Annotated in this window: 37 protein-coding genes, 1 pseudogene and 1 riboswitch; of the genes and pseudogenes, 12 read left to right on the top strand and 26 right to left on the bottom strand. The window is 40.1% G+C overall.

Going from position 1 to position 44,867, the window contains the following annotated elements:
* Positions 1 to 195: 195 nt before the first annotated feature.
* The 6 genes and pseudogenes from HMPREF2571_RS08620 (at position 196) to HMPREF2571_RS08595 (ending at position 8,822) form a co-directional block, all read left to right on the top strand.
* The gene (locus tag HMPREF2571_RS08620) at positions 196 to 3,909 is read left to right on the top strand and encodes a pullulanase (RefSeq protein WP_070847826.1); all 3,714 of its coding nucleotides are present in this window, start codon (positions 196 to 198) and stop codon (positions 3,907 to 3,909) included.
* 250 nt (positions 3,910 to 4,159) lie between these two features.
* Positions 4,160 to 5,032 (top strand): annotated as a pseudogene (gene efeO / locus HMPREF2571_RS08615) (iron uptake system protein EfeO).
* A gap of 5 nt (positions 5,033 to 5,037) precedes the next feature.
* Positions 5,038 to 6,243: an iron uptake transporter deferrochelatase/peroxidase subunit gene (gene efeB, locus HMPREF2571_RS08610; RefSeq protein WP_070847823.1), complete on the top strand. Its 1,206-nt coding sequence runs from the start codon at positions 5,038 to 5,040 to the stop codon at positions 6,241 to 6,243.
* Positions 6,221 to 7,906 (top strand): FTR1 family iron permease, encoded by a 1,686-nt coding sequence (locus tag HMPREF2571_RS08605; protein WP_070847821.1) that lies wholly within the window; start codon positions 6,221 to 6,223, stop codon positions 7,904 to 7,906. The genes efeB and HMPREF2571_RS08605 overlap by 23 nt, the downstream gene beginning before the upstream one ends.
* Positions 7,893 to 8,621: a twin-arginine translocase subunit TatC gene (gene tatC, locus HMPREF2571_RS08600; RefSeq protein ID WP_070847819.1), complete on the top strand. Its 729-nt coding sequence runs from the start codon at positions 7,893 to 7,895 to the stop codon at positions 8,619 to 8,621. The genes HMPREF2571_RS08605 and tatC overlap by 14 nt, the downstream gene beginning before the upstream one ends.
* A gap of 12 nt (positions 8,622 to 8,633) precedes the next feature.
* Positions 8,634 to 8,822: a twin-arginine translocase TatA/TatE family subunit gene (locus HMPREF2571_RS08595; RefSeq protein WP_004182540.1), complete on the top strand. Its 189-nt coding sequence runs from the start codon at positions 8,634 to 8,636 to the stop codon at positions 8,820 to 8,822.
* A gap of 146 nt (positions 8,823 to 8,968) precedes the next feature.
* On the opposite strand, the gene HMPREF2571_RS10420 is transcribed toward HMPREF2571_RS08595, so the two are convergent.
* From HMPREF2571_RS10420 to HMPREF2571_RS08575, 5 genes are all read right to left on the bottom strand, one after another.
* The gene (locus tag HMPREF2571_RS10420) at positions 8,969 to 9,061 is read right to left on the bottom strand and encodes a type I toxin-antitoxin system Fst family toxin (protein ID WP_004182539.1); all 93 of its coding nucleotides are present in this window, start codon (positions 9,059 to 9,061) and stop codon (positions 8,969 to 8,971) included.
* Positions 9,062 to 9,221: 160 nt separating this feature from the next.
* Positions 9,222 to 10,358, bottom strand: coding sequence for an ABC transporter ATP-binding protein (locus tag HMPREF2571_RS08590; protein WP_070847817.1), 1,137 nt, complete (start codon positions 10,356 to 10,358; stop codon positions 9,222 to 9,224).
* A 15-nt stretch (positions 10,359 to 10,373) separates the two neighbouring features.
* Positions 10,374 to 11,210: a sugar ABC transporter permease gene (locus HMPREF2571_RS08585; protein ID WP_004182537.1), complete on the bottom strand. Its 837-nt coding sequence runs from the start codon at positions 11,208 to 11,210 to the stop codon at positions 10,374 to 10,376.
* Complete coding sequence (locus HMPREF2571_RS08580; protein ID WP_013990612.1) at positions 11,210 to 12,568, bottom strand: carbohydrate ABC transporter permease; 1,359 nt, start codon at positions 12,566 to 12,568, stop codon at positions 11,210 to 11,212. The genes HMPREF2571_RS08585 and HMPREF2571_RS08580 overlap by 1 nt, the downstream gene beginning before the upstream one ends.
* Before the next feature lie 89 nt (positions 12,569 to 12,657).
* Positions 12,658 to 13,905, bottom strand: a complete 1,248-nt coding sequence (locus tag HMPREF2571_RS08575) for an extracellular solute-binding protein (protein ID WP_070847816.1) — start codon at positions 13,903 to 13,905, stop codon at positions 12,658 to 12,660.
* Positions 13,906 to 14,087: 182 nt separating this feature from the next.
* Between HMPREF2571_RS08575 and HMPREF2571_RS08570 the strand changes: the two genes are divergently transcribed.
* The 3 genes from HMPREF2571_RS08570 (at position 14,088) to glgP (ending at position 19,107) form a co-directional block, all read left to right on the top strand.
* Positions 14,088 to 15,092, top strand: a complete 1,005-nt coding sequence (locus tag HMPREF2571_RS08570) for a LacI family DNA-binding transcriptional regulator (RefSeq protein WP_013990609.1) — start codon at positions 14,088 to 14,090, stop codon at positions 15,090 to 15,092.
* A 252-nt stretch (positions 15,093 to 15,344) separates the two neighbouring features.
* The gene (malQ, locus tag HMPREF2571_RS08565) at positions 15,345 to 16,844 is read left to right on the top strand and encodes a 4-alpha-glucanotransferase (protein WP_013990608.1); all 1,500 of its coding nucleotides are present in this window, start codon (positions 15,345 to 15,347) and stop codon (positions 16,842 to 16,844) included.
* Position 16,845: 1 nt separating this feature from the next.
* The gene (gene glgP / locus HMPREF2571_RS08560) at positions 16,846 to 19,107 is read left to right on the top strand and encodes a glycogen/starch/alpha-glucan family phosphorylase (protein WP_013990607.1); all 2,262 of its coding nucleotides are present in this window, start codon (positions 16,846 to 16,848) and stop codon (positions 19,105 to 19,107) included.
* 109 nt (positions 19,108 to 19,216) lie between these two features.
* Here glgP and HMPREF2571_RS10415 read toward each other — a convergent pair whose 3' ends face one another.
* Positions 19,217 to 20,344 carry a hypothetical protein gene (locus tag HMPREF2571_RS10415; RefSeq protein ID WP_013990606.1) on the bottom strand — a complete coding sequence of 376 codons (1,128 nt, stop codon included), beginning with the start codon at positions 20,342 to 20,344 and terminating at the stop codon, positions 19,217 to 19,219.
* 123 nt (positions 20,345 to 20,467) lie between these two features.
* Between HMPREF2571_RS10415 and HMPREF2571_RS08545 the strand changes: the two genes are divergently transcribed.
* Positions 20,468 to 21,457 (top strand): lipoate--protein ligase, encoded by a 990-nt coding sequence (locus HMPREF2571_RS08545; RefSeq protein WP_002885026.1) that lies wholly within the window; start codon positions 20,468 to 20,470, stop codon positions 21,455 to 21,457.
* A 255-nt stretch (positions 21,458 to 21,712) separates the two neighbouring features.
* Positions 21,713 to 22,783, top strand: a complete 1,071-nt coding sequence (gene xerS, locus HMPREF2571_RS08540) for a tyrosine recombinase XerS (RefSeq protein ID WP_070847814.1) — start codon at positions 21,713 to 21,715, stop codon at positions 22,781 to 22,783.
* Between the two features lie 164 nt (positions 22,784 to 22,947).
* Here xerS and HMPREF2571_RS08535 read toward each other — a convergent pair whose 3' ends face one another.
* The 20 genes from HMPREF2571_RS08535 to pcrA form a co-directional block, all read right to left on the bottom strand.
* On the bottom strand, positions 22,948 to 25,488 hold the full coding sequence (locus HMPREF2571_RS08535; protein WP_070847811.1) for a M1 family metallopeptidase: 2,541 nt from the start codon (positions 25,486 to 25,488) through the stop codon (positions 22,948 to 22,950).
* Between the two features lie 133 nt (positions 25,489 to 25,621).
* Complete coding sequence (gene phoU, locus HMPREF2571_RS08530) at positions 25,622 to 26,275, bottom strand: phosphate signaling complex protein PhoU (RefSeq protein ID WP_004182526.1); 654 nt, start codon at positions 26,273 to 26,275, stop codon at positions 25,622 to 25,624.
* Between the two features lie 28 nt (positions 26,276 to 26,303).
* Positions 26,304 to 27,062, bottom strand: coding sequence for a phosphate ABC transporter ATP-binding protein PstB (gene pstB / locus HMPREF2571_RS08525; RefSeq protein WP_070847809.1), 759 nt, complete (start codon positions 27,060 to 27,062; stop codon positions 26,304 to 26,306).
* Between the two features lie 12 nt (positions 27,063 to 27,074).
* Complete coding sequence (pstB, locus tag HMPREF2571_RS08520) at positions 27,075 to 27,878, bottom strand: phosphate ABC transporter ATP-binding protein PstB (RefSeq protein ID WP_003092580.1); 804 nt, start codon at positions 27,876 to 27,878, stop codon at positions 27,075 to 27,077.
* Between the two features lie 10 nt (positions 27,879 to 27,888).
* A complete protein-coding gene (gene pstA / locus HMPREF2571_RS08515) occupies positions 27,889 to 28,773 on the bottom strand; it encodes a phosphate ABC transporter permease PstA (RefSeq protein ID WP_013990602.1) in 885 nt (294 codons plus the stop codon).
* Positions 28,763 to 29,677, bottom strand: a complete 915-nt coding sequence (gene pstC / locus HMPREF2571_RS08510; protein WP_002890959.1) for a phosphate ABC transporter permease subunit PstC — start codon at positions 29,675 to 29,677, stop codon at positions 28,763 to 28,765. Before pstC ends, pstA begins: the two co-directional genes overlap by 11 nt.
* 2 nt (positions 29,678 to 29,679) lie before the next feature.
* Complete coding sequence (locus HMPREF2571_RS08505) at positions 29,680 to 30,555, bottom strand: phosphate ABC transporter substrate-binding protein PstS family protein (protein ID WP_070847808.1); 876 nt, start codon at positions 30,553 to 30,555, stop codon at positions 29,680 to 29,682.
* A gap of 125 nt (positions 30,556 to 30,680) precedes the next feature.
* Positions 30,681 to 31,991, bottom strand: a complete 1,311-nt coding sequence (locus HMPREF2571_RS08500; RefSeq protein WP_070847805.1) for an RsmF rRNA methyltransferase first C-terminal domain-containing protein — start codon at positions 31,989 to 31,991, stop codon at positions 30,681 to 30,683.
* A 79-nt stretch (positions 31,992 to 32,070) separates the two neighbouring features.
* Positions 32,071 to 32,838 (bottom strand): inositol monophosphatase family protein, encoded by a 768-nt coding sequence (locus HMPREF2571_RS08495; RefSeq protein WP_004182522.1) that lies wholly within the window; start codon positions 32,836 to 32,838, stop codon positions 32,071 to 32,073.
* Entirely contained in the window at positions 32,828 to 33,109 is a 282-nt protein-coding gene (locus HMPREF2571_RS08490) for a UPF0223 family protein (protein ID WP_004182521.1), read from the bottom strand. The genes HMPREF2571_RS08495 and HMPREF2571_RS08490 overlap by 11 nt, the downstream gene beginning before the upstream one ends.
* Positions 33,102 to 33,515: a Spx/MgsR family RNA polymerase-binding regulatory protein gene (locus tag HMPREF2571_RS08485; RefSeq protein ID WP_004182520.1), complete on the bottom strand. Its 414-nt coding sequence runs from the start codon at positions 33,513 to 33,515 to the stop codon at positions 33,102 to 33,104. The genes HMPREF2571_RS08490 and HMPREF2571_RS08485 overlap by 8 nt, the downstream gene beginning before the upstream one ends.
* Positions 33,516 to 33,584: 69 nt before the next feature.
* The gene (locus HMPREF2571_RS08480; protein WP_070847802.1) at positions 33,585 to 34,496 is read right to left on the bottom strand and encodes a bifunctional riboflavin kinase/FAD synthetase; all 912 of its coding nucleotides are present in this window, start codon (positions 34,494 to 34,496) and stop codon (positions 33,585 to 33,587) included.
* Positions 34,493 to 35,374, bottom strand: a complete 882-nt coding sequence (gene truB / locus HMPREF2571_RS08475) for a tRNA pseudouridine(55) synthase TruB (protein ID WP_014633124.1) — start codon at positions 35,372 to 35,374, stop codon at positions 34,493 to 34,495. The genes HMPREF2571_RS08480 and truB overlap by 4 nt, the downstream gene beginning before the upstream one ends.
* Positions 35,375 to 35,493: 119 nt before the next feature.
* The gene (locus tag HMPREF2571_RS08470) at positions 35,494 to 36,840 is read right to left on the bottom strand and encodes a DUF438 domain-containing protein (protein ID WP_041817223.1); all 1,347 of its coding nucleotides are present in this window, start codon (positions 36,838 to 36,840) and stop codon (positions 35,494 to 35,496) included.
* Position 36,841: 1 nt separating this feature from the next.
* On the bottom strand, positions 36,842 to 37,075 hold the full coding sequence (locus HMPREF2571_RS08465; protein WP_004182516.1) for a DUF1858 domain-containing protein: 234 nt from the start codon (positions 37,073 to 37,075) through the stop codon (positions 36,842 to 36,844).
* An 88-nt stretch (positions 37,076 to 37,163) separates the two neighbouring features.
* Positions 37,164 to 37,784, bottom strand: coding sequence for a restriction endonuclease subunit S (locus tag HMPREF2571_RS08460; RefSeq protein WP_013990593.1), 621 nt, complete (start codon positions 37,782 to 37,784; stop codon positions 37,164 to 37,166).
* 124 nt (positions 37,785 to 37,908) lie between these two features.
* The gene (gene tpx, locus HMPREF2571_RS08455) at positions 37,909 to 38,403 is read right to left on the bottom strand and encodes a thiol peroxidase (RefSeq protein WP_013990592.1); all 495 of its coding nucleotides are present in this window, start codon (positions 38,401 to 38,403) and stop codon (positions 37,909 to 37,911) included.
* A 64-nt stretch (positions 38,404 to 38,467) separates the two neighbouring features.
* The gene (locus tag HMPREF2571_RS08450; protein WP_013990591.1) at positions 38,468 to 39,223 is read right to left on the bottom strand and encodes an HAD-IIB family hydrolase; all 756 of its coding nucleotides are present in this window, start codon (positions 39,221 to 39,223) and stop codon (positions 38,468 to 38,470) included.
* Positions 39,224 to 39,283: 60 nt separating this feature from the next.
* Positions 39,284 to 40,564, bottom strand: coding sequence for an O-acetylhomoserine aminocarboxypropyltransferase/cysteine synthase family protein (locus tag HMPREF2571_RS08445; protein WP_002884918.1), 1,281 nt, complete (start codon positions 40,562 to 40,564; stop codon positions 39,284 to 39,286).
* A gap of 120 nt (positions 40,565 to 40,684) precedes the next feature.
* Positions 40,685 to 42,994, bottom strand: coding sequence for a DNA helicase PcrA (gene pcrA, locus HMPREF2571_RS08440; protein WP_013990590.1), 2,310 nt, complete (start codon positions 42,992 to 42,994; stop codon positions 40,685 to 40,687).
* Between the two features lie 304 nt (positions 42,995 to 43,298).
* Positions 43,299 to 43,405: riboswitch (glycine riboswitch) on the top strand.
* Between the two features lie 96 nt (positions 43,406 to 43,501).
* On the opposite strand from pcrA, the gene HMPREF2571_RS08435 reads away from it, so the two are divergent.
* A complete protein-coding gene (locus tag HMPREF2571_RS08435; RefSeq protein ID WP_013990589.1) occupies positions 43,502 to 44,848 on the top strand; it encodes an alanine/glycine:cation symporter family protein in 1,347 nt (448 codons plus the stop codon).
* Positions 44,849 to 44,867 lie beyond the last annotated feature (19 nt).

Genomic DNA, 44,867 nt, shown 5'->3' with positions numbered 1-44,867 from the left:
TACCTCTGCTTATCAGGAGACTTTAGCTAACGCAATTGTGGCAGGGATTAAGCGTTACTATTCTATTTATAATTAATAGATTGAGAGAATCTTATGGTTCTCTCTTTTTTAATTCTCAAAGAGAGAAAACGCTTGCATAAATGAAAGCTAAATGGTATATTAAAAAACATGAAAACGTTAACAAAAGGAGTTTCTATGAAAAGAAATACTCAAGCTAATGATGAAAAAGTTCTTCGTTATAGCCTTCGCAAGTACAAGTTAGGTTTGGCTTCTGTAACCATTGGAGCTATTTTTTTGAGCTTTGCTGCTGTTCAAGGAGTAAAAGCAGATGAAGCAGTATCAACGCCCGACTCTAGCACACAGGTAGAACCAGCTGATCCTAGTCTTACTACCAGTGGACTAGTAACTGAAACGCCAACAGCTCCTGTAGCAGCTGAGAATGCCACGGTGTCCAAGGAAAATGAGCCAGTTTCTCTTCCAGAAGAAAATACTGGCCGTACTGAGATTCCCAAGCTAACTGAAACTAGCGAAAACACGCCAAAAACAGTAAGTACTAGTAATAGTCAAGCTCTTACGAATGCATCTGAGGATCCTATTGCTGAGGGGGCTATTCGCTTGCATTTCCAAGAGTTGCCAAGTCCAGACAAGGCATCGCTTGGACTTTGGACTTGGGATGATGTTGAGACACCATCATCTCAGAAGGGTGCCTGGCCGACAGGGGCCACCTCATTTGCAGAAGCCAAACAGGATGATTATGGTGTCTATTTAGATGTGAAGTTGTCTTCAACACCTAAAAAACTTAGCTTCTTGATTAATAATGCCGCTGGAACGAACCTTTCAGGGGATAAAGCAGTCGAAATTCTTAGCCCTCAAATGAATGAGGCCTGGATTGACAAGGATTTCCAAGTTTACAGCTATCAACCTATCCCTCAAGACCACGTTCGTATCAATTATTTCCGTACGGATGGCGACTATAGCAATAAGTCTGTCTGGTATTGGGGTGACGTTAAGGACGCTCCAAGCAATTGGCCTGATGGTGTCAATTTCCAACCGAATGGTAAGTATGGTGCCTACTTAGATATTCCACTAACTCAAGCCGCAAAATCGATAGGATTTTTACTCTTAGATGAGAGCAAAACAGGAGATGATGTGAAAATTCAACCAAATGATTATAAATTTAGTGACTTGAAAAAATCTCGTCAGCTTTTCGTACGAGATACTGATCCGACAGTCTACACCAACCCTTACTTTGTCAAGGATGTGCGTTTGACTGGGGCTCAGCAGCTTAGTCCAAGCAAAATCGAACTTAGCTTTACCAACTTAGACGAGGTCTCATCTGAAGATATTCTCAAAGACCTTAAGGTGACGGATAAGGATGGTAACAGTGTCACTCTTAAACAGCTTGACTTAGATGCTAAACTCAAAAAAGCTACATTAAAAGGTGATTTTGCTGCAGAAAATCTGCCTTACAAGGTCACTTTTGGCAGTGATAGTTTTAAAACATCTGAGAGCTGGCAATTAAAGGATGCCCTCTACTGTTATGATGGTGAATTGGGTGCTCGACTAGAAGAGAATGGTACTAAGGCACATGTGACACTTTGGTCACCAAGTGCTAATCAAGTAGATATCATTGTCTATGATAAGAATAATCAAGACAAGGTGCTGGCTGAACACGCTCTAAGCAAAGGGCCTCGAGGTACTTGGCAAGCTGACCTACTTGCGACTGATTTTGGCCTTGAAAACTTAACAGGTTATTTCTATCAATACCGCATTAAACGTGGTGATCAGTCAGTAATTGTTCTTGATCCTTATGCGAAATCTCTGGCAGCTTGGAATAGTGACGATGCCAACAAGGGACCTGAACACAAGATTGCCAAGGCTGCCTTTGTAGATCCTGCTAATTATGGACCAAAAGACCTTGACTACGCTAAGATTCCTAACTTTAAATCTCGAGAAGATGCCATCATTTATGAGGCTCATGTCCGAGATTTCACCTCTGACAAGGCTATCTCAACTGAATTGAAGCACCAGTTTGGTACTTTTGCAGCCTTTGCGGAGCGTTTGGATTATCTTAAAGACCTTGGGGTTACTCATATTCAGCTTTTGCCAGTATTGAGCTACTATTTTGTTAATGAATTGCAAAATGGCAAACGTTTGGATGCCTATGCTTCAAGCGATAGTAACTACAACTGGGGCTATGATCCACAAAACTATTTCTCTTTGACGGGTATGTATTCTGAAAACCCTAGTGATCCAGCTAAACGTATTGAAGAATTCAAGAATTTAGTTGAAGCTATCCATGCCCATGGTATGGGTGTTATCTTGGATGTGGTTTACAATCATACAGCCAAGACAGCTATTTTTGAAGACCTTGAGCCAAATTACTATCACTTTATGGATGCTGATGGCACTCCTCGTTCGAGTTTTGGAGGCGGTCGTCTAGGTACGACTCACTATATGAGCCGTCGTGTCTTGGTGGATTCGATTGCTTATTTGACTAAGGAATACAAAGTGGATGGTTTCCGCTTTGATATGATGGGTGACCATGATGCTGAAAGTATCGAGCAAGCTTACAATACTGCACGCGCCCTTAATCCAAATCTTATTATGCTTGGTGAGGGTTGGGTGACTTATGCTGGCGATGAAAATAGCCCTGTTCAGCCTGCCGATCAGTCTTGGATGAAAGACACAGATACCGTAGCTGTATTTTCAGATGATATTCGAAATACCCTCAAATCAGGTTATCCAAACGAGGGAACACCGGCCTTCATCACAGGTGGAAAACGTGATATTAATAAGGTTTTTGATAATATCAAGGCACAGCCAACTAACTTTGAGGCTGATTCACCAGGAGATGTTATTCAGTATATTGCTGCTCATGATAATTTGACCCTTTTTGATATCATCGCCCAATCAATCAAGAAGGATCCAAGCAAGCCTGAGAATAATGCTGAAATTCATCGTCGCTTGCGTCTAGGGAACCTCATGATCTTGACTGCTCAGGGAACACCATTTATTCACTCTGGTCAGGAATACGGTCGCACCAAACAGTTCCGTGATCCTGCCTACCGTTATCCTGTATCTGAGGACAAGGTGCCGAATAAGTCACACCTCTTAGTTGATGAAAAGGGTAATCCATTTGACTATCCTTACTTCATCCATGATTCTTATGATTCAAGTGATGCGGTTAACCATTTTGACTGGACTAAGGCGACTAATAGCCAGGCCTTCCCAGAAAATACGAAAACGCGTGCCTTTACCAAAGGGTTAATTGCCTTACGTAAGTCTACGGATGCCTTCAATTTCAAATCTAAAGCAGATGTGGGTGCTCGTGTGACACTATTGACAGTTCCTGGTCAGGATAATGTTGCTCAAGAAGATTTGGTATTAGGATACCAAACTGTTGCTTCCAATGGGGATCGTTACCTTGTCTATGTCAATGCGGATAGCAAGGCTCGTCAGTTTGATTTGAGCAAGCTTACAAATGGTCTATCCTATATGGTTTTAGCAGATGGTAATCAAGTTAATCTATCTGGAATTAGTGAGCTATCAGGTGTTGCAATCAACAATCACATCTTGACCTTGGACCCACTAACAGCGACTATTATTCGTTTGACCAATGATCAGACACCAACTGAGGAAGTAGCTAAGCCTTCTGAGAAGACTGAGTCATTTGGTGGAAAAGAGACTGAGGTAACTAAAACAAGTGTCAAGACCTCAAGTCAAGAGGACCTTGTCGGAGATGCTGAGCTTGTTGCTCATGGCAATAATCAGGCTGAGACTGAAGCTAGTCGTCAAACTGGTAAGCAACTGCCATCCACTGGTGAAAAGACAAATCGTGGACTCTTTGTAGCAGGTCTGCTAAGTATTCTTAGCCTAGGATTCCTTAGAAAACGTCGGACAAAATAATAAGTAACAACAGGTTATTTCCTGTTGTTTTTCTTTTATTTAGAATCATTCTTATCTGCTCTTTAGAATAGTTCTTAAATAGCCTAAAACCGTTGACAGTGCTGGTTTCTTCTGTTAGTTTAGAATATGTTCTCTTACATATGAGAGACCATTATTGACTTATCATCGTTCGTTTTTCATATCGAAATAACAAACGATTCACATATATAACGACAAATGTCGAACACTATCTTGAAAATAGGAGACATTCATGAAAAAACTTAACAAACTTGGTGTTGTTCTTTTAGCATCAGGGCTTTTATTGACGGCTTGTGCCAAATCTGGTAATTCAAGTAATTCTAGCTCAACTAGCTCAAAACTAACAGCTAGTGAGCAAAAACAATTGAAGCAGGCTACAAGTGATTACAAGACTTTCGTTGAAGGCGAAATCGATCAGCTTTTGAAAGATACTGAAGGATTCAGTGAAACCCTCAAGTAAGGAAATCTTGAAGAAGCCAAGAAACAATACCCATTGGTTCGTATGGCTTACGAACGTTCAGAACCAATTGCCGAAAGCTTTGGTGAGTCTGATGTGAAAATTGACTACCGTTTGGTTGATTACATGGACGAAAATAAATCAGAAGATGGCTGGTCAGGTTTCCACCGTATTGAACGTATCATGTGGCAAGACAACACGACAGATGGTACAGCCGCCTATGCAGATCAATTGGTCAACGATATTAAGGAGCTCAAGGCTAAAATTGCAACTGTTAAAGTCACTCCAGATATCATGTTGACTGGAGCTGTAGACCTTCTTAACGAAGTGGCTACTCAAAAGATTACAGGTGAAGAAGAAGTCTTCTCGCACACTGATCTTTACGACTTCCGTGCCAATATTGAAGGGACAGAAAAAATCTTTGAACTCTTCAAGCCGTTGATCCAAAAGAAAGATACTAAGCTTGTTAAGACTTTGGAAACAGAATTCAAGAATGTCAATGGTCTTTTGGACAAACACATGACTGATGAGAAAAACTATAAATCTTATACAGATTTGAGTGAGGCAGATACTAAGGAATTGGCCGAAGCTGTAACTAAACTTGGTGAACCATTATCACAAATGGGTGTTATCCTAGATGGGAAATAAGAAAAATGACTGACGAAAAATTTTTGGATAAAAAAATGGACCGTCGTGAATTTCTTAAAAAAGCAGGTATTGGAGGGGCTGGGCTTGCGCTTGGTCTTTCTGGTGCATCTGCTTTTTTCGCTAATCAGGATAGTTCAACAAAAAAAGCCCTTGATGGGGATGAAGATATTAGCTTCTTTGGTAAGCATCAGGCTGGGATTACGACACCCATGCAGAAGGCTTGCTACTTGGTGGTGCTAGATCTTCATACAACTGATAAAAAAGAAGTGATTCAGCTTTTTAAAGACTGGACAGACTATAGTAGTAAATTGGTCGATGGAGAGCTTGTCAAAAAAGATGGTTCAAATGCACTTCTGCCACCAACTGATACTGGGGAAACTGTAGGGCTCAATCCCTATCGTCTTAGTCTGACTTTTGGGGTTTCGGCTGATTTTCTTAAGAAACTTGGTTTGGAATCCAAGCGTCCTAAGCTCTTCCGTGATTTGCCTCCATTTCCAAAGGAGCAGTTGCAGGACAAGTATACAGGTGGAGATATCGTCATTCAAGCCTGTGCAGATGATGAACAGGTAGCCTTCCATGCTGTCCGTAATCTGATTCGCAAAGGTCGAAATAAAATAACCATGAAGTGGAGCAAATCTGGTTTTGCAGCTATCGGAGACCGTAAGGAAACGCCTCGAAATCTCTTTGGTTTCAAGGACGGTACTGCCAATGTTACGACTGAAAAGGAATTCGACAAGGTTGTCTGGACGGATAGTAAGGATTGGATGAAGGGTGGGTCTTATATGGCTCTTCGTCTAGTACAGATGCACTTGGAGACTTGGGATCGTACCAATTTGCAGGAGCAGGAAAACACCTTTGGTCGCTATAAGGAATCAGGTGCTCCTTTTGGTAAGAAAGATGAGTTTGACGAAGTAGATCTCTCAAAACTACCAGTCGATTCGCATGTCCGTTTGGCTAAAGAAGTAGACCTTCCTATCTTACGTCGTTCCTATTCTTATTCTGATGGCATTGATGAGAGAACTGGCCAATTTGATGCAGGTTTGATTTTCATTGCCTACCAGAAGGATCCAGACCGTTTTGTCAAAATACAGACCAATCTTGGTGCTGTAGACAAGATGAATGAGTACATTACCCATATCGGAAGTGGGTTATTTGCTTGCTTTGCTGGCGTGGAGAAAGGAGGCTACCTTGGTCAAGCACTCTTTGAATAAACTCCTCGTTTTGCTTGGACTTCTAGCTCTATTTTTGACCTATCCAGTTGCTGCTGAATCCTATAGCGATCTCTATATCAAAATCACAGATGCAACAACAGCTGTTCAAAACAAGGATCAAGCAAAAGCTAAGGAATTAGTCGGTGAGATTAAGACTGATTTCGAAACAAAAGAAAATCATGATTCCAAGGCTGGTAAAAAAGTCAGCAAGGCTCTTGATATTAAAGGTGACGTGACAGAAGAGGACCTAACCTCTATCTCGTCAGCCCTTCTTAAATTTGAGAAAGAGCAAAATCCTGTTGACTTGGGTGCCGAAAAGGAAAAACTTGAGACCCGTCTCAATCCTTATTTCAAGAACTTACAGGATGCCATTACGGCTAAAGACCTAGCTGAGACCCGCAAAACTTATGGCGAATTGAATAATGCTTGGACGCGAAATGAAGCTGTTGTCCGTGACCATAGTACTGCCTACTACGGCAAGATTGAGACGGCCATTTCACTTTTGCGTAGCAGCATTGAGACGGAGCCTACTGATTTCACCAGCATCCAGTCATCTTATGATGATCTCAAGGGTGGGATTGATGATTTTATCAAGGGTGTCCCTCTTGATAGCACAAGCTCAAGTTTAACCCTAAAAGATGGTATTAAGCTCTTGGAAAAAGCTCTCGGTCAATTCCAATCAGGTGATGAAAAAACGGCTGCGGCAACTATGAAGAAGTTCATCACTATCTGGCCAACCATTGAAGGTGATGTAAGCACGACTAACCCAAGCCTCTATACGCGCGTGGAGAGTGAAACACCGGTTATCATGGTTAAGGGGAAAGAAAAAGCTTATCAGGACAAACTGCAAGCCTTGATTACAGACCTATCAGCTATCGATACCAGTGCTTCTTATAATGCCTTTGATGCCATGTTGATTCTCTTGCGTGAAGGGGTCGAAGCCCTCCTTATCGTTATGGCCCTTGTGACAACTCTTAAGGCAGCCAAGATGCGTAAGGGACTCAAATGGGTTTATGGCGGAGCCATTGCTGGTGTTCTTGCCAGCGCACTTATAGCAGTTATCTTACAAGTTGTCTTTCCAGCTGTGACCTCAGGGGCTAACCGTGAAATTATTGAAGGTGGCGTTGGTATCTTTGCAGTTGCGATGATGATTCTGATTGGAATCTGGCTCCATAGCAAGTCTTCAGTCAAACAGTGGAATGACTTTATGGACCGTCAGATGAAGACAGTAACGGCTACTGGAAGTTTTATATCCATGTTTGCCCTTAGTTTCTTGGCTGTCTTCCGTGAAGGTGCCGAGACCATCCTTTTCTATGTTGGTATTATCCCGCGTATCACGACAGCTAATTTTTTGATTGGTATTGCTTTAGCTATTGCAGTTCTTGTTATTATTGGTGTCGCTATGACTAAAGCTAGTCACTATATTAAACCACATCGTATTTTCTTTATTTTGACCTGGTTGATTTATGCCTTGGCCTTCAAGATGCTCGGTGTCAGCATTCATGCCCTTCAGTTGACTAATATGATGTCCAATCATTTGATCAGTGGTTTCCCAACCAGTGATTGGGCTGGTATCTATCCAAGCTGGGAAGTCCTAATTCCACAACTTATTTTTATTGCTATTATTGCCTTTGTAACGGTGAAACAGCATGGCAAGAAGTAAGGACGAGATGACCATTGTTGAGCATCTGGTGGAATTTCGGAGACGTTTTATTGCAGTAGTCATTTGCTTTTTCCTAGTTTTCTGTATTACCCTGTTGTTTGCCGGGGAGCTCTATGCTTATCTGACTAGAGGATTTGATAAGCCCTTATTGGTTTTAGGACCTAACGATATTCTCTGGATTTACATTAACTTAGCCAGTCTCATGTCTTTTACGGTCACCTTGCCCTTTACCACCTACCAGATTTGGCAGTTTGTAAAACCTGGTTTGAGGGACAATGAAGCGCGTGCTATCTTTGCCTATATTCCAGCAACTTTTGTCTGTTTTGTTTTGGGTTTGTCCTTTGGTTATTATTTTGTTAGTCCAGCTATCTTAGAAGTGCTTTTAAAACTAGGTGAAGGACTCTTTGATACACAAATTACAGCACAAAACTACCTTAGTTTTTTACTGCATACGACAGTGCCTCTAGCTGTTCTCTTTGAACTTCCCGTAGTTGTGAGTTTTTTGACATCTATCGGCATAATAACACCATTGTTTCTCACACATTATAGACGCTATGCTTACTTTGTTCTCTTGGTTTTGGCAGTTGTTTTGACACCAGCAGACTTTATTAGCGACTTGGCCATGACTGCTCCCTTAATCTTGCTTTATGAAGTTAGCGTAACTCTTAGTAAGCTCATTTATAAACGTAAACAAAGAAAATATAAAGATAAATAGAAAGGAGATCTCATGGGAATTCTACGTGATATCGGAGCTCCAGGACTTATCATTATCGTCCTAGGAGCCCTCCTCATCTTTGGTCCTAAACGCTTGCCAGAACTCGGACAATCTATCGGTAAAATGCTAGCCGAGTTTAAAGCAGCCGTAAATAAGACCGATAATGATAAAAAAGACGAAGAAGACAAGACTAAAGACTAAGATCTCTATCTAAAGGTTATCTTCAAGTTTCTTGACAATTCTAAGCTTTTATGACATAATACACTTGTATTGAATAGTAAGTCTATATCATAGGCAAGAAAAGACCCCAAGCTAACTTCCACATAAGCTCGGGGTCTTTTTTAGCACTATCTATCCTTGTTTAACCACTTGTCGATCAGACGAAGGATAACACCGACCACAATAGGTCCGATGATAGTTTTGAATAGTAAATCCATCATAGGCAAACTCACCTCCCTTCGTAGGCGGTGTCGAGGTGCCAAAGGATATTATATCATAGATTGAAAGAGATATGTTTAGTGAGTGATAGGAAGTATTAGTTAGAATGTAGGTTAATCATGCCAAACAAAAAATCAGCTCAAGAGGGCTGATTTTTTTATCTTACAAACTGATACGTTTTTCTGTTTCAGCGTCGAAGAAGTGACCTTTAGCAACGTTGAAAGTAAGGTTAACTTTTTCACCTGGATTATGGAAGTCACGCGCATCAACACGGGCAGCAAACTCAGTTTCTCCAAGTTTTAGGTAGAGCATTGTTTCTGCACCAAGAAGCTCTGAAACGACGACTTCAGCATCTACATTGGCATCTGGATAAACTTCTTGAACAATTGGACGGCTTGAAACATCCTCAGGACGGATACCAAAGATGACTTCCTTGCCTTGGTAACCTGTTTCTTTCAAGATTTTAGCTTGACCCTCAGAGATTGCAATATCCAAACCTTCAGAGTTAGTGATACGGTTACCATCAACCTTAACATTGAAGAAGTTCATAGCAGGACTTCCGATGAATCCGGCAACAAATTTATTGGCTGGCTCATTATAAAGTTCTTGAGGGGTATCAATTTGTTCGATGCGACCGATAGTACCAGAACCATCAGGGTTTTTAGTAGAACTCATGATAACGATACGGTCAGCAAGAGTCATGGCTTCTGTTTGGTCGTGGGTTACGTAGATAGTAGTAGCACCAATATTGCGAGTAATTTTAGCAATTTCAGCACGCATGGTCACACGAAGCTTAGCATCCAAGTTTGAGAGTGGTTCGTCCATGAGGAAGACTTTAGCATCACGAACGATAGCACGTCCCATAGCTACACGTTGACGTTGACCACCAGAGAGGTCTGCAGGCTTACGATCTAAGAACTCAGTCAAACCAAGGCTAGCAGCAGCTTCACGGACACGTTTGTCGATATCATCTTTTTTATATTTACGAAGTTTAAGACCAAAGGCCATATTTTCATAAACAGTCATGTGAGGGTAAAGTGCGTAGTTTTGGAATACCATGGCAATGTCACGATCTTTTGGTGATTTGTCATTAACCACCTCACCATCGATATAGAGTTTACCTTCTGTGATTTCTTCGAGACCAGCAACCATACGGAGAGTTGTTGATTTACCACATCCTGAAGGACCTACGAAAACGATGAATTCCTTGTCTTTGATGTCGATACTGAAATCTTCGACAGAGTAGTGAGTTGCATTTGGGTATTTTTTGTAAATTTTATCCAGTTTAAGAGTTGTCATATCATTTATCCTTTATTATTTAACTGATCCGCCGGTTACACCTTCAACATAGTATTTCTGCATGAAGATAAAGAGAAGGGTGATTGGGATGGCGATGATAATAGCACCTGCGGTAAATGGAAGGAACCATTCATTGATAGCGTCTTGGTTAAGCATTTGGTAGAGTCCAAGGGCAACCGTATATTTATCTTTAACGTCACCGAGGATAACAGATGCAAAGATGAAGTCTACCCAAGGTCCCATGAAGGCCATGAGGGCAGTGTAGACGATGATTGGTTTAGAAAGTGGCAAGGTAATCTTAGTGAAGATTTGAAGACGAGTTGCCCCATCAATCATTGCTGATTCATCCAATGAGTAAGGAATGGTATCAAAGAAACCTTTCGCAATGTAGAAACCAAGAGCTGCCCCAGCAGAATATACCAAGACCAAAGATGTCAAGGTTTGTGTCAAATTGAGGGCCTTCAAAATGTAGTAGACCGCAATCATTGACATGAATCCAGGGAACATGTTAAGTACAAGTGCCAATTTCAAGAAGCCATTTCTGTGTTTGAATTTAATACGGCTAAGTGAGTAGGCCATACCTACGGTAATCAAAGTTGAGAGGATACATGTACATGTGGCAACGATGAAAGTATTGATGAACCATTTTCCAAATGGGTAAGCATCGCTAGTAAACAGTTTAATGTAGTTATTAAAAGTGTAAGTCTTAGGGAAGAAGTAAGGCACCGCATTAGCTCCTTCACCACGGAAACTTGTAAGGAAGATCCAAATAATAGGAATCAACCAGATAACAGCTAGAACTGTCAATAGAATATAAGTACCAGTTAGGTAAAGATTTTTCTTACGTTTCATTATTTAGCAGCCCCTTCCTTGAATGAAGATGATCTTGTGTAGGCCAAGAGACTGAAGGTTGCAGAGATGGCGAAAATCAAGATACCGATAACAGATGCCAAGTTGTAGTCTTTAGCGCTAACAGTCAGTTTGTAGAGCCAAGTTACCAAGAGGTCAGTTGAACCTGCTTGATAGTATTCAGAGTTAGTAGGTCCACCACCAGTAAGGAAGTAGATAACGTTGAAGTTATTGATATTACCGATGAATTGTTGAATCAATGATGGTGCCATGATTAAGAGAATTTGTGGGAAAGTGATGCTCTTGAAGATTTGGAATTTACTTGCTCCATCAATTTCAGCAGCTTCAATCTGCTCAGTTGGCAAGTTCATGATGATACCAGTTGCGACCAACATTGTGAACGGAATACCAATCCACATATTAACAAAGATAATAGAGAACTTAGCCCAGAGAGGGTCAGTCAAGAATGGAATTGGTCCATTAGTGAGATGCAAGGTTTGAAGCAAACCGTTCAAAGGACCATGGTCATTAAGGAAATTACGCATCAAAAGAAGGGATACGAACTGAGGAACGGCGATAGTGATAACAAAGAGTGTACGCCATACTTTCTTGAATTTAAGTCCTTTAGTGTTGAGCAAGAGAGCAAGGACAATACCGAAGAAGAAAGTTGTTGCTGTTGCAGCAACTGCCCAAATCAAGGTCCATGTCAAAAGTGGGAAGAAAGTACCAGCCATACGACCTTGTAAAACCTCACCAAAACTTGAGAAACCAACCCAGTCAAAGAGTGATTTAGGTGCTGGGTGATTGTGGTCAAAGTTAGTAAAGGCCAAACAGATCATGTAAATCAAAGGCAAGATTGTGAATAGTAAAACTCCAATCAATGGTACAGTCATAAGTCCCATGTGGAAACGACCATCAGCCAAGGTCTTGAAGTCTTCGACAAAGTTAGGAACTTTACGTCCAGACTGTTTGAGAGCCATGAGATGACGAGCACTCTTAAGGTTACACCAGTAAATATAAGCAAAAACTGCACAGAAGATTAATGATGCAAGACCAAAAATCAACATAAGCATTGAATTATCTCCAGCGACCTGAACAGTAAGCTTAACCCCATTAACTTCTTTAATAGCCTCACCTTGTTCTTGAGTCCCCAGGGTAATCATCCCATTAAGTGCAGGGATGATTTGGATAACGAAGGCTACTAAGAAGGCAATCTCAGAAAGGAGGAAGAGCAAGCCCTTGGTGAACTGTTTGTTGACCAAGTTTGCCAATCCCATTACCAGAAAGGATAATTTGACATCCCATGTACCTTCTTTGAAGACCTGGCGCATAGGAGTTGTGTCGTAGATTGTTTGTGACATAGATATCTCCTCAGATAAATGTTTAATTAGTGATAGATAAAGAGGCTAGGAACCTGACCTGCCTCTTTACCTTCTCATAGTTAGGATTCTTATTTAGCTGCTGCCAAATCTTTATCAAATTGTTGTAATTTAGTAAGGAATTGATCTTCCTTGATTTTACCGTTATATGCATCACTCATAAGAGCAGCACTTTCAGTCCAGAAGACTGACATTTGACTAAGTTTAGGCATAACAGTTGTGTACTGATCAGATGAACCCATAGTAATTACAGCTTGTGCAAGTGCATCCTTTTGAACAGCTTCAGAAGCTTGAACTTCTTTGTTAGCTGGGATGATGTGACGTTCTTCATTAGTGAATTGGTTATTTTGACTGTCTTTGCTTGTCAAAGCTTGTGCCAATTGGTAAGAAGCAGCGATACGTTCTGCGTTACCTTTAGATGGTGTTTGGTTAACTGCGTAAAGTTTAACACCCATGAAGGCTTTTTGTTGAACGTCTTGACCACCGATATTAACTGTTGGGTAAACAGCAACACCAAGATTGTCTTTACCAACAGCTTTAGCAGCTGCAGCGTAGTCCCATGGTCCTGATTGGAAAGCATCAACAGAACCATCTTCAAATTTAGCCATCATGTTAGCTGAATCGACATTGACAAATCCTTTATTGTCTTTTTGAGCTGCGATGAACTTAAGAACATTCACACCAGCCTCGTTACCCCAGTTAGTACCTTTCACATCTTCACCGTTAGGACCAAAGAGTGTGTCACCAACTGAAAGGAAGAGAGGAGCAGTTACATAAGCATTAACTTCTTTCAAGTTGCTACCAAATTTAGCTTTAGAAGTGATTGTTTCATATGATTTCACATCTTCTTCATTAAGTTTAGATTTGTTGTAGTATGTAACTTGAGTTTCGATACCGTATGGGAAGGCGTAAGTTTTACCTTTGTATTGAGCACCTACAGCAGCTTGTTCAGTATCTTGCTCAGCAATTTCTTTTGAGTATTGCTCTGGGATTTCTTGGATAGCGCCAGCGTCTACCAATTTACCGAGTTGGTCATGTGGAAGTGAGAAGACATCTGCAGCAGTAGAAGCATCCTTAGTCAAGTTTTCTTGAGCATTTGGATCTTCCATTTCAACCATATCAACTTTGTAACCAGATTTCTTTTCAAACTGTGTTACTGTATCTGAGTAAGATTTCTTAGCACCAGTTGGTACCCAAAGTTTCAAAGTCTTGCTATCTGAGCTTGAGCTCTTGCTTGAGTTTGACCCACAAGCTACCAAGAGCGATCCAGCCACAAGTAATCCAGCACTACCAAGTAATACCTTTTGCCATTTTTTCATTTCTATTTCCTCCAGAAATTTAGTTTACGATAAACATTATGCAACCGTTTCCACAATCTGTTAAGTATTTTATAAAAAATTTTTTAACTTTTTGCAAACGATTGCAAAAAATGTCCATTTAGTTTATAATTGTTCTTATAATTTTCGACTATAAATATATTTATAAGAATGAGAGGGACATAATGGCTACAATTAAAGATGTTGCTAAGAAGGCTGGTGTAAGCCCATCAACGGTAAGTAGGACATTAAAGGATAACCCTGCGATATCAGAAGAAACCAAACTAAAAGTAAGAGCAGCTATGGAAGAATTAGGTTATGTACCCAACTCAGCAGCACAAATGTTGGCAACGGGCTTAACTCATAGCTTAGGTGTTGTTCTTCCTCCTTTAACTGACCGAGAAAATATCAGCCAGCCCTTCTATATGGAAATTCTAACAGCAATTAATGAAGAAGCTAGTTGTCATTCTCAGGTCGTTAGTATTGCTACTGGTGCTACACTAGAGGAATTAGTTAAACAAGTTGAGCTCATGCATCGTCAAAAACGGGCAGATGGCTTTATAATCCTCTATTCCGAAAAGAAAGATCCTGTTAAAGAATACCTATTAAAAGAAAAAGTACCCTTTGTAGTGGTCGGAGCAGCAGTGGATAATGAAAATAAAGTAACCTATATCGATAATGATAATAAAGAATTAGGACGTGAAGCTGTAAATTACCTCCAGGCAAAAGGGCACCGAAAGATTGGTTTTGTCACTGATGATCTGTTTGGACAAGTGGGGCAGGAACGTTATCAAGGGTATAAGGAAGCAAGTGTCGAACAAAATTTGGATGTCCTACCTGAACTTGTCTTTTCAGCACGAACAATCGAGGTTTTAAAGAAAGAATTGGAAAGATTTTCTCCGACAGCTTTGATTGTTAAGGATGACCTTATCGCCCTTCGTCTTATTCAATGGCTGAATAATCAAGGATTTAGAGTTCCTGAAGATTATGCTATTATTTCTTTCAATAATTCGACTTTTGCAGAAATCATGCATCCTTTCTTGACTACATTTGACATTAATATTCAGGCACTAGCTAGAGAAAGTGTTCAAAGCCTTCTAGGACTTCTAAAAGCAGCCAAGATTAAGTCACAAAAAGTCATTATTCCATTTGAACTTATAGAAAGAGAAAGTGTCCTAACTTATCCGTAATAGGTTAAGGAGTGTCCAAGTAGTTGGTTAGTAAAACGACCGACTACTTTTTTCTTTTGATAAGAATCCTATTTTTCCGAAATTCATTAGAAGTAATTATTAAAAAATTCTCTCTCGTAGTGTAAGCGCTTGTTTTGCGAACAATCATTCAAGAATAAATAAAAAAATTTTATTTTTTTGCTAAAAATTCTTGACTTATGCAAACGTTTGCATTATAATCATAAGTGTAAAAAATAATTTGAGGTAAACTTTATGAACAAACGAGCAAGCGGTGTATTGATGCACATCACATCACTTCCAGGTGACTACGGGATCGGATCTTTCGGTCAAGCAGCCTATGACTTTGTTGATTTCTTGAAAGAAACAAAACAAACTTACTGGCAGATCTTGCCACTTACTACAACAAGTTATGGGGACTCACCTTACCAATCATTCTCTGCGGTAGCAGGAAATACTCACTTTATCGATTTGGATTTCCTTATTCGTGACAAGTTTCTTACTAAAGCTGATGTTAAAGGCGCTGACTTTGGATCAGATTCAGAATTTATCGACTATGCTAAAGTTTATGAAGCACGTCGCCCACTCCTTGAAAAAGCTGTAAAAGCAATCTTGGCTGACAAAAAAGAAGCTAAGAAGTTTGAAGCTTTCAAATCTGAAAATGCTAACTGGTTAGCAGATTATGCTGATTTCATGGCTATCAAAGAACACTTTGATAACAAAGCGCTTCAAGATTGGGATGACAAAAAAGCAGTTAAACGCGATGAGGCAACTCTTAAAAAACTTCGCAAAGAACTTGCTGATGTCATCACTTACCACCAAGTAGTGCAATACCTCTTCTTTAGCCAATGGGCAGAACTTAAAGCCTATGCTAACAAAAATGGTATTCAAATCATTGGTGACATGCCAATCTACATCTCAGCTGATAGTGTTGAAGTTTGGACACAACCACACCTCTTCAAACTAGATGCCGAATGTAAACCACGTTACATTGCCGGAGTTCCACCAGATAACTTCTCAGCTACTGGTCAACTTTGGGGTAACCCAATCTACGCTTGGGATAAACACAAAGCTGAAAATTATGCTTGGTGGGTATTCCGTATTCAAGAATCATTCAAACTTTATGATTACTTGCGTATCGACCACTTCAAAGGTTTCTCTGACTTCTGGGAAATTCCTGGTGGAGATGAAACTGCTGAAAATGGTGAATGGGTTCCTGGACCTGGTTATGACCTCTTCAAAGTGGTCAAAGAAGAATTGGGTGATCTTAAAATTATTGCCGAAGACCTTGGTAACATTGATGATAAGACACGTAAACTTCTTGCAGACTGTGGTTACCCTGGAATGAAGATTGTTCAATTTGGTTTCTACGATACTACTGGAAACAGCATTGATATTCCACATGTATACACACAACATTCAGTTGCTTACACAGGTACACATGATAACGAAGTAATCAACGGTTGGTACGACAACTTGACGCAAGAGCAACGTGATTACACTGATGCTTACATTAACCGTCGTCAAGGTGAACCAATTACACGTGCTCTCCTTCGCACACTCTTTGCTACAGTAAGCAACACAGCTATTGCGACTATGCAGGATATCCTTGATAAACCTGAAAATAGCCGTACAAACTTCCCTAACACAGTTGGTGAAAACTGGAAATGGCGTATGCTTCCAGGTGAAATCACTGTAGACAAGAAAGAATTTTTGACAGACATTACAGAAAGATATAATCGAGGTAATAACTAAAATGGCTACATTTACACAATATGTTGAAGCAAAAAACAAAAATCTTAAGGATCTTTCAAACGAAGAAATCTACTACCTTTTGTTGGAATTCGTAAAAGAAGCGGCTGCTCCAAAACCTAAAAACGATAGCAAACGTAAAGTTTACTACATCTCAGCTGAGTTCTTGATTGGTAAACTTTTGTCTAACAACTTGATCAACTTGGGCATCTACAAAGATGTTAAAGCTGAGTTGGCTGCTGCTGGTAAATCAATCAGCGAAGTTGAAGACGTTGAACCAGAACCATCTCTTGGTAATGGTGGTTTGGGTCGTTTGGCTTCATGTTTCATCGACTCTATGGCAACACTTGGCATCAACGGTGAAGGTATTGGTCTTAACTACCACTGTGGTCTTTTCAAACAAGTCTTCAAAGATAACAAACAAGATGCAGAACCAAACTACTGGATTGAAGATCAATCATGGTTGGTACCAACTGATATCTCTTATGATGTTCCATTCAAAAACTTCACATTGAAATCACGTTTGGATCGTTTGGATATCTTGGGTTATAAGAAAGAAACTAAGAACTACCTTAACCTCTTCGATATCAACGGTTTGGATTACGATTTGATTGAAAAAGGAATCACTTTTGATCAAGACGAAATCCAAAAGAACTTGACACTTTTCCTTTATCCAGATGATTCAACTCGTAAAGGTGAACTCTTGCGTATCTACCAACAATACTTCATGGTATCAAACGCTGCTCAACTTTTGATTGACGAAGCTATCGAACGTGGTTCTAACCTTCACGACCTTCCAGATTACGCTTACGTACAAATCAACGATACTCACCCATCAATGGTAATTCCAGAATTGATTCGTCTTTTGACAGAAAAACATGGATTTGAATTTGATGAAGCAGTAGCAATCGTAAGCAAAATGGTTGGTTACACAAACCACACTATCTTGGCTGAAGCCCTTGAAAAATGGCCTCTTGACTACCTTGAAGAAGTTGTTCCACACCTTGTTGTTATCATCAAGAAATTGGATGCTATCATTCGTGAAAAATACGAAGATCCACGTGTTCAAATCATTGACGAACACAACCGTGTTCACATGGCACACATGGATATCCACTTCTCTACAAGCGTTAACGGTGTAGCAGCACTTCACACAGAAATCCTTAAATCTTCTGAGTTGAAACCATTCTACGACCTTTACCCAGAACGCTTCAACAACAAAACAAACGGTATTACATTCCGTCGTTGGTTGGAATTCTCAAACCAAGAACTTGCTGACTACATTAAAGAATTGATTGGTGATGGTTACCTTACTGACGCAACTCAATTGGAAAAATTGGCTGCCTTTGCAGATGATCCAGCAGTTCACAAACGTTTGGCTGAAATCAAATATGATAACAAGTTGTCACTTAAACGTTATCTTAAAGCCAACAAAGGTATCGATCTTGATGAAAACTCAATTATTGATACTCAAATCAAACGTTTCCACGAATACAAACGTCAACAAATGAACGCTTTGTATGTCATCCACAAATACTTGGAAATCAAAAAAGGAAACCTTCCAAAACGTAAAATCACTATCATCTTTGGTGGTAAAGCAGCTCCTGCCTACGTTATTGCTCAAGATATCATCCACTTGATCTTGTCACTTTCTGAGCTCATCAACAATGATCCAGAAGTAAGCAAATACCTCAACGTTCACTTGGTTGAAAACTACAACGTAACAGTTGCAGAACACCTTATCCCAGCAACAGATATCTCAGAACAAATCTCATTGGCTTCTAAAGAAGCTTCAGGTACAGGTAACATGAAATTCATGCTTAACGGTGCCCTTACACTTGGTACAATGGATGGTGCCAACGTTGAGATTGCTGAATTGGTAGGACCAGAAAACATCTTCACATTTGGTAAAGACTCTGATACAATCATTGACCTTTATGAAAAAGAAGGTTATGTATCACGTGATTACTACGAAAAAGATGCTAACATCAAAGCAGCTGTTGACTTTATCGTAAGCGAAGACCTCGTTAAAGTTGGAGATAAAGAACGCTTGGAACGTCTCCACAAAGAACTTATCTCTAAAGACTGGTTCATGACATTGATCGACTTGGCTGAATACATCGACAAGAAAGAAGAAGTATATGCAGCTTACGAAGATCAAGATGCATGGAACAAAAAAGTTGTTTACAACATTGCTGAAGCAGGATTCTTCTCATCTGACCGTACAATCGAACAGTATGACAAAGACATCTGGCACACAAAATAATATTCTAGTTGCATAGAAGAAGAACAAGATCAGAAATGGTCTTGTTCTTTTTGCATGAAAAAACACAGCCAATAGATAAATTAACTGTATTTACATAAATTAAATTCTGTTACTTTAGGTATTGGTGCAATATATCATTCATATAGGCTTCTTTATTTGATGAATCATAAGTTTTAGATGTTGAGTATTTTAGATAATGGATTTCATTTTTTGCAGTTCTTGATTCTTCTTGTAGGTAAGAATCTGTAATGGTAATCTTAAAATCCTCGCTCTTACCTGTTAAATCAAGGCTCAGTGGGAAATTTGTAAACTTATCTGAGTAAAAGGCCATTTTATAAAAGTTATACCCATCACCTCTAAAAGAATTTAAATGAGGAAATTGTATATTGTACATACCATCCCAATAATTTCCATACTCTCTAATATCGTAGTCATCGAAGAATTCCTGAATTCTTTCCTTGTTAGCAAAATCCTTATCAAAGGTAACAAAGGGAGCCTGCCAATCCCAGAGTGGGATGTCTCCTTCATTTCCGTAGATAATATAGCTTTGCATTTTTCCTGATTTAGGATTTTTCAACTGAAAGTGGTATTTACTAACACCATCTTTGACAGCACCAGTTTGGTAGAGGGTATCACCAGGAACTATCATAAATAGGAAGTCCCTTAGATATAACTCGAAGTCGGCATCCATTGTTTTATCATGTAATCCAGGGAAGCGCTCAATCATTTGTCTGTAATTCTCTGCATTCGAAAACCATTCTTCATCAAAACCCGGACCGACCTCAAAAACTTTACGGTCAAAATAGCGTTCATAACGGTCGAAAAAGTTTTCAGTAGAAGTCACCTGTCCAAATGGTAAAGTGATTTTGGTCTTATCAGTAAAAGTGATATGCAATAGAAGTCTGCGGGGATCAATTCCTTTATCGATATAATGGCCGACCTTATATGTAGACAGATTATCAGGGAAATCGTCTTTTCCGAAGTGGAAGACCTCTATCTCAATATCTTTGACAACTTTTCTTTGAGGTTTTATCTTCTCAACGCTGTAATTATAGGCCTTGTAATAGTAATTGTTTTTATCGTAGAGATAAGGCTTATAAGCTCTTTGGTAGGCATTATAGAGAAACATTCCAAGAGCAACAAAAAGAAGCAGAGCAAATGCTATTTTGACCTTTTTATTTATTTTACTGGTTAGCCTCGAGAAATAGAGACTTAATTTACTAGGATTTTGTAACATTCTAAAACTCCCCATATATTTTTTACTATTATATCATGAAAATCCTTATACCTAAGGCGTCTTCGTGTACTTTGTCACCGTTTTTCTTTATAATATAAGTATCACATTACAAGAGGAGACCTCATGAAATATATCGTAAACACATCAAATGATCCTGCCTATAATATTGCTTTGGAAGCCTATGCCTTTCGTGAATTGGTGAATGAAGATGAATTGTTCATTCTTTGGATTAACCGTCCAGCTATCATTGTTGGTAAACACCAAAATACCATTCAAGAGATTAACAAAGAATATACAGATGCTCATGGTATCAAGGTCGTTCGTCGTTTGTCTGGTGGTGGCGCTGTTTATCACGATTTGAATAACCTCAATTATACTATCATCTCTAACAAGGCAGATGAAGGTGCTTTTGACTTTAAGACTTTCTCTCAACCTGTAATCGCAACACTTGCTGATTTGGGAGTTAAGGCTGAGTTTACTGGCCGTAATGACCTTGAAATCGACGGTAAAAAGTTCTGTGGAAATGCTCAAGCTTACTATAAAGGTCGTATGATGCACCATGGTTGCTTGCTCTTTGACGTTGATATGTCAGTTCTTGGCCAAGCCCTCAAAGTCAGCAAAGACAAAATTGAATCAAAAGGTGTTAAATCTGTACGTGCTCGTGTGACAAACATCGTAGACGAACTGCCAGAAAAAATCACTGTAAATGAATTCTCAGATAAAATCTTGGAAAAAATGAAGGAATTTTATCCTGATATGACTGAATACGTCCTTTCTGAGGATGAATTAGCTAAAATTCAAGAGTCTTATGAGAAGCAATTCAATACTTGGGACTGGACATACGGTCAATCACCAGAATACACAGTAGAGCGTAACGTTCGTTACCCAGCTGGTAAGATCTCAACTTACGCCAATGTTGAGAATTCAATTATTAAATCTGTTAAGATTTACGGAGATTTCTTTGGTATCGGGGATGTATCTGATATTGAAGACTTGCTGGTCGGTGTACCTTACGAGTACGAAGATGTCTTGGCTAAACTTAAAACCATTGACACAACACATTATTTCTCCCGTATGACAACTGAGGAGGTTGCAAAAGCTATCGTAGCTTAATCATTGTTTGGACAATCTGGAAAACTCCAGGTTGTTTTTTCTTGGGAAAATTCTAAAAGTAAATAATACGTTATAAAGATTTTTAAAAGTTGGTTTATGATTGATTTAGTGTGGTTTTTATATATTCGGACATTAAACCTATAAAGCCTTTAAGTGAAAAACACCTTATAACATCTTTCCGAAAAACTGTAATTTTCTTGAAAGAAAGATAAAGGTGTGATATACTTCTATTAAGTAATTTTGGAGAAAAAACAAATGAAACGTGAACTCTTACTCGAAAAAATTGAAGAATACAAATCTCTAATGCCCTGGTTTGTCTTGGAGTATTATCAGTCTAAACTATCGGTTCCATATTCTTTTACGACCTTATACGAATACCTTAAGGAATATAAACGCTTTTTTGACTGGGTGATTGACTCAGGTATTTCAGATGCTCATGATATTGCCTCAATTGACATCAAAACCCTGGAAAATCTAACTAAAAAAGACATGGAGTCATTTGTGCTCTATCTACGTGAACGTCCGTCCTTAAATACCTATTCCAAGAAACAGGGTGTTTCTCAAACAACCATTAACCGTACGCTTTCAGCTCTATCTAGTCTCTATAAGTATTTAACTGAGGAGGTTGAGGGTCCTGACGGTGAGCCATATTTCTATCGTAACGTCATGAAAAAAGTTTCTACTAAGAAAAAGAAAGAAACTCTAGCTGCGCGTGCTGAGAATATCAAGCAGAAACTTTTTCTAGGCGATGAAACCATGGAATTTCTTGATTATGTCGAAAATGAATACGAAGTTAAGCTCTCAAATCGCGCAAAATCTTCGTTTTACAAGAATAAAGAACGTGATTTAGCGATAATAGCCTTGCTACTGGCTTCAGGCGTTCGACTTTCTGAGGCTGTTAACCTGGACCTTAAAGATATCAATCTGAAAATGATGGTCATTGATGTTACTCGAAAAGGTGGCAAACGAGACTCAGTTAATGTAGCAAGTTTTGCAAAACCTTATCTTGAGAATTATCTTAGTATACGTGATAAACGCTATAAGGCTGAAAAGCAAGACCTTGCCCTATTTTTAACGGAATATCGAGGTGTTCCAAACCGTATTGATGCTTCAAGTATCGAAAAAATGGTTGCCAAATATTCTCAGGATTTCAAGATACGTGTGACTCCCCATAAACTACGACACACTCTGGCAACACGTCTTTATGATGCTACCAAGTCTCAAGTTTTAGTTAGCCACCAACTTGGCCATGCTTCCACTCAGGTCACTGATCTTTATACTCATATCGTCAATGATGAGCAAAAAAATGCTCTAGATAATTTATAATTACCCTAGTCTAACCATTCCTATTTGGAGTGGTTATTTTTTTAGTTTACATAAATTTAATTATGCTAAAACCATTTTATGGCCCTTCTTAAACATAACTAAATTTATGTAAAATATTACACACAAAAAACAAGCTTTCCTTCAAGGAAAGCTTGTTTTACTTATTAATAATCTTTAAGGGCAGATTCAACGGCTGCTTTTTCTTTTTCAATCAAGTTTACTCGTGCAGCAATTGTCTTAATTCCCATCAAGATATTACGTTCTAAGGCTTTATCACTTGTTTGTGGCTCGAAGAAAGCAATATATTGATCAAGACGTTCTTGCGTTTTAAAGATTCCTGCTGGAATATTAACAAAGCTATCAAAGCTCATATCGCCACCTAGGGCTGCCTTAATCCAATCCCAGTTATCTTTCGCCCAGTTCCAAACGGTTTCTTGTGCAAATGATTTGTTGAGGAAATTCATATACCATAGGTACAAGTCTTGAGGTTTAACGACATGTTTGTCTTTAAGCTGACCTAGCACGTAGTCGAGACCTTCTTGGTTTTTAAGGTATGAAACTGCTTGAGTTAATTGACGACGGAAATTACTATCATTTGTTGTTACATATGCATTGACATAGTCTTCAACAAGAGTTAGGCTGTCTTCTTGTTTCATTTGGTTAATGAGAACGAGACCACGGACACTTGCAGGGATGCTTTCAATGTTCTCTTTATGAGCTTGGAAAACACTTGCGGCCGCAAGGACTGCTGGTTGATAGTCTGCTTGAATCAAGTAGCTAAGAGCTGTTTGACGAACCATTTCGTCTTCATCTGATTCTCCATCTTTGGCATCGAAACCAAGACGCTCAAAGTCGTTTTGGAATTGACGACGTACTAAAGCCTTGTAATGCACTTCTGCTTCTGTATCCTCATCGATAAAGCGTTTCAAACCAGCGAGGATTTGGGACTTAGCTTGAGCAATCAAGAAGCTTTCTTCTTTTTCGACAAGATCAAGAAGAGCGACTAGGCTTGCATACGAGATACGGCCACTTTCAGCAAGAAGACGGCGTTCTTGCAAAATCTGAAGTTTACTTACAGTATCAAGGTTAGCAAATTCCTTTAAGAGTTGGTCCAAGAGTTCACCTTGATAATCTGTGATGTAATGTGCTGTATTTGCTGTATTAAGGCGAAGAGCTCCTTTATTTTCAGCAGCAAGCTGGTTATAATTTGGAATCTCAATACGCTCTTCTGAGAGTGTGTCTGGGAGCCCCTTCCAGTTTGTATTCAATGGAATCTCCCAAAGACGACCTTTATCTTCATGTTCACCAATGAAGAATTGTTTTTGACTAAGAATAAGAGTGTCGTCAACTACTTCTGCACTAACAACAGGGTAACCTGGTTGCTCCAACCAAGTATCCATGAAACTAGAGACATCTTTACCAGAAGCATCAGAGAGGGCATTCCAGAGATCTCGTCCAATAGTGTTGTTGTACTGATGTTTTTCGAAGTAAGCTTTAAGTCCTCTAGCAAAGGCTTCGTCACCTAACCAACGGCGAAGCATATGCATGAGACGGCTACCTTTAGCATAAACGATAGCACTATCAAAGAGGGTATTAATCTCATCTGGGTGATTGACTTCCATGTGGACAGACTGAACACCGTCTGTAGCATCACGTTGGAGAGCATGAGGCACACCAGTTGTTTGGAAATCTTCAAAGATATTCCAACTAGGCTCAATGGCATCTACTGAAACATACTCCATCATATTGGCAAAGCTTTCGTTAAGCCAGAGATCATCCCACCATTTCATTGTAACAAGGTTACCGAACCATTGGTGAGCCAATTCGTGTGCAACTACAAGGGCTACTTGTTGACGACTTGCAGCTGAGCTATTTTCATCTACAAGAAGGTAAACTTCACGATAGGTAACAAGTCCCCAGTTTTCCATGGCACCTGCTGAGAAGTCAGGAAGTGCGAGATGGTATGACAATGGGATAGGATACTTGACTTGGAAGTAGTCTTCGTAGAAATCGATGACACGAACGGCAATATCAAGGGCAAAGTCAACGCTGTTTTCAGCTTGTGCAACTGTAGCGAAGACACCAACTTCAGTACCGTTTTGTGTTTTCGCTGTCTTACCTTGAAGAGCCCCAAAACCAAAGGCAAGGAGGTATGTAGACATACGAGGGGTTGTCTCAAAAGTCCAAACTCCAGTCTCTTCACGCAAATGGCTATTGATTTCAGGCATATTTGACAAAGCGATATCGCCTTCTTCAGCATCAAATTTCAATGAGAAATCAAAAGTAGCTTTAGCTTCTGGTTCATCAACAGATGGGAAGGCTTCACGCGCAAAATGAGATTCAAACTGCGTTGAAATAATTTCTTTTTTCTCACCATTGTAGGTGTAATATGATGGGTAAATCCCTGTCATATTATCTGTAATACGACCAGAGAATTCAATGACAAGCGTCAAAACCCCAGTCTCTGGAAGTTCAATATGGAAGGCTTCGTTAGCATCATCCATTTGGAAGTTTAACGATTCATTATCCAAGAGAACGGAACTAATGGTAAGGTCTTTTTGGTGAAGGGAGATATGGTTATCAAGGGCTTCACCTGTAATGGCAACATTCCCTGTAAAGGTCTTTTCAGAACGATTAATGTCCAAGAAAAGATTGTAATTTTCAGGGATGAAACTTTCGATAAAACGAGCAACAGATGCTGTCATACGTATATACTCCTAATCTAACTTTTCGTATCGAAACAGACTGACAAATGTTTCGATATTAGACTCTTTTACAAAAGAAAAGGGTCTGAATTATTCAATACAAACCCATTATAACATAGATTGGAAGCTTTGCCTACAGTTCAATGATTTTACCAGATTTGAGGTAGACAACCCACTCGCAGAGATTGCGGGCATAGTCACCGATACGTTCCAAATACATAAGTACTTGGAAATATTCTTTGGCAGCGAAGGCGGCATCAGGATTCTTACGAACACCTTCTACTGTCATGGCTTGAATATCACGGAAATAGTTATCAATGATTTCATCTGAAGCTGCGATTTCATAAGCGCGTCGTTCGTCACTGTTCAAGTAAACATCTAGAGCATCTTCGACCATGTGGCGGACTGCTTTCCCCATTTTCTTGATTTCAGCTTCAATTTCAGTTAGACGCTCTTCACCTTTAATGCGGATGGTTGCTTTAGCGATAGCAACGGCATGGTCACCCATACGCTCTACGTCGCTAGATGCTTTAAGTGCGGTGATAACTGTACGCAAATCACTTGATACAGGTTGCTGTAGAGCAATAATTTCAAGTGATTTTTTCTCAAGTTTGGTTTCGTAGTTATTGACGATTTCGTCATTTTCAATGACTTCCTTAGCCAAATCACGGTCATGGCTGATAAAGGCACGTACAGCTTTCTTAAGCTGAGCTGCAACCTCTGTACCCATAGCGTAAAATTGGTTGTGGAGTTTTTCTAATTCTTCTTCGAAGGGAGTTCGTAACATCATAATTTTTTTAGTAATCTGTCCTTTCTTAACCGAATTTACCGGTAATATAATCTTCAGTTTCTTTATGTTGTGGATTTAGGAACATGTCTTTCGTTGATGAATACTCGATGAGCTCTCCATCAAGGAAAAAGGCTGTTCGTTGTGAGATACGACTTGCCTGCTGCATAGAACGAGTGACTAGCAACAAAGTGTATTGTTCTTTAAGGTTATAGAGGGTTTCCTCAATCTTACCAGCGGATATAGGGTCGAGGGCCGACGTTGGTTCGTCAAGAAGGATAACCTTTGGAGATGTGGCTAGCACTCGAGCAATACAGACACGTTGTTGTTGCCCTCCTGAAAGTCCAAGTGCTGAGTCATGGAGACGGTCTTTAACCTCTTCCCAGATTGAAGCACCCTTTAGTGATTCTTCTACTGCTTGGTCAAGAACAGCCTTATCTTTGATACCATTGATACGAAGGCCATAAACCACGTTTTCATAGATAGACATTGGAAAAGGATTGGGTTGTTGGAAGACCATTCCGATTTCTTTACGGAGTTCAACGGTATCTGTTCGAGGACTGTAGACATTGTGACCGTTGTATGAAACAGCACCAGTAAGTGTCCATTCGGGATTTAAATCTCCCATTCGGTTGATAGAACGGAGCAGGGTTGATTTCCCGGATCCTGAAGGACCGATAAGGGCCGTGATTTCATTTGGATAGAAATCCATTGTCACATTATTGAGGGCTTTTTTCTTATTGAAATACACCGATAAATCTTTAATTGAAATGATTGGTTCAGTCATGAGTGCTCCTTTCTATCCAAAGCGTCCTGATACATAGTCATTGGTTGACTGTAGGGCAGCATCTTGGAAGATTTTCTTGGTTTCATCATATTCGATAAGATCACCAAGGTAGAAGAATGCTGTATAATCACTAGCACGCGCTGCTTGTTGCATATTGTGCGTCACGATGATAATAGAGTAATCTTCCTTAAGTTCAAACATGGTCTCTTCGAGCTGCATAGTAGCTACAGGGTCCAATGAAGCTGCAGGTTCGTCCATGAGGAGAATCTGCGGTTTCACGGCAATAGCTCTTGCAATACAAAGACGTTGCTGCTGACCACCTGAGAGGGTAAAGGCAGATTTATGAAGGTCATCTTTAACTTGATCCCAAAGTCCAGCTTGCTTAAGTGATGTTTCAACAATCTCGTCCAAGGTTTGCTTATCTCTTACACCTTTACGTTCGTGAGCAAAGGTGATATTTCTGTAAATAGACTTGGCGAAGGGATTTGGACGTTGGAAAACCATTCCAATATGTTTACGCATTTCATAAACATTGATATTACTTGCGTTAACATCGACTCCTTGATAAAGGATTTGTCCAGTAACCTTAGCAATATCAATCGTATCATTCATACGGTTTAGACTACGAAGAAAAGTTGATTTACCGCATCCTGAAGGCCCAATAAGAGCTGTGATTTTATTTTTCTCGAATTGCATGTCGATACCTTTGATGGCTTCTTTTTGACCATAGTAGACATGCAAGTCCTTTGTTTCAAGAGCGAGCTCCTTCTCTGGGAAGGTAATAATATGACGCTCGTCCCAATTATATTTTGTCATGATAACTCCTTTAAGCGGATGTTAATTTCTTATGGAGGTAAGCTCCCAAACGACGTGCACCAAAATTGAAAATCAGAATGAAAATCAAGAGCACTGCTGCTGAACCAGCAGATACTGCAGTGGCGTCAGGTGTCGTACCTTCTGAGTTGACCTTCCAGATGTGAACAGCAAGTGTCTCTGCTTGGCGGAAAATCGAAATTGGACTAGAGATGCTAAGCGGATTCCAGTCGCTCCAGTTAAGTGCTGGTGCAGATTGACCTGCTGTATAGATAAGCGCTGCTGCTTCTCCGAAAATACGACCAGAAGCAAGAACGATACCAGTAACAATACCAGGTAAGGCTTCTGGAACAACAACGTGACAGATAGTTTCCCATCGAGACAAACCTAGAGCTAGGCCAGCTTCACGTTGGGTATGGTGAACAGTTCTTAAGCTATCTTCAACCGTACGAGTCATTTGTGGCAAGTTAAAGACAGTTAAGGCCAAGGCACCTGATAGGATTGAAAATCCATACTGAAATTGGACAACGAAAATCAAATAACCAAAGAGTCCGACCACCACTGAAGGTAGTGAAGATAGGATTTCAATACAGGTACGGACAAAGTTGGTAAGTCGTCCTTTTTTAGCATATTCTGATAAAAAGATGCCAGCTCCCATTGAAAGAGGCACAGAAATAATCAAAGTAATAACCAATAGGAAGAATGAGTTGTAGAGTTGAACCCCAATTCCTCCACCAGCTTTGTAGGATGATGATCGACTAGTCAAGAAAGACCAGCTGATGTGTGGTATCCCGCGAACCAAGATATAGAGAATCAAGGCTGCCAGGATTGTTACAATAATGCCAGCAATCACATAGAGTGTGCTGATGGCAATTTTATCAATTTTTTTAGCGTTCATAATTTCTCTTTCTCTCACGGGTAATGAATTTCACCAACATATTGAAACCAAGACTCATCAATAAGAGCACCAGGGCGAGAGACCAAAGGACATTGTTTGAAACAGTACCCATGACTGTATTCCCGATTCCCATAGTCAAGACAGATGTCAAAGTTGCTGCTGGTGTCGTTAAAGAAGTTGGAATCACGGCGGAATTTCCGACAACCATTTGGATGGCCAGAGCTTCACCAAAGGCACGGGCCATACCAAAGATAACGGCCGTGAAGATACCTGGTTTAGCCGCATTAAGTGTCACACGCCAAATCGTTTGCCAGCGTGTAGCTCCCATGGCCAGACTAGCTTCACGATAGTGACGAGGCACTGCACGAAGCGTATCTGTTGTCATAAAGGTTACGGTTGGTAGAATCATGACGAACAAGACAAAGGTACCTGAAAGAATACCAAAACCTGTTCCACCAAAAATTAAGCGAACAAATGGAACCACGACTTGGAGACCAATAAATCCATAAACAACGGATGGAATCCCGACCAAAAGTTCGATAGCTGGTTGTAAGAATTTAGCCCCTTTCGGAGAAATCTCAGTCATAAAGATGGCTGCTCCAATGGCAAATGGGGTTGCAACCAAGGCTGAAAGCAAAGTCACTACGAATGATCCCAAAATCATTGGTAGAGCCCCGAATTTGCCTTCAGATGGTGACCAATCACCACTAAAGAGAAACTCGACCAAGCTAACTTTATTGACAAAGAAAGTCGCCAGCCCTTTTTGAGCAACGAAAAGTAAAATCATCGCCACGATGAAAACAATCAAGGCCAGGCAAAGGAAAGTGATTGTTTTACCAAACTTCTCGAGGCGTGAATTTTTAGAGGGTGATGTTAATTGTTTCACCAATTCTTCATTTTTCATGCTTACTCCTCACTCTTCTTTGAAACGTTACCATCAGCATCCTTGGTAACTTTCATGCTATGGATGGAAATGTAACCCATTTTTGCGACGACGTTTTCTTGGACTTCGTCACTCATCATGTAATCTAAGAATTGTTTGGTATAGCTATCCGGTTTTCCCTTGGTATACATATGTTCGTAGGACCAAATCGGCCAATCGTTAGTTGCAACATTTTCAGCTTTGGGTTCAAATCCATTTAACTTCAATGTTTTAACAGAATCATCAAGGTAAGCAAATGATAGGTAGGAAATAGCACCTGGTGTCTGAGCAACGATTGACTTAACCATACCGTTAGAATCTTGCTCTTGGGTACGGATTGGTGATTTACCATCCATAATCACTGCATCGAAAGTTGCGCGTGATCCTGAGCTGGCTGCACGGTTAATAATAGTAATCTCTAGGTCTTTACCACCAAGCTGTTTCCAGTTTGTGATTTCACCAGTGAAAATCTTACGCAGTTGTTCTGTTGTCAAGTTATCTACAGAGACTTCTTTGTTTGTAATAACTGCAATCCCAGCAACGGCAACTTGAAAGTCAACAAGCTTACTAGCATCAATTCCCGATTTTTCCTCGGCAAAAAGGTCACTGTTACCAATTTGAACGGCACCGGATTGTACTTGAGAAAGTCCAGTACCAGAACCGCCCCCCTGAACGTTAACGATATTGTCAGGGTTCTTTTCAGCGAACCCATCTGCTGCCGCCTCCACTAAGGGTTGAAGGGCTGTAGAACCAACTGCTGTAATGGACTGGCCACGGTCAATCCAAGAGGCACAGCCAGTTAAAACCAGCATGGCCATTGCCAGTGACAGAATCACTGCAAGGACTTTTGTTTTTTTCATTTTTGTCCTCCGACATTTTGTAACATAAGTAAGAATGTGTCTCATAGATATGCTGTTAAAAGACACCTATCTAATTATAACAAGTATAGGATAATTAAGTCATATTAAAGTTTGGTTACAGGTTCTTAAATGTGAAATCTTAATCCTTTAGGATAGAAGTTTTTAACCGTATTTCCAACAACTTTAGCAAACCCAAAACCATTGCCGTCCACTAAAAGCTGATACCAACCGTTTGGTTGCGCTTGATCTAGAGTGACCACATTACCAGAAACGTATTGGGCAAACTGGTCTTGAATTAGCTCTATACTTGAAACAACTTCATCTGAGGTTAACGCAATTCCAAGAGCAAAACTTGGTTCAAAACGTTTTTTCTTAAAGACACCAAGATGCAGTCCATTACGAGCGATTTTAACTTTAGATAGGTCTGGAAGTCCCTTAGGAAGCAGATAGAGATTGTCCCCAAAAACTTGGAGTAAACCATCTAGACGAGTCTTAAGGTGTTTTTTTGCAAAATCTTCCCAGAGTTGCTTCTGCTCCTTGTTTAGGTTAGATTTTCCCTCTTTGATACGTGCCTGCTCAGCCACGCGCTTATCCTGGAATTTTGCCACAAACTGGCCTTCACCTTTGAAATGGTGCGGATACATTCGAGCTGTTTCTGGAAAATCAATCCCATCGCTCATGCCATTCCATTTAGGGATTTCTACTAATTCAAGATCAGGGTAATTTTCTAAAATCCAAGCGACAACACCTTCATTTTCCTCCGGAGACCAGGTACAGGTTGAGTAGATTAATTGACCACCAGGAGCGAGCATCTTCAAACCGTCTGATAAGATGTCTTTCTGTAATTGTGCCAGTTCACTAGGGTAATCCTTGTGCCAATATTGGATTGCATCAGGGTCTTTTCGGAACATTCCTTCTCCAGAACAAGGTCCATCAAAGACAATCGTATCAAAGTAATTTTTGAAAACTTTGGCTAGTTTATCAGCTGACGTGTTAGTCACAACAACATTTCTCGCCCCAAAACGTTCAATGTTTTCAACCAGAATTTTACTACGCTTTGGATTGATTTCATTGCTGACGAGCAGTCCTGTATTGTCTAAGTAGCTTAGAAGATGAGTAGATTTTCCGCCTGGAGCAGCTGCCAAGTCTAAGACACGACTTCCCTTGGCCGGAGCTGCCACTTGGGCTACCATTTGAGCAGCTGGTTCCTGAGAATAAACCAAACCAGTTGCATGATCGGCGGATTTTCCAGAAATTTTACCGTAATGGCCCCAAGGTGTTTCAGGAATGGCATCAGGAAAGTTTTTCTGTTGCTTTTTCAGAGGGTTGGTACGATAGGCGGACACGGCTTCTTGATCAAATGATGCAAAGAATTCCTCCGCTTCATCTCCAAGGAGCTTATTATATTTTTCTATAAAGTCTGATGGAAATTGCATAGTTTCCTTTCTATCAAAAAACTGGACTAACCAAGAGAACTTACTGTTCTGATTTGTCCAGTATGGTTTTTGTTTTAAATTAATTTTCTGAGCCCATAATATCCTTGATTTCTTCAAGTCTGTCTTTGGGCACAAGCATTACAGCTTGACGACTAGAATAATCCAGTGGTTCTCCAGTAATGGTCTCAAGGTGATAACCCAATTTTTCTCCCATAATACTTGCTGCAGCATAGTCCCATGGGTAAATAACTGAAAAGTAAGCTAAAATTTGACCAGATAGGACTTTTGACATGCTTAAACCGGCACCACCATAGACACGAACACCCAAGGTCTTATCAATAAGGTCTTTTAAACCATGAAAATTTTTAGCATACATGGCTCCATTGCTAGCGACTAGGCAGCGGTCTAATGGGCGACTTTTATAGGCTGGAAGCAATTTGTCATTGCAATACACATCAAACTGGCCACCACCATAGAAAAGTTGATCAGCCATGACGTTATAAATGAGACCAAATTTTCCTTGCCCCTCTTCATAGTAGGCAATCATCACACAAAAATTATCTTGTTGGACAATAAAATTGACCGTTCCATCAATTGGATCCAAGACCCAGACGTTTCCATCCTTGATATTATGCACCAAGCCATTTTCTTCAGCGAAAATATTGTCTGAAGGAAAGGCAGATTTAATACGTGCCACGAGTAAATCTTGTGTTTGTTTATCAATATTAGTGACTAAATCATCAAAAGCTGTCTTTTCTTCGACCGTGATTGTTTTACTTAAACTTTCTTTAATAAAAGCACCAGCTTCTTTGATGATTTCTTTGGCGAAAATCAGTTTATTTTCCAAGTGATACAAATCCTTTATCTTTTGCTTTAGCAGCTTTGACAGCTTGATAGGTTGAAAAACCGCTAGCTTCTTCAAAGGCCTTGTCTAGTTGCTTTTCAGGCGCTTTGCCTGGGACAACGGTTTTAAATGCCTTATAGGCTTGCAAGAGTTGGTCACGGTCAACCTTGCTCTCGTATGCTTTTTCTACCTGACTCAAAAAATGAAGCACTGTGGTGATTTCCTCAGTGCTCCATGATGGATCGAGTGGGTAGGAATAATTTCCTTTAGTCATTGTTACCCTCAATTTCAGCTCGAATGGTCGCTTGACGCAATTCTTGCTTTCTATAATCACGAGGCAAAAAGGCACGAATTTCATCTTCGTTGAAACCGATTTGCATGCGTTTGTTGTCCATAATGATAGGTCGACGAAGAAGATTTGGATATTCAGAAATCAGTTGAATGAGTTCCTTGATGGTCAAATCATCCACATCGATATTTAGCTTCTGAAAGACTTTTGAACGGGTTGAAATGATATCTTCAGTACCATTTTCCGTGTAAGACAAAATCTTCATCAACTCATCGTGAGTTAATGGGCTCGTGATAATATTGTGTTCGTCAAAAGCAACTTCATGATTGGTCAACCAGGCTCGTGCTTTCCTACAGCTGGTGCAGCTAGGTGATAAAAATAAAGTTACCATGCAAACACCCCTTTCACTTTAACATTCCTAATCATTATACATTATTTGATTAGTTTTGGCTACGCTTTCTTAAAATTTTTCCGCGATTTTTTTATCGGCCTCCAGTTGAGCGCAAAGTTCCTCTATATTATTGAACTTAATCATATCACGGATATAATCTAGCCAAAAAACTTCGATTGTTTTTCCATAAATATCGCCTTCGAAATCAAAGATATTGGCTTCAAGGCGGAGTTCTGTTCCCCCAAAGGTAACGTTTTTACCTAGGCTAGTCATGGAACGATAGCGTTTACCATCAATCACCACATCAGCAACATAGACGCCATCTGCAGGGAGAAAGGTTCTGTCGATTGGTGCTAAATTAGCAGTTGGAAAACCAATGGTACGCCCACGGGCATCACCATGTACCACGATGCCACGTGTCGAGAATTCGTGGCCAAGAAGTTTATTGGCTTCTTTAACATTACCTTCTCGTATTAATTGACGTACACGTGTTGACGAAATCTTTTCACCATCGCTTTGTTGCTCTTCAATGACATGGACATTACCAGAAAAATTACGGGCTAAATAGTCCGCATCCGTTCGATGGTGTCCAAACTTGTAATCAAAGCCCACAACAACCTCTTGAGCTTTTAACCGATTAATATAGCGGGCAATGAAATCATCTGAACTCGTTCGGGCAAAATCACTATTGAAATCTGTTAAGTAAAGCTGATCTGTTCCATAGGCTTCAAAAAGATCACAGCGTCTCTTGGGTGCTGTGATATGAAGGAGGAGATCATCCGTATACCGTTGAAAAGTCAGTTGAGGACTTTCATTAAAGGTAAGAACAGCTACTTCAAGCTGTTTGTCGTCAGCAATCTGGCGCGCCTTATCAAAAAGGACCTTGTGACCACGATGAAGCGCATCGAAATAGCCTAAGACAAGGACTGTACCCTTTTCCTGATGGATATCTTTATAATCGTTAATAGAAGTTATTTTCATTGACTTAATACTTTTCTAGGTTTATAAACTTGATTTCGCTTTTCCATGATGGCTAGAACTTTGTCTTCTAAAAAGGCCGCAACCAAGGGTTCTTGGCTATCAATAGCAATAAAGCGACCAAATGAGATTTCTTTAGCATCATCTTCAGTGACTTGTACTGTTGGCAGATCCTGAACACCAAATTCGATAGGAAGGAGGAAGGACGTATCCCCTGCTTCTACCATTTCTGAAATTTGTGAGAGTGTTAGTGCCTTATCTAAGGTTAGACCAGCTGAGGCTGTTCGACGAAGAGCAGACATATGACTCGCGTAGCCGAGTTTAGCACCCAAATCAACAGATAAGGTACGGACATAAGTTCCCTTGCTACAAGCAACACGGAAGGTGAATCTCGCAGTGTCGTTTTCTAGCTCGATGGGTGAGGTACGGACAAATTCGGTAATGGTCACTTGACGTTGTGGACGTTCTACTTCTTCTCCAGCGCGTGCGTACTCATAAAGTTTCTTTCCGTTGACCTTAACTGCTGAGTACATAGGGGGAATTTGTGTGATTTCTCCCTCAAAACTTGCCATTGCCTTGTCAACGGCTTCTTCATCAAGCTCTGTTACTGGAGTTATTTGGACGATTTCTCCACTAGCATCCTCGGTAGTTGTCGAAAAGCCAATGGTAATTTCTCCCTCATAGACTTTCCCTGCTTCAGTCATGTATTCAATAACACGAGTAGCTTTTCCAACCGCTATAGGTAGAACACCAGTCACATCAGGATCGAGAGTACCACCATGTCCGATTTTTTTCTCCTGTAATATTTTGCGTAGTTTAAATACAGCATCATGACTGGTCATTCCAGCCTCTTTTTTTAGATTAATAATTCCTGAAATCATACTTTTAATTATATCAAAAGCAATCCTAAAGAGCTAGGTAGAAACATAAAGAGGCAGAGAGCAAAGTCTCTAACCTCTTGAGTATTATAGTCATAAGCAATTGCAAGACTGCTAGCTTTTTAATCAATGTCTCTTTTAAGATCGCTTTCTAGTTCAAAGAAAGGTTGAATATCTTGCACATACTCTAGGACACCTTGAAAGTCTCCCTTGTCATCTCTAACAGCTGCATAGGTAACATAGACGAATTTTCCTAAACGTTCAGATTTGAACCACATTGGAACTTGGTCACGCTCTCCACTTCTTAGTAATTCAAAGATTTTCTTGACCTTATCAAGCACTTTTGGCGGATGACAAAGTTCAACGTTTCGTCCAATTTGGCTAGGTGTTCGTTTAAAAACCATTTCATTGGCGGGAACATTATCATTATAGTATTGGAAGATATCGTCTTTATTGACGAAAGTGATTTCCAAAGGAAGATGATTGAGGATGAGATTGGCCTGCTCCACGGAAAGATAACCATTGCCAAAAGGTTGCGTTGTTTCTCTATCTACGACAGTTTCAGTTTTTGGTTTTGGGGTGAAGCTGATGGTAAATTGCCCTTCTGGGGTATCAATAATTCGGGTATTGCCCGTATGTTCGTCAGTGCTCAGACCTGACTGTTCTTGCGATGTTTCCGTATTGTCTTCCTCAAAACGCTCACGCTTAGGTTTCCAGACGGCTGTAGGTTTTATAATTGCATAGCCATAGGCATCACTTTCCTCGGCAATCGAAAGCCAATCGTCTTGTGTGAAGGTTTCAAGCAGAATCATCAGTAAGATAGCTTCTTCCTTGAAAATCATAGCTTCAAATTCTTCCGAGAAAGCTTCAAAGGACTTTGAAAATTCCTCTAAATCTCCTTTTGGGAGTTCCTGGAGTTTAGCCTCTGCATCTCGAAAGAGTTTCCGGATGTCATCGTCTACACCCCACATAACCTTTGGAGGAGAATCATGACCATAACGCTCCATTATTGGAAAGAAGAGCTTTTCTTTACGTGTGTAATGGTTATGAAATTGTCCCAATAAAGACATCTGATGTTTAAGTCCATTGAGTAGGTCAGATTTAAAGTCTTCATTTTCAGGCTTACTGATATTTTCTATGATACGTCGGATACGGAGAATAGCTGAACGTAGGGCTAAATTCTCTTGTTTAAAGACATAGACAGGGTGGCCCTCTTGATCAGCGTCTGCCACTTCCACATCTGCAATAGCTCCTTTAAAGAGGTTAGCGTGGACATTACAAAGGCTCATAACATCTTCAAAGGTAACTCCATCTTCAGAAGACATCAATTCATGCTCCATCATAGAGATTTCAAGGGCAGATACTCCCCTGAAGTGTTGATTGAAGCGCTCTTGAACACTTTCGGGACTAGCTCCATGATGTAAATCTAGGAGAATTTCTTTGAGTATTTGAATACGATTGTTTTCCATATTAGTCTCCGATGACATCATAACCATTGAACAGTAAAGTTTGCTTGATTTTATCTAGGGGAATATTAGCTAACTTAGAACCAGCTTTTAGACTGGTTACCTTACCGACAGTATTTAGCATAGCTGGGTTAGACAAGGGCTTAAAACCAAGGTCAATCAGTAAATCCTTAACCTCTGGATGCTCTTTTATGATTGTTGCGACTGGTTGTGATAAATCTATGGTGTTGGTAGTCATAATGACCTCCTAATAACATATTTGCTACTACCATTATACACGAGAATAATAAAAAAAGACCAACAAATCCTAGTTTGCTGGCTTTTGGTTAATTTCCAAATAGAGCTTCTGTAACATTATGCTGGATATTTCCCCACTCTTGCTCTGCACGGACCATCTTACGGTGGAAATCGGCACGACCACGTAAATAGGCGGCAATTTGGTAATCTTGTTTAACAATCGGTATTTCAGGAATTTTGATGTCCAAGAGGTCAGCTGTCGATAAATTGAGGACAGCCTTTCCCTTATCAGCATAGTCCAAATAGGCACGCCCAATATCTGTCTCAAGAAAGAACTTGATGTAAAAACCACGAAGTTTTTCCTTAGGTCGTAATACTGTGATATTTGATGAGGCAACAACTTCACGATTGCCCTGATCTTCGAAAACAGCAACTTTTTGAACAGTTCCCTTAGATGCAATAAGCACATCTCCATCTTCTAAGAGAAAGCGTAAAAGTTTGCGGCGTTCCTCGGAAAATGTTTTTAGGTCATCGTAAGCAATGCCGTTGGGTGTCATATCCGATAGATTAATGACAGCAAATTCACCAGGTTCTGCCTTAGCTGGAACAGCTTTTCCTTTAAATTGATCGACAACATCACCTAAACGAACAAGTTTGTCTGTATTAGCTTCGTAATCGATAATCAGTTGAGGTCTTTCTTTTTCAGACATTGAATCTCCTTTTTATATTTTACTATCCGTATTGAGTATTGCTATACAATAATAGCAAGAAGCTAATACTTTTGCAAGTGAAAACTGTAAGAAAGGCAAAATAAAAAAGAGACCGGGGCCCCTTTTATAAGCTTTTAACTGCTGCTACTGCCGCTTCATAGTTTGGATCAGTATTGATATTGTCCAAATATTCGACATAAGTAATCTTGTTGTCAGCGTCTGCCACTAAAACGGCACGCGCTAACAAGTGCCATTCTTCAATAAGGACACCGTAGTCTTTACCGAAACTATTCTCATAGTAGTCAGAAAGCATAATGGCATTTTCAAGGCCCTCAGCACCACACCAACGAGCTTGCGCAAATGGTAGGTCCACTGAAATAGTAATAACTACAGTATCATCTAGTTCTGACAATTCCTTGTTAAAGGTACGTGTTTGAGTTGAACAAATACCAGTATCGATTGATGGAACGATAGAGATAACTTTTTTCTTTCCATCGAATTCTGAAAGTGATTTTTTCGTCAAATCTGTTGCTGTCAAATTAAAGTCACGCAAGGTATCTCCAACTTGAAGTTGTTTGTCTTCTGCTACTGTAACTGGTTTTCCAATAAATGTTGGCATGTTAGTCCTCCAATACTTTTTTTACTATTGTACTGTAAATAGAGCAAGAAACCTAAGCATTTGTTTAGAACTTTTCAAACAGTAGTTTAATTTTTTCAGCTATCACTGTATTAATTGCAGGAATGACTTCATCCGCAAAGTCCTTCAGGTAGGGATAATCACCAACTTGCACACCATATATAGCATTTTTAAAAAGAGAAATATCATTTTGGTCATTTCCAAAAGATACAAAGTCTCTACCAAAGTGGTTTAAAACAGTACTAGCCTTAGTCACTCCTTTAGGATTAATGTAGAGACACCTTTCGATATCATGGTAAGTAAGGTCTAAACATTCTAGTTTGTTTAGATTAAAGATAAGGTCTTCTCGTATATCCTCATGCTCTGCAAGAGGAATAACAGCTTTAATGGGCTTATTAAGTTCTTGGACAGGCAAAATCTTTGCTTTGTTTAATGGGGCAACATTTGAGAGAAAAGGAATCTGTTCAGGATTTTGAATAGCATAATTAAAGGTATCATCAATAAAATAAGGGAGATTATAGGTATCACAGTAGCTAACAATCGTTCTGAGAGCATGAGAAGGTATTGTGTATTGTGATACTAAATGTTCATCTTGAAAGACTTCACCACCGTTTAAGCCAACTACTGTCAGTTTTTTCAATTCTCCCTCCAAAATACTAAGACAGTCTCTGTAAGAGCGTGCTGTTGCAAAAATAATCTCATGACCGTATTTAGGTGCTGTTAAAAGAACCTCTTGTAGTTCTTTTGACATAGTCATACCATCAAAACATAGGGTTCCATCCAAATCAAAAGCAAATTTCATAGGGATAGTATAACAAAAAACCAGCTATAGAGCTGGTTTAAATATTTAGTATCAAAATACTTAGATTTTATCAAGGGCTAGTTTTAAATCTTCAATCAAATCATCTGCGTTTTCCAAACCAACTGAGATACGAATTTGATTTGGAGTGACACCACAAGCTAGTAAATCTGCTTCTGCCAATTGTTGGTGAGTTGTTGTTGCAGGGTGCACCACCAAAGATTTTGCATCAGCAACGTTAGCCAAATCTGAGAAGATTTCAAGATTATCGATAACGGTACGTGCTTCGTCTTGCCCACCTTTAACATGGAAAGTGAAAATAGAACCTGGTCCTTTAGGGAAGTATTTTTGTGCCAAGTCATAGTAAGGACTTGATGGCAATCCAGGATAGTTAACTTTTTCAACTTTTGGATGATTTTCCAAAAAGTCTACGATTTTTTTAGCATTTTCGACGTGGCGTTCGACACGAAGTGAAAGTGTTTCAAGTCCTTGTAAAAGCAAGAAAGCATTGAAAGGTGCCAAGGCAGCCCCTGTGTCACGCAAAAGTTGTGTACGAAGGGCGGTGATAAATGCTGCTGGACCAACATCACGTGTATAGCTGATATTGTGGTAAGATGGGTCTTCGTCAACCAGCTGTGGGAATTTTCCTGAAGCTTCCCAGTCAAATTTACCAGAATCGACGATAAGACCACCAATAGTTGTTCCATGTCCACCGATAAACTTAGTCGCAGAATGAACCACGATATCTACACCATGGGAGATAACATTGATGAGATATGGAGTACCAAAAGTATTGTCAGCAACCAATGGAATCTTATGACTGTGAGCAATTTCAGCAATCTTTTCAAAATCAGGAATGTTGATAAGCGGATTACCTAAAGACTCAATCAAGACTAGTTTGGTATTATCTTTGATAGCAGCTTCAATTTCTTCAGGATTGTCAACATCTACAAAAGTTGTTGTGACACCATAGCGTGGAAGAGTTTCTTTTAAGAGATTGAACGTTCCACCGTAGAGTGTTGTCGCAGCAACAACATGATCGCCAGCATGTGCCAAACCAAGGACCGCATAGGTGATTGCAGCCATACCTGAAGCCGTAGCCAAGGCACCAACACCACCTTCGAGGGCTGCAATACGTTCTTCAAGGACTGCTACTGTTGGATTGGTAATACGTGTGTAAATATTACCCGGTTTTCTAAGAGCAAAGAGATCTTCACCTTCTTGAGCATCGTCAAAAACATATGAAGTCGTTTGGTAAATTGGAACCGCACGTGATTTTGTTTCCTTGTCAGGTGTTTGTCCAGCGTGTAATTGTAAGGTTTCAAATGAAAATTCTCGTGACATATGGGTGTCCTCCAAAACAAAAGTTGCCTTCATTCTACACCCATAAAAGCTAGCTGTCTAATAGAAATTTTTTATCAATGTGATAGGGAAGGCTTATTAAAAGGACCTTTCGGTCCCTTTCTATTTCTTCTCAATCGGTGCTACGCTTGCCAAAACTTTTTTAAGTCCAACTTCTGGGAATTTGATCTTAAGTTCTTGTGTCTTGCCACTTCCAGTTACTTCTAGGACGGTCCCATCTCCCCACTTCTTGTGGTGAGCGATATCTCCGATTTCCCAGTCAGTAGCTGAATTCCCAGAGTCTGAAGTCTTGCCAAAAGGTAGTCCGCCAGTAGCTTTTGAAAATGGCTGAGCGCCCGTATGTCTTTGAGGTTGTGCATTTGCTTTTCTGGTCTGAAGCGCTTGTTGTAAACTCATGCCTTGACCAAATTGTGTAGGCTCTTCTTTTGTAAAACGAACACCAAATGATGAATTGGCTGGGCGTGCTAGACCTTGATATTGTAATAAATCATCTGAAATTTCACGCAAGAAACGGCTAGGGCGATTATAGCTAGTCTTACCAAAAAGCGTCCGCGTATTAGCGTTGGTAAGGAAAAGAATCTCTTCAGCACGGGTAATACCTACGTAAGCTAAGCGACGCTCTTCTTCGAGTTCTTCTGGATCTTCTGAGGCACGAGACAAAGGGAAGACCCCCTCTTCCATACCGATAAGAAAGACAACTGGGAATTCAAGTCCTTTAGCAGCATGGAGAGTCATCAAGGTTACTTCTGCTGCTTCCATATCACCATCGTCCGTATCAGCAATCAACGCTAGATCGTTCAAGAAACGGCCTAAACGGTCAATACCAGTCTCGTCTTCCGAACCATCGGTGTTGGTTTCATCAAAATTCTTAGTAACAGACATGAACTCTTCGATATTTTCAATGCGTGCTTGACTTTCAAGTGTTTGTTGCATAGAAAGAGCATCCAGATAACCAGACTTATCTAAAACAGCCTCTACCGCTTCAGTAATACTTAGCCCATCTAGCTGGTCACGTAGATTCAGTATCATGTTGGCAAAATCGTAAACGCCCTGAGCTGCTTTCACTTTAATTGGTGACAACATAATATTAGCTGATGCATCTAGGAGACTCATGTTTTGCTCATAGGCAAAGTTACGAATCTTTTCAAGCGTACCAGGCCCAACTCCACGTTTAGGTTCATTAACCACACGTTCAAAGCTAATATTATCTGCAGGATTGGCAATCAAGTTCAAGTAAGAAATGACATCACGAATTTCTTTACGGCTATAGAACTTGGTACCTCCAACCATGGTATAAGGAATATTAGACTTGAGCAAGGCTTCTTCAATGGTACGAGACTGAGCATTGGTACGGTAAAGCACAGCGAAATCCTTAAAGTTCTTACCTTCTTCACGAATGATGTTATCAATAGTTGAAGCAACAAAAACAGCTTCATCACGCTCGTCATTAGCACGGTAATAAACGATTTGTTCACCGTCGTCATTTTGAGTCCAAAGTTTCTTAGGACGGCGGTTTCGGTTGTTCTTGATAACTTCATTGGCTGCTTGGAGAATTTTCTTGGTTGAACGGTAGTTTTCTTCCAAGAGAACTACCTTGGCTTCAGGATAGTCCTTTTCAAAGTCAAGGATGTTCTGCATATCAGCCCCACGCCAACCGTAGATTGATTGGTCCGCATCACCTACGACACAGATATTCTTGAAGCGAGATGCCAAGAGTTTTACCAACTGATACTGAGCATGGTTGGTATCTTGGTACTCATCCACGTGAATGTACTGATAACGCTGCTGATAATAGGCGAGAACATCAGGATTTTTGTCAAAGAGACGTAAAGTCATCATAATCAAATCGTCAAAATCCATAGCTTCACTTCGACGGAGCTCTTCCTGATAGGCCTTGTAACATTTAGCAACGATTTGGGTGTACATATCACCGGCCTGGTGCTCATAGGCCACTTCATCCAAGAGGTCATTTTTTGCATTGGAAATCGTCCCTAAGATGGCACGTTCATTCCACTTCTTAGGGTCCAGGTTCAGATTCTTGAGAATACGTTTCATCAAAGTACGTTGTTCACCAGGATCTACGATAGTAAAGTTTCGGTTGTAGCCAATATGGTCCGCTTCACGACGAAGAATTCGCACGCACATACTATGGAAGGTCGCAATCAAGGTTTCTGAAGTTGCTGGATTTAAAGCCATAGCACGTTCACGCATCTCACGAGCTGCCTTATTGGTAAAGGTAATGGCTAGGATATTCCAGGGATTAATCATTTTCTCGTCAATGAGGTAGGCAATGCGGTGGGTAAGCACACGTGTCTTCCCAGATCCTGCACCAGCCATAATCAATAAAGGCCCTTCAGTCGTTTGGACGGCTTCGGCCTGTTTGTCATTCATACCAGTTAATAATGGGTTCATCATATTCTCCATTCTCAAAAATAAGCTCTACTATTTTATCATTTTTTGGATGAAAATGCAGATTCTATTCATAATGGATCTGAAATAACTTTAGAAGATAATTGTTTGTTTATATTGGAAGTACTTTGCTTAAGATTGCCCATATTCCTAGCTTTTTCTAGCTTTAGAGGAAGACATTCTAAAGAATAATATTCGGATTTTTATAGTTTTGATGAAAATTAGTGTTGACACTGTTCGTTTTTTTCGATAAGATAGAATCACAATAAAATAAGAACCGAGTGATGTCATCAGGATGACTGGTGATTGACGGACTTCTGGAGAGATCTTGAAGCAGCCTTAGCTGTAAACAAGACACCGAAGGGGCAAGGGGTAACAACCGAAACTCTCAGGTAAAAGGACAGAAAGCATCGCAAGTTTTTTAACTTGTAGTAATAGCTTTGTATTCTCAGAGGTCTGGTTAAGCCAAACCTCTTTTTTGACGTCTCGGTTAAAGGAGATTGTAAATTTATGTTAGAATTTTTTACTACCATTGATGATTTTGTCTGGGGTCCACCCCTTCTGGTCCTTCTTGTAGGAACTGGGATTTACCTTACAATTCGTCTTGGTCTTTTGCAAGTTCTTCGTCTTCCTAAAGCTTTTAAACTTATCTTTGCTGAAGATAAAGGGGAAGGTGATATTTCTAGTTTTGCAGCCCTTGCGACTGCTCTCGCAGCAACTGTTGGTACAGGTAACATTGTCGGTGTAGCTACTGCCATCAAAACGGGTGGACCTGGTGCCCTTTTCTGGATGTGGATTGCCGCTTTCTTTGGTATGGCAACCAAATATTCCGAAGGTCTTTTGGCTATTAAATTCCGTACACTTGACGACCAAGGAAATGTATCTGGTGGTCCAATGTATTACATCACACACGGTTTTTCTGGGAAATGGCAAACAATTGCTAAACCATTGGCCTACTTCTTTGCCTTTGCAGGTGTCCTAGTTGCATGGTTAGGGATTGGTACTTTCTCTCAAGTTAACTCAATCACCGCTTCACTTCAAAATAGCTTTGACTGGTCACCAAAAATCGTAAGTATCATACTTGCTCTTATCACTGCTGCCATCATTTTTGGTGGTATCCAATCTATCTCAAAAGTTTCTGAAAAGGTCGTACCATTTATGGCTGGGCTTTATATCCTAGCATCACTTGTGGTTATTTTTACTAACTTTAATCAACTTCTTCCAGTCCTTGAAATGGTCTTCCAATCTGCCTTTACTGGTAAAGCAGCCGTTGGTGGTTTTGCTGGTGCAACAGTCATGGTTGCAATGCGTCTTGGTATTGCGCGTGGTGTCTTCTCAAATGAGTCAGGTCTTGGATCTGCTCCTATCGCTGCAGCAGCTGCTAAGACCGAAGAACCTGTTGAACAAGGTTTGATTTCAATGACAGGTACTTTCATTGATACGATTATCATCTGTACGCTTACTGGTCTTGCTATCCTTGTAACGGGTCAATGGTCAGGTAGCCTGGAAGGTGCCCCAATGACACAAGCAGCCTTCTCTTCTGTTTTTGGTACATTTGGTGAAATTGCCTTAACACTTTCTTTGGTTCTCTTTGCCTTTACAACAATCTTGGGTTGGTCTTACTACGGTGAACGTTGTTTCGAATTCATTTTCAAATCAACGAAATTCCTTCCACTCTACCGCATCATTTTTGTAGTCATGGTTGCTCTTGGTGGTTACCTCACACTTGATGTTGTTTGGAAAATTGCGGATATCGTAAACGGTTTGATGGCATTGCCTAACTTGATTGCCCTTCTTGTCCTCTCACCAATCATCTTCAAAGAAACTAAATCATACTTTGAACGTCACAAATCATAACCACCCGTCTAACGGGTGG

Source organism: Streptococcus sp. HMSC068F04, assembly GCF_001837455.1.
GTDB lineage: Bacteria > Bacillota > Bacilli > Lactobacillales > Streptococcaceae > Streptococcus > Streptococcus salivarius_D.
The sequence above is the reverse complement of the archived record's forward strand: the minus strand, read 5'-3'. Positions and strand labels throughout refer to the sequence as shown.

What these genes read in the sequence shown, in the direction of transcription:
- tatC (WP_070847819.1), top strand. Translation starts at nt 7,893, where the DNA reads ATGGCAAGAAGTAAGGACGAGATGACCATTGTTGAGCATCTGGTGGAA.
- HMPREF2571_RS08580 (WP_013990612.1), bottom strand. Translation starts at nt 12,568, where the DNA reads ATGTCACAAACAATCTACGACACAACTCCTATGCGCCAGGTCTTCAAA.
- pcrA (WP_013990590.1), bottom strand. Translation starts at nt 42,994, where the DNA reads ATGAACCCATTATTAACTGGTATGAATGACAAACAGGCCGAAGCCGTC.
- HMPREF2571_RS08480 (WP_070847802.1), bottom strand. Translation starts at nt 34,496, where the DNA reads ATGAAAATAACTTCTATTAACGATTATAAAGATATCCATCAGGAAAAG.
- xerS (WP_070847814.1), top strand. Translation starts at nt 21,713, where the DNA reads ATGAAACGTGAACTCTTACTCGAAAAAATTGAAGAATACAAATCTCTA.
- HMPREF2571_RS08500 (WP_070847805.1), bottom strand. Translation starts at nt 31,991, where the DNA reads ATGCAATTTCCATCAGACTTTATAGAAAAATATAATAAGCTCCTTGGA.
- HMPREF2571_RS08465 (WP_004182516.1), bottom strand. Translation starts at nt 37,075, where the DNA reads ATGACTACCAACACCATAGATTTATCACAACCAGTCGCAACAATCATA.
- HMPREF2571_RS08470 (WP_041817223.1), bottom strand. Translation starts at nt 36,840, where the DNA reads ATGGAAAACAATCGTATTCAAATACTCAAAGAAATTCTCCTAGATTTA.
- HMPREF2571_RS08590 (WP_070847817.1), bottom strand. Translation starts at nt 10,358, where the DNA reads ATGACAACTCTTAAACTGGATAAAATTTACAAAAAATACCCAAATGCA.
- HMPREF2571_RS08445 (WP_002884918.1), bottom strand. Translation starts at nt 40,564, where the DNA reads ATGTCACGAGAATTTTCATTTGAAACCTTACAATTACACGCTGGACAA.
- phoU (WP_004182526.1), bottom strand. Translation starts at nt 26,275, where the DNA reads ATGTTACGAACTCCCTTCGAAGAAGAATTAGAAAAACTCCACAACCAA.
- pstB (WP_003092580.1), bottom strand. Translation starts at nt 27,878, where the DNA reads ATGACAAAATATAATTGGGACGAGCGTCATATTATTACCTTCCCAGAG.
- HMPREF2571_RS08535 (WP_070847811.1), bottom strand. Translation starts at nt 25,488, where the DNA reads ATGACAGCATCTGTTGCTCGTTTTATCGAAAGTTTCATCCCTGAAAAT.
- HMPREF2571_RS08545 (WP_002885026.1), top strand. Translation starts at nt 20,468, where the DNA reads ATGAAATATATCGTAAACACATCAAATGATCCTGCCTATAATATTGCT.
- tpx (WP_013990592.1), bottom strand. Translation starts at nt 38,403, where the DNA reads ATGCCAACATTTATTGGAAAACCAGTTACAGTAGCAGAAGACAAACAA.
- HMPREF2571_RS08620 (WP_070847826.1), top strand. Translation starts at nt 196, where the DNA reads ATGAAAAGAAATACTCAAGCTAATGATGAAAAAGTTCTTCGTTATAGC.
- HMPREF2571_RS08570 (WP_013990609.1), top strand. Translation starts at nt 14,088, where the DNA reads ATGGCTACAATTAAAGATGTTGCTAAGAAGGCTGGTGTAAGCCCATCA.
- glgP (WP_013990607.1), top strand. Translation starts at nt 16,846, where the DNA reads ATGGCTACATTTACACAATATGTTGAAGCAAAAAACAAAAATCTTAAG.
- pstC (WP_002890959.1), bottom strand. Translation starts at nt 29,677, where the DNA reads ATGAAAAATGAAGAATTGGTGAAACAATTAACATCACCCTCTAAAAAT.
- HMPREF2571_RS08490 (WP_004182521.1), bottom strand. Translation starts at nt 33,109, where the DNA reads ATGACTAAAGGAAATTATTCCTACCCACTCGATCCATCATGGAGCACT.
- HMPREF2571_RS08435 (WP_013990589.1), top strand. Translation starts at nt 43,502, where the DNA reads ATGTTAGAATTTTTTACTACCATTGATGATTTTGTCTGGGGTCCACCC.
- HMPREF2571_RS08460 (WP_013990593.1), bottom strand. Translation starts at nt 37,784, where the DNA reads ATGTCTGAAAAAGAAAGACCTCAACTGATTATCGATTACGAAGCTAAT.
- HMPREF2571_RS08575 (WP_070847816.1), bottom strand. Translation starts at nt 13,905, where the DNA reads ATGAAAAAATGGCAAAAGGTATTACTTGGTAGTGCTGGATTACTTGTG.
- pstB (WP_070847809.1), bottom strand. Translation starts at nt 27,062, where the DNA reads ATGACTGAACCAATCATTTCAATTAAAGATTTATCGGTGTATTTCAAT.
- truB (WP_014633124.1), bottom strand. Translation starts at nt 35,374, where the DNA reads ATGATTTCAGGAATTATTAATCTAAAAAAAGAGGCTGGAATGACCAGT.
- HMPREF2571_RS08485 (WP_004182520.1), bottom strand. Translation starts at nt 33,515, where the DNA reads ATGGTAACTTTATTTTTATCACCTAGCTGCACCAGCTGTAGGAAAGCA.
- HMPREF2571_RS08505 (WP_070847808.1), bottom strand. Translation starts at nt 30,555, where the DNA reads ATGAAAAAAACAAAAGTCCTTGCAGTGATTCTGTCACTGGCAATGGCC.
- HMPREF2571_RS10415 (WP_013990606.1), bottom strand. Translation starts at nt 20,344, where the DNA reads ATGTTACAAAATCCTAGTAAATTAAGTCTCTATTTCTCGAGGCTAACC.
- HMPREF2571_RS08595 (WP_004182540.1), top strand. Translation starts at nt 8,634, where the DNA reads ATGGGAATTCTACGTGATATCGGAGCTCCAGGACTTATCATTATCGTC.
- HMPREF2571_RS10420 (WP_004182539.1), bottom strand. Translation starts at nt 9,061, where the DNA reads ATGATGGATTTACTATTCAAAACTATCATCGGACCTATTGTGGTCGGT.
- malQ (WP_013990608.1), top strand. Translation starts at nt 15,345, where the DNA reads ATGAACAAACGAGCAAGCGGTGTATTGATGCACATCACATCACTTCCA.
- efeB (WP_070847823.1), top strand. Translation starts at nt 5,038, where the DNA reads ATGACTGACGAAAAATTTTTGGATAAAAAAATGGACCGTCGTGAATTT.
- pstA (WP_013990602.1), bottom strand. Translation starts at nt 28,773, where the DNA reads ATGAACGCTAAAAAAATTGATAAAATTGCCATCAGCACACTCTATGTG.
- HMPREF2571_RS08585 (WP_004182537.1), bottom strand. Translation starts at nt 11,210, where the DNA reads ATGAAACGTAAGAAAAATCTTTACCTAACTGGTACTTATATTCTATTG.
- HMPREF2571_RS08450 (WP_013990591.1), bottom strand. Translation starts at nt 39,223, where the DNA reads ATGAAATTTGCTTTTGATTTGGATGGAACCCTATGTTTTGATGGTATG.